This window comes from Achromobacter sp. K91, from assembly GCF_003576205.1.
Taxonomy (GTDB): Bacteria; Pseudomonadota; Gammaproteobacteria; order Burkholderiales; family Burkholderiaceae_B; genus Achromobacter; species Achromobacter aegrifaciens.
In genome coordinates, this window is record NZ_QWFB01000032.1 from 168,148 (window position 1) to 215,445 (window position 47,298).

The 47,298-nt window shown below is 66.8% G+C and carries 41 protein-coding genes (1 of these 41 only partly in view); 12 read left to right on the forward strand and 29 right to left on the reverse strand.

Features of this window, described 5'->3' with window-relative positions:
• The 7 genes from rpsF to DXK93_RS15895 form a co-directional block, all read right to left on the reverse strand.
• A protein-coding gene (gene rpsF / locus DXK93_RS15865; RefSeq protein ID WP_013392507.1) for a 30S ribosomal protein S6 crosses the window boundary here: on the reverse strand, positions 1-246 show its 5' portion. It extends 132 nt beyond the left edge of the window; the window shows 246 of its 378 coding nt (coding positions 1-246); it begins with the start codon at positions 244-246; its stop codon lies beyond the left edge, outside the window.
• Between the two features lie 192 nt (positions 247-438).
• Entirely contained in the window at positions 439-1,362 is a 924-nt protein-coding gene (locus DXK93_RS15870) for a DUF817 domain-containing protein (RefSeq protein ID WP_119450556.1), read from the reverse strand.
• 7 nt (positions 1,363-1,369) lie between these two features.
• A complete protein-coding gene (gene folE2 / locus DXK93_RS15875; protein WP_054451025.1) occupies positions 1,370-2,167 on the reverse strand; it encodes a GTP cyclohydrolase FolE2 in 798 nt (265 codons plus the stop codon).
• A 193-nt stretch (positions 2,168-2,360) separates the two neighbouring features.
• On the reverse strand, positions 2,361-4,223 hold the full coding sequence (gene dxs, locus DXK93_RS15880) for a 1-deoxy-D-xylulose-5-phosphate synthase (protein WP_119450557.1): 1,863 nt from the start codon (positions 4,221-4,223) through the stop codon (positions 2,361-2,363).
• Between the two features lie 53 nt (positions 4,224-4,276).
• Positions 4,277-5,188: a polyprenyl synthetase family protein gene (locus tag DXK93_RS15885; RefSeq protein ID WP_054451023.1), complete on the reverse strand. Its 912-nt coding sequence runs from the start codon at positions 5,186-5,188 to the stop codon at positions 4,277-4,279.
• 7 nt (positions 5,189-5,195) lie between these two features.
• Positions 5,196-5,462, reverse strand: coding sequence for an exodeoxyribonuclease VII small subunit (locus tag DXK93_RS15890; protein ID WP_054451022.1), 267 nt, complete (start codon positions 5,460-5,462; stop codon positions 5,196-5,198).
• 92 nt (positions 5,463-5,554) lie between these two features.
• Complete coding sequence (locus DXK93_RS15895) at positions 5,555-6,409, reverse strand: IclR family transcriptional regulator (protein ID WP_119450558.1); 855 nt, start codon at positions 6,407-6,409, stop codon at positions 5,555-5,557.
• Between the two features lie 154 nt (positions 6,410-6,563).
• Here DXK93_RS15895 and DXK93_RS15900 point away from each other — a divergent pair, with 154 nt between their 5' ends.
• The 3 genes from DXK93_RS15900 (at position 6,564) to DXK93_RS15910 (ending at position 10,138) form a co-directional block, all read left to right on the forward strand.
• On the forward strand, positions 6,564-7,532 hold the full coding sequence (locus DXK93_RS15900) for a tripartite tricarboxylate transporter substrate binding protein (protein WP_119450559.1): 969 nt from the start codon (positions 6,564-6,566) through the stop codon (positions 7,530-7,532).
• 203 nt (positions 7,533-7,735) lie between these two features.
• The gene (locus DXK93_RS15905) at positions 7,736-8,746 is read left to right on the forward strand and encodes an acyltransferase (protein ID WP_054451019.1); all 1,011 of its coding nucleotides are present in this window, start codon (positions 7,736-7,738) and stop codon (positions 8,744-8,746) included.
• A gap of 243 nt (positions 8,747-8,989) precedes the next feature.
• Complete coding sequence (locus DXK93_RS15910) at positions 8,990-10,138, forward strand: aromatic ring-hydroxylating dioxygenase subunit alpha (RefSeq protein ID WP_054451018.1); 1,149 nt, start codon at positions 8,990-8,992, stop codon at positions 10,136-10,138.
• A 75-nt stretch (positions 10,139-10,213) separates the two neighbouring features.
• On the opposite strand, the gene DXK93_RS15915 is transcribed toward DXK93_RS15910, so the two are convergent.
• The 5 genes from DXK93_RS15915 to DXK93_RS15935 form a co-directional block, all read right to left on the reverse strand.
• Complete coding sequence (locus DXK93_RS15915) at positions 10,214-11,344, reverse strand: TIGR03364 family FAD-dependent oxidoreductase (protein WP_119450560.1); 1,131 nt, start codon at positions 11,342-11,344, stop codon at positions 10,214-10,216.
• 95 nt (positions 11,345-11,439) lie between these two features.
• A complete protein-coding gene (locus DXK93_RS15920; RefSeq protein ID WP_119450561.1) occupies positions 11,440-12,462 on the reverse strand; it encodes a putative 2-aminoethylphosphonate ABC transporter substrate-binding protein in 1,023 nt (340 codons plus the stop codon).
• Positions 12,463-12,555: 93 nt separating this feature from the next.
• Positions 12,556-13,377, reverse strand: coding sequence for a phosphonoacetaldehyde hydrolase (gene phnX / locus DXK93_RS15925; RefSeq protein WP_054451015.1), 822 nt, complete (start codon positions 13,375-13,377; stop codon positions 12,556-12,558).
• Positions 13,378-13,400: 23 nt separating this feature from the next.
• Positions 13,401-15,167 carry a putative 2-aminoethylphosphonate ABC transporter permease subunit gene (locus DXK93_RS15930; RefSeq protein WP_233564555.1) on the reverse strand — a complete coding sequence of 589 codons (1,767 nt, stop codon included), beginning with the start codon at positions 15,165-15,167 and terminating at the stop codon, positions 13,401-13,403.
• A gap of 7 nt (positions 15,168-15,174) precedes the next feature.
• The gene (locus DXK93_RS15935; protein ID WP_054451013.1) at positions 15,175-16,248 is read right to left on the reverse strand and encodes a putative 2-aminoethylphosphonate ABC transporter ATP-binding protein; all 1,074 of its coding nucleotides are present in this window, start codon (positions 16,246-16,248) and stop codon (positions 15,175-15,177) included.
• A 147-nt stretch (positions 16,249-16,395) separates the two neighbouring features.
• Between DXK93_RS15935 and DXK93_RS15940 the strand changes: the two genes are divergently transcribed.
• Together DXK93_RS15940 and DXK93_RS15945 are read left to right on the forward strand one after the other, a co-directional pair.
• The gene (locus DXK93_RS15940) at positions 16,396-17,259 is read left to right on the forward strand and encodes a LysR family transcriptional regulator (protein WP_054451329.1); all 864 of its coding nucleotides are present in this window, start codon (positions 16,396-16,398) and stop codon (positions 17,257-17,259) included.
• Positions 17,260-17,297: 38 nt separating this feature from the next.
• Positions 17,298-17,867, forward strand: coding sequence for a phosphonate degradation HD-domain oxygenase (locus tag DXK93_RS15945; RefSeq protein WP_054451012.1), 570 nt, complete (start codon positions 17,298-17,300; stop codon positions 17,865-17,867).
• On the opposite strand, the gene DXK93_RS15950 is transcribed toward DXK93_RS15945, so the two are convergent.
• Entirely contained in the window at positions 17,845-19,077 is a 1,233-nt protein-coding gene (locus tag DXK93_RS15950; RefSeq protein WP_370126874.1) for an MFS transporter, read from the reverse strand. The two genes, DXK93_RS15945 and DXK93_RS15950, sit on opposite strands and share 23 nt — an antisense overlap.
• 115 nt (positions 19,078-19,192) lie before the next feature.
• On the opposite strand from DXK93_RS15950, the gene DXK93_RS15955 reads away from it, so the two are divergent.
• Entirely contained in the window at positions 19,193-20,125 is a 933-nt protein-coding gene (locus tag DXK93_RS15955; RefSeq protein ID WP_054451011.1) for a LysR family transcriptional regulator, read from the forward strand.
• Here the strand turns inward: DXK93_RS15955 and DXK93_RS15960 are convergent.
• Positions 20,119-20,973, reverse strand: a complete 855-nt coding sequence (locus tag DXK93_RS15960; RefSeq protein WP_054451010.1) for a sulfurtransferase — start codon at positions 20,971-20,973, stop codon at positions 20,119-20,121. The two genes, DXK93_RS15955 and DXK93_RS15960, sit on opposite strands and share 7 nt — an antisense overlap.
• Positions 20,974-21,010: 37 nt before the next feature.
• The gene (locus tag DXK93_RS15965; protein ID WP_054451009.1) at positions 21,011-21,865 is read right to left on the reverse strand and encodes a DMT family transporter; all 855 of its coding nucleotides are present in this window, start codon (positions 21,863-21,865) and stop codon (positions 21,011-21,013) included.
• 151 nt (positions 21,866-22,016) lie between these two features.
• Here DXK93_RS15965 and htpX point away from each other — a divergent pair, with 151 nt between their 5' ends.
• Together htpX and DXK93_RS15975 are read left to right on the forward strand one after the other, a co-directional pair.
• Complete coding sequence (gene htpX, locus DXK93_RS15970; RefSeq protein ID WP_013392481.1) at positions 22,017-22,898, forward strand: protease HtpX; 882 nt, start codon at positions 22,017-22,019, stop codon at positions 22,896-22,898.
• Between the two features lie 226 nt (positions 22,899-23,124).
• Positions 23,125-24,252, forward strand: coding sequence for a lactonase family protein (locus DXK93_RS15975; RefSeq protein ID WP_119450564.1), 1,128 nt, complete (start codon positions 23,125-23,127; stop codon positions 24,250-24,252).
• 39 nt (positions 24,253-24,291) lie between these two features.
• Here the strand turns inward: DXK93_RS15975 and DXK93_RS15980 are convergent, their stop codons facing one another.
• Entirely contained in the window at positions 24,292-25,683 is a 1,392-nt protein-coding gene (locus DXK93_RS15980; RefSeq protein ID WP_119450578.1) for an L-serine ammonia-lyase, read from the reverse strand.
• Between the two features lie 192 nt (positions 25,684-25,875).
• Here DXK93_RS15980 and DXK93_RS15985 point away from each other — a divergent pair, with 192 nt between their 5' ends.
• Entirely contained in the window at positions 25,876-27,537 is a 1,662-nt protein-coding gene (locus DXK93_RS15985; protein ID WP_054451007.1) for a Na/Pi cotransporter family protein, read from the forward strand.
• Positions 27,538-27,612: 75 nt separating this feature from the next.
• Here DXK93_RS15985 and DXK93_RS15990 read toward each other — a convergent pair whose 3' ends face one another.
• From DXK93_RS15990 to polA, 3 genes are all read right to left on the reverse strand, one after another.
• A complete protein-coding gene (locus DXK93_RS15990) occupies positions 27,613-28,401 on the reverse strand; it encodes a dienelactone hydrolase family protein (protein ID WP_119450565.1) in 789 nt (262 codons plus the stop codon).
• 72 nt (positions 28,402-28,473) lie between these two features.
• Positions 28,474-29,313, reverse strand: a complete 840-nt coding sequence (locus DXK93_RS15995; protein WP_054451005.1) for a ZIP family metal transporter — start codon at positions 29,311-29,313, stop codon at positions 28,474-28,476.
• 117 nt (positions 29,314-29,430) lie between these two features.
• Complete coding sequence (gene polA / locus DXK93_RS16000) at positions 29,431-32,148, reverse strand: DNA polymerase I (RefSeq protein ID WP_119450566.1); 2,718 nt, start codon at positions 32,146-32,148, stop codon at positions 29,431-29,433.
• Positions 32,149-32,212: 64 nt separating this feature from the next.
• Between polA and DXK93_RS16005 the strand changes: the two genes are divergently transcribed.
• Positions 32,213-32,839 carry a TIGR00730 family Rossman fold protein gene (locus DXK93_RS16005; RefSeq protein ID WP_042792592.1) on the forward strand — a complete coding sequence of 209 codons (627 nt, stop codon included), beginning with the start codon at positions 32,213-32,215 and terminating at the stop codon, positions 32,837-32,839.
• A gap of 88 nt (positions 32,840-32,927) precedes the next feature.
• Here the strand turns inward: DXK93_RS16005 and DXK93_RS16010 are convergent, their stop codons facing one another.
• On the reverse strand, positions 32,928-34,352 hold the full coding sequence (locus DXK93_RS16010) for a M20 family metallopeptidase (protein ID WP_054451003.1): 1,425 nt from the start codon (positions 34,350-34,352) through the stop codon (positions 32,928-32,930).
• Positions 34,353-34,395: 43 nt separating this feature from the next.
• Positions 34,396-35,379, reverse strand: coding sequence for a tripartite tricarboxylate transporter substrate binding protein (locus DXK93_RS16015; RefSeq protein ID WP_119450567.1), 984 nt, complete (start codon positions 35,377-35,379; stop codon positions 34,396-34,398).
• A gap of 128 nt (positions 35,380-35,507) precedes the next feature.
• On the opposite strand from DXK93_RS16015, the gene DXK93_RS16020 reads away from it, so the two are divergent.
• The gene (locus DXK93_RS16020) at positions 35,508-36,446 is read left to right on the forward strand and encodes a LysR family transcriptional regulator (protein WP_119450568.1); all 939 of its coding nucleotides are present in this window, start codon (positions 35,508-35,510) and stop codon (positions 36,444-36,446) included.
• Between the two features lie 13 nt (positions 36,447-36,459).
• On the opposite strand, the gene DXK93_RS16025 is transcribed toward DXK93_RS16020, so the two are convergent.
• From DXK93_RS16025 to DXK93_RS16040, 4 genes are all read right to left on the reverse strand, one after another.
• Positions 36,460-37,248, reverse strand: a complete 789-nt coding sequence (locus DXK93_RS16025) for a 1,6-dihydroxycyclohexa-2,4-diene-1-carboxylate dehydrogenase (RefSeq protein ID WP_054451000.1) — start codon at positions 37,246-37,248, stop codon at positions 36,460-36,462.
• Positions 37,249-37,270: 22 nt separating this feature from the next.
• Positions 37,271-38,617, reverse strand: coding sequence for an MFS transporter (locus DXK93_RS16030; RefSeq protein ID WP_054450999.1), 1,347 nt, complete (start codon positions 38,615-38,617; stop codon positions 37,271-37,273).
• A gap of 110 nt (positions 38,618-38,727) precedes the next feature.
• Positions 38,728-39,642 (reverse strand): dioxygenase, encoded by a 915-nt coding sequence (locus DXK93_RS16035; RefSeq protein ID WP_054450998.1) that lies wholly within the window; start codon positions 39,640-39,642, stop codon positions 38,728-38,730.
• A gap of 42 nt (positions 39,643-39,684) precedes the next feature.
• Positions 39,685-40,911, reverse strand: a complete 1,227-nt coding sequence (locus tag DXK93_RS16040) for a muconate cycloisomerase family protein (protein WP_054450997.1) — start codon at positions 40,909-40,911, stop codon at positions 39,685-39,687.
• A 153-nt stretch (positions 40,912-41,064) separates the two neighbouring features.
• Here DXK93_RS16040 and cynR point away from each other — a divergent pair, with 153 nt between their 5' ends.
• Positions 41,065-41,976, forward strand: coding sequence for a transcriptional regulator CynR (gene cynR / locus DXK93_RS16045; protein WP_119450569.1), 912 nt, complete (start codon positions 41,065-41,067; stop codon positions 41,974-41,976).
• A 78-nt stretch (positions 41,977-42,054) separates the two neighbouring features.
• Here the strand turns inward: cynR and typA are convergent, their stop codons facing one another.
• The 4 genes from typA to infB all read right to left on the reverse strand — a co-directional run.
• Complete coding sequence (gene typA, locus DXK93_RS16050; protein WP_054450995.1) at positions 42,055-43,878, reverse strand: translational GTPase TypA; 1,824 nt, start codon at positions 43,876-43,878, stop codon at positions 42,055-42,057.
• Positions 43,875-44,627, reverse strand: a complete 753-nt coding sequence (gene truB, locus DXK93_RS16055) for a tRNA pseudouridine(55) synthase TruB (RefSeq protein ID WP_054450994.1) — start codon at positions 44,625-44,627, stop codon at positions 43,875-43,877. Before truB ends, typA begins: the two co-directional genes overlap by 4 nt.
• A gap of 37 nt (positions 44,628-44,664) precedes the next feature.
• Positions 44,665-45,066 carry a 30S ribosome-binding factor RbfA gene (gene rbfA, locus DXK93_RS16060; RefSeq protein WP_006388333.1) on the reverse strand — a complete coding sequence of 134 codons (402 nt, stop codon included), beginning with the start codon at positions 45,064-45,066 and terminating at the stop codon, positions 44,665-44,667.
• Between the two features lie 24 nt (positions 45,067-45,090).
• Positions 45,091-47,298, reverse strand: a 2,208-nt coding sequence (gene infB, locus DXK93_RS16065) for a translation initiation factor IF-2 (protein ID WP_119450570.1), incomplete at its 5' end; no start/stop codon positions are given.

A 47,298-nucleotide genomic window follows, 5' to 3' on the forward strand; every position in this document is an offset into this window, starting at 1 on the left:
GTCGTTGTAGCGGAACGAGTGTTCCAGCTCATCCAGCGTGGCTTGGCCGCACTCGATGTTCAGGCAGACGTAGTGAGCCTTGACGAGCTTCTGGATCGGGTAGGCCAGTTGACGGCGACCCCAGTCTTCCAGGCGGTGAACCGAGCCGCCTTGGCCCGTGACCAGCGCTTGGTAACGCTCGACCATGGCGGGCACTTGCTCGCTTTGGTCGGGGTGAACGATAAACACCACTTCGTAGTGACGCATGAGTAAAACTCCTTGAGGATGTCTCGCTGGCCGACCGTCCTGCGCCCCCGCTTTCCATCAGGGGCGGATCGCAATATGCATCTTGAACAGTGGCCCGCAAGGGGCAGCCCGCTACCCAAAAACCATGGGCGGTCGAGCAAGAAAGCTCTCGATTATCACCGATTGAGCGGTCAGACGCAAGCCAGAGGCAGGTCAGGAAATAAGGGACGGACTATTTCCATCGCCCTGCCCCGCCTGCCGAGGCAAATCGGCAACATCGATTTCCTGGGGACGGTTGACCACGCCGACCATCACGTAGCTGATGATCATCAGCAGGAACCATGAGCCCAGCTTGGCGATGGACACGAGTTGCCAGCCCTGCGACTGGTTTGGATAGCGCCAGGCGTTGGCGAAGGTGCCGATGTTCTCGGCGAACCAGATGAACAGGGCCACCAGCACGAAACCCAGCAGCAGCGGCATGCGGCGGTAGACCCGCCAAATGCGGAAATACACCCAGGTGCGGGCGAACAGGATGGCGGTCAGCGCGAACAGCGCCCACCGGATATCCATGATGTAGTGGTGCGCGAAGAAGTTCAGGTAGATCAGCACCGACAGCGCCACGCAGGCCGCCAGCGGCGGATGCGCGCGGAAGCGGAAGTCGAACAGGCGCCAGACGCGGGCGAGATAGCTGCCCACCGCCGCGTACATGAAGCCCGTGAACAGCGGCACGCCGCCGATGCGCAGCACGCTGGCCTCGGGATAGATCCACGAACCCGCGGCGGTCTTGAACACTTCCATGCCCGTGCCCACCACATGGAACAGCAGGATCACGCGGGCTTCGCTCCAGGTTTCCATGCGCAGCGCCAGCAGCAGCGCCTGGATGCCCAGCGCGGCCAGGGTCAGGAAGTCGTAGCGGGCCAGCGCGGCGTCTTTCGGATACCACCAGTGCGTGCCCAGCAGCAGCGCGCACATCAGGCCGCCGAAAAGGCAGGCCCAGGCCTGCTTCACGCCAAAGCGGAAGAACTCGTAAAGGGCCACGCCAAAACGGCCGCGGCCGGCCAGATTGCTGGCCAGCCGCGATTCCCACTCCTGCAGCCCCGCGATGAGCGGCCAGTCATTGGCCGCCGGATGGCTCACGGAAAGCTCAGCCTTCCACGACGGCGTAGGCCGAGTGGTTGTGGATGGATTCGAAGTTCTCGGCTTCCACGCGGTAGCGGGCGATGCCGGGATGCGCGTTCAGGCGGGCAGCCACGTCGCGCACCAGGTCCTCGACGAACTTGGGATTGTCGTAGGCGCGCTCGGTGACGTACTTCTCGTCCGGGCGCTTGAGCAGGCCCCACAGTTCGCACGAGCCTTCTTCTTCGATCAGGCGGATGACGCCGTCCATGCCGATGTCGGCATTCAGGATGGCCGACACCGTGACGTGCGAGCGCTGGTTGTGCGCGCCGTATTCGGAGATGGCCTTGGAGCAGGGACAGAGGCTGGTGACGGGCACCTGCACGATCAACTCGAACTCGACCTCGTCGCCCTGGGCGCGGGCGATCCATTGCACTTCGTAGTCCAACAGGCTTTGCACGCCGGAAATCGGGGCGGACTTGTTGATGAAGTACGGGAAGGCGGCGGTGATGTCGCCGCGCTCGGCATGCAGCAGCGGCAGCATGTCGGCAGCCATGGCGCGGAACAGGGTCGGCGTCATGGGGATGCTGCGGTACTTTTCCAGCAGGGCCACGAAGCGGGACATGTGCGTCCCTTTTTCTTCGGGCGGCAGCGCCACCGTGAGCGTCCAGTTGGCCACGGTGCCCTGGGGCGAGCCGTCGCCGCTTTCAATCAACATGGGGTGGCGCACGCCACGGATGCCCACGCGCTGAATCGGGATGTGCCGGGTGTCCGCCGAACTCTGGACGTCGGGCATCACGATGGCGGGGTCGATCGGAGAATTCATTTCGGCTTACCTGTCTAGGCAATCAGTCGTGAAAACGCACGGGCCTAGGAATCTTTGAGAAGGGGGCCATTATCGCCCATAGTCCGCGGATCGCCAGGGAAAACCCTTTTATCCGTAGGTTGGCGGGGCCGGAACAGTGTGTTTCATTGCCGCGGACAGTGGCCTGGCCCCTGCCCGCGGAATCGGGCCGGATTCAGCCCAGCAGATTGGCGTAACGGGCGCGGATCGCGCTTTCGATGCCCGCCGCGTCCAGGCCGATGCCGGCCCACAGCGCCGACTGCTCGCCGTGGTCGATGAACTCGTCGGGCAGGCCCAGTTGCAGGACCGGGATCGCAACCCCCGCCGCGCTCAGCGTTTCCAGCACCGCGCTGCCGGCGCCGCCCATGATGGAAGCGTCTTCCAGCGTAACCAGGGCGTCATGGCGGCTGGCCAGCTCGAGGATCAGTTCGCGGTCGATGGGCTTGACGAAGCGCATGTCGGCCACGGTGGCATCCAGCTTTTCAGCCGCGCCCAACGCGGCCTGAAGCAGCATGCCGAAACCCAGGATGGCGATCTTGCGGCCCTCGCGGCGCACCACGCCGCGGCCGAGCTCGACCGTGTCCAGGCCGGGCGCTTCAGCCGCGCCGCAGCCCGCGCCGCGCGGATAGCGCACCGACGCCGGGCCGGGATACTGATAACAGGTCGACAGCAGCAGCCGCGTTTCGTTTTCGTCCGAGGGCGTGGCCACGACCATGTTGGGCACGCAGCGCAGGAAGGCGATGTCGTAATTGCCCGCATGCGTGGCGCCGTCCGCGCCCACCAGGCCGGCGCGGTCCAGCGCGAAGGTCACGTCCAGGTTCTGCAGGGCCACGTCGTGGATGAACTGGTCGTAGCCGCGCTGCATGAAGGTGGAGTAGATCGCGACCACGGGCTTCTGGCCTTCGCAGGCGATGCCCGCGGCGAACGTCACGGCGTGCTGCTCGGCGATGCCCACGTCGAAGTAGCGCTGCGGAAAGCGCTTTTCGAATTCCACCAGCCCGCTGCCCTCGCGCATGGCGGGCGTGATGGCGACCAGGCGCGAATCCTGTTCGGCCATGTCGCACAGCCACTGGCCGAACACCTGAGTGAAGCTGCGCTTGCCCGGCGCCTTCGATTGCTGGATGCCGACGGCCGGATCGAACTTGCCCGGACCGTGGTACAGCACCGGGTCGGCCTCGGCCAGCTTGTAGCCCTGGCCCTTCTTGGTGACCACGTGCAGGAACTGCAGGCCTTCCAGGGCCTTGAGGTTCTGCAGCGTGGGCACCAGCGCGTCCAGGTCGTGCCCGTCGATCGGGCCGACGTAGTTGAAGCCGAATTCCTCGAACAGCGTGGCCGGCGTGACCATGCCCTTGGCATGCTCTTCGAAGCGGCGCGCCAGTTCCAGCACCGGCGGCACGTGTTGCAACACCGCGCGGCCGACGTTCTTGGCGGCCGCATAGAAGCGGCCCGACATCAGGCGCGCCAGGTAGCGGTTCAGCGCCCCCACTGGCGGCGAGATCGACATGTCGTTGTCGTTCAGGATCACCAGCAGGTTGATGTTGGGCGTGACGCCGGCATTGTTCATGGCTTCGAAGGCCATGCCGGCGGACATCGCGCCGTCGCCGATGATGGCGATGTGCTGGCGCTGCACGCCGGCGTTGCGCGAGGCCACCGCCATGCCCAGCGCCGCCGAGATGGAAGTGGACGAATGCGCGGTGCCGAAGGCGTCGTACTCGGATTCACTGCGCTTGGGGAAACCCGAAATCCCGCCCTGCTGGCGCAGCTTGGCCATGCCGGCGCGGCGGCCAGTCAGGATCTTGTGCGGGTAGGACTGGTGGCCTACGTCCCAGACGATGCGGTCATGCGGCGTGTCGAACACCTGATGCAGGGCCAGGGTGAGCTCGACCGTGCCCAGGTTGGACGACAGGTGCCCGCCCGTTTTGGACACCGATTCCAGCACGAAGCCGCGCAGCTCGTCGGCCAGCTTCTTCAGCTCGCGGCGATCCAGGCGCTTGAGGTCAGCCGGGGATTGAATGCGGTCCAGTAAATCTGTCGTCATGCTTTTATGTGGTTCGTTGGCCCGGCCTGCCTCCAGCCCGGGCTGGTCCCGGTTCAGCGGTCTCGTAGGACGATGAAGTCGGCCAGTTCAGCCAGGCGCGATCCGGCCTCGCCCAGCGGAGCCAGGGCGGCCAGCGCGTCCTCACGCAGTTCCTGGGCGAACGCGCGCGCGCCGTCCAGGCCCAGAAGCGATACATAGGTGGGCTTGTTCTCGGCGGCGTCCTTGCCCGGCGTCTTGCCCAGGCTGGCGCTGTCGGCGGTCACGTCCAGGATGTCGTCGACCACCTGGAAGGCCAGGCCCACCGCCTGCGCGTAGGCGTCCAGCGCCTGGCGCGAGGCCGAACTGGCGCCCGCCACGATGCCGCCCAGGGCCACGCTGCAAGCCAGCATGGCGCCCGTCTTCATGCTGTGCATGGTTTGCAGCTCGTCGCGCGACAGCGCGCGGCCGACGCTGAACAGGTCAATGGCCTGGCCGCCGGCCATGCCCTGGCTGCCGGCGGCGCGCGCCAGCGACTGAGTGGCCTGCACGATCAGCGCGGGCGCGATCGGCATGGAAGCCAGCAGATCGAAGGCCAGCGGTTGCAGCGCATCGCCCGCCAGCATGGCGGTGGCTTCGTCGAACTTCACGTGGGTGGTGGGACGGCCGCGGCGCAGCGTGTCGTCGTCCATGCAGGGCAGATCGTCATGCACCAGCGAATAGGCGTGGATCAGTTCCACCGCCGCGGCGGCGCGGTCCAGCGAGGCCTGCACGGCCAGCACGCTGCCGCTGACGGGGCAGGCCTGCCCCGCCGCGTAGACCAGCGCGGCGCGCACCCGCTTGCCGCCGCCAAGCACGGCGTAGCGCATGGCTTCATGCAGCCGCGCGGGCAACGCGTCCGCCGGGGGGAGCAGATCGTCCAGGACGTCTTCGACGTGCTGGACACGGCCTTGCAACCATTCCGGGAAGGCGAGTTGAATTTGCTTCATCGGGTTCTTATTCGTCATCCAGCGCCGCCGGGTCCAGCGGACGCAGCAAGTCGCCCTCCAGGACCTTGACCTGCTGTTCGGCCTGCGCCAAGCGTTCCTGGCAGACCCGCGTGAGCGCCACGCCGCGCCGGTAGGCGGCCAGCGACTGCTCCAGCGGCAACGAGCCGTCTTCCATGGCCGCTACCAGCGATTCGAGTTCGGCCAGCGCCGTTTCGAAATCCTGGGGCAAGGGACGGTCATCGATCTGCGGATCGGCTTGTGAAGATTTGGCCAAACGGGTCTCCGAGGGCGCTAGGGGTGGATCAATCCGTGAATTGTACGAGATACCCGCAAGGCCGTCGGGCTTGCCGCCGCGCGCGGCGCGTCTCAGGCCGCAGCGCCTGCCAGCCCCGCAATGGCGCCCTGCAGCAGCGGCGCCACGCGCGTACGCAGGTCCGCCTCGGGCAAGAGGCTGGCGGGCCCGCCGCAGCTCATGACGAAGACGCCCTCGCCCGTAATGGAGGCAAACGGCACGGCGACCGCATTGATCCCCGACTGCCATTCGCCGATGGCGTAGCAGCAGCCCGTGTCGCGCAGTTCGGCGCGGGCGCGCTCCATGGCGGCCGCGTCCGGCGCGGTCTCGCCCAGCCGGGCCAACGCGTCGGCGCAGGCCTGGGGCGGCAGGCTGGCCAGGTAGGCCCGGCCCATGGCGCTGTCCAGGCTGGCGCGATAGCCGACGGGCAGGCGCAGGTAGAGCGCCGAAGACCCATGGATGGCCTCGACGTAGGTCATGGCATCGCCATCGAAGGCGCCCAGGGCCACCGCGCCGCCGGTGGCGCGCGCCAGCTCGGTCATCGAGGCCTTGGCCAGTTCGCGCACCTCCAGCCCGGCCAGCAGGCCGAAGCCCAGCGCCAGCACGCCATAGCCAGGCGAATATTTGCCGGTGTCCGGGTGATAGCACAGATAACCCAATTCAGTAAGGGTGTAGGTGATGCGGCTGATGGTGGGCTTGGGCAAACCGGTCAGGCGCGCCAGGTCCAGATTGCCCAAGGCCGTCACGCCATGGCGAAAACAGCGCAGTACATCCAGCCCGCGCGCCAGTGCGGTAATGAAATCAGGCGAGTTGGCGCCCCCGCCCGCGCCGGCGGCGCGCTTGCGGCGCGCGGGCAGGCTGAGTTCGACCTTGCCGTCCGGTTTGGCGGCGGGATGGGCGATGCGCTTGGCGTCAGAAAAAGATTGCATTTCTATTCGCTTCGTTTTTATAGTTTATTTCGAATAACAAAATTAAATTCCATTTTACGGAATTTAATGCACCCAAGGAGACTTGGCAAGCGCTACCCGCAGCGCCAAGCCAGGCCCGACCATCCACTCATGCACGCGATTTCAAGGGGAAAACATGATTCGCACTAGCTTCAAACTGCTGGCCAGCCTGCTGCTCAGCGCCGCCGCACTGGGCGCCCAGGCCGAAACCTATCCGGCCCGGCCGATCAAGGTGGTCTCGCCCTTCCCCGCCGGCGGCGCCACCGACGTGCTGACCCGCATCCTGGCCGAGCGCATGGCCAAGACGCTGGGCCAGCCCATGATCGTCGAGAACAAGGCAGGCGCCGGCACCTCGATCGGGGCGGCCTTTGTTTCGCGCGAAGCGCCGGACGGCTACACCATCCTGATGGCGACCAACTCCACGCTGGTCACCAACCGCTATCTATACAAGGAACTGCCCTACGATCCCGATGGCTTCGCCCGCATCGGCATGGTCGGCGTCGGGCCGCTGGTCCTGCTGTCCAGCCCCAAGCGGCCGTTCAACAGCACCCAGGACGTGGTGGCCTACGCCAAGCAGAATCCAGGCAAGCTGACCTTCGCCACCTTCGGCCCGGGCACGTCCTCGCACCTGGCGGGCGAACTCTTCAAGGAACGCGCGGGCATCGACATCCTGCACGTGCCCTTCAAGGGCGCGACCCAGGCCCTGCCCGCCCTGGTCAGCGGCGACGTGGACCTGTTCTTCGACATGGTGGCCACCGGCATGCCGCAGGCCGATGCCGGCAAGGTCAAGGTCTTCGCCATCACCAGCCCGGGCCGCCTGGCGACGCAGCCCAAGCTGGCGACGCTGGCCGAACAAGGCTATCCCGCGTTCGACATGACCGCCTGGTTCAGCTTCGTGGCGCCCAAGGGCACCCCCGCCCCCGTGATGGAAAAGCTGCAGCAGGCCCTGGCCGAGACCCTGCAGGACGAGACCATCAAGAAGCGCATGCTGGACATGGGCATCGACCCGCGCTCGGGCACGGCTGCCGAACTGGACAAGCAGATCAAGACCGAACAGCCGATCGTGGCGCAACTGATCAAGCAGGCCAATATCGTCCTGCAATGATGGCGCGGCTGGTTTCGTGACAAAACGTAGGCGGGCCCGCGCCCGCCCGTGAATGCGCCGCGCCGCGCGGCGTCCGCCGGCAGAGGGCTCCAGCGCCCCTGCCGGTTTTTCATGCGCGTCGATATGCCCTCTAACTCCTGGATACAGAACCAGGACGCTGCCCGCTGCTATGGTGAAAAAGTAGACACCGCCATGGGAGCCCGATGCCGTACGCCGAAGAGAAATATGCGCGCCTGGATGCCGCCCGCTGGTTGGCGGCGGTAGCCGTCGTGCTGCTGCACAGCGCCGCCATGGTGGTAAGCAACCCCGCGGTGTACGGCGGGGGAGCGTGGCTGGCGGCCAATCTGTACGACTCGGCGGCGCGCTGGTGCGTGCCCGTGTTCGTCATGGTCAGCGGCGCCCTGCTGCTGGATCCCGACAAGCCGCAGGACGCGCGCCAGTTCTACAGCCGGCGCATGGCGCGGATCTGCGCGCCGCTCTTGTTCTGGACGTTTTTCTATCTGGCCTGGCGCACGGCGCTGGATTGGTGGGACGACGGCCGCATCGATTTTTCGTTCTGGCCGCGCAAGCTGGTGCAGGGCGAGCCGTACTACCACCTGTGGTACCTGTACATGATCGTGGGCCTGTATCTGTTCGCGCCGCTGGTGCGCGTCCTGTATGCGCGCAGCACGCCGCGCGCCCGCGCCTTGTGGGTGGTCGGCATCCTGGGCGTGGCGATCCTGGACGCGCTGTACCGCCGCGCGCTGGGCGCGCCCGCGGGCTTCTTCCTGACCTGGTTCCTGCCCTATCTGGGCTACTTCGTGGCGGGCCGCCTGATCTTCGACGGCCAGATGCGCATCCCGCGTCCCGGCCTGATGCTGGCGGCCAGCGTCGCCGCGACCGCGCTGGGCGTGTACACGATGTCGAGCAACCGCGCGCTGGATACCTACTTCTACGATTACTTCAGTCTCACGGTGCCGTTCATGTCGCTGGCCGCGTTCCAGTGGATCGTTGGGTCGCCGCGCCTGCCGCGGCTGGCCTCTCTGGCGCCTTTGACCTTCGGTGTCTACCTGATCCATCCGCTGTTCCTGGACGTGGCGCATCGCGCCGGCGCCTTGACGGGCGCGCGCAACGAGGCCTGGACGCTGCCCATGCTGGCGGTGGCCGTGTTCATGTTGTCGGCGGCCAGCAGCTGGCTGATGAGACGCCATCCGGCCACCCGGCGCTTCGTCTGAAAGGCCTACATCTTCAAGGGGTTATGCCTCGCGCAGCGCGTGCACGACGGCTACGGCATAACTTCACGAAGCTTCGCAGATCTTCACGGGCGCGGGGTAAGGGCTTGGGGTACAATTCACGGCTTATTTGATCGGCCAGACACCGATTTTTCTTCGCGCCAGCACGGAACGCATCCTGCGGATTTCAAAGCCGCCAGGCAAAAGCCCCTCCGTCCTGGCTTTTTTATCCGAGCGGGGGGAATCATGACCGACATCGGTCGGATGGCACATGTAGTGCCAGCTCGCACCCAGCTACCCGTCAGCGCGTATTTTGACGAAGCCCTCTTTGCCCGCGAGCAAGAACTCATTTTCAAGCAATCCTCACAATACGTCGGCCACCAGAAAGTGGTGCCCGAAATCGGGGATTGGCGTACGTTGGTCCAGGAAGACGGAGGACGCGTGCTGGTTCGCAACCAGCAAGGCGTCGAACTCATCTCAAATGTCTGCCGCCACCGCCAGGCGCTGATGCTTGGCGGCGAAACCGGCAATGTGGCCGGCAACTGCAATACGCATGGCAATCTGAAGGCAACCGGCGGCAATATCGTCTGCCCCTTGCATCGTTGGACGTACAACAACCAGGGCGAGTTGTTGGGCGCGCCCCAGTTCGCCACCACGCCCTGCATGAACCTGCAGAAGTTCCGCCTGCGCGACTGCCATGGCCTGCTGTTCGAAGGCCCGCGTGATCCGGCCGCCGACATGGCGCCGCTGTTCTCGCGCCCGGAATTCGACTTCGGCGACTACGTGCTGGACCACGTCGAAGTGCACCAGTGCAACTACAACTGGAAGACCTTCATCGAGGTCTATCTCGAGGACTACCACGTCGGTCCGTTCCATCCGGGCCTGGGCCGCTTCGTCACCTGCGACGACCTGAGCTGGGAGTTCAACGACTGGTACAGCCTGCAGAAGGTCGGCGTGCACAACGCCCTGGCGCAGCCGGGGTCCGACGTGTACAAGCAATGGCACGACCGCCTGCTGGCGTTCCGCGAAGGCGATGCGCCTGATTTCGGCGCGGTCTGGGTCACGTACTTCCCGACCCACATGATCGAGCTGTATCCGCATGTGCTGGTGCTCTCCACGCTGTACCCGAAGGGCCCGCAGGAAACTGTGAACGTGGTCGAGTTCTACTACCCCGAGGAAATCGCCGCCTTCGAACGCGAGTTCGTCGAGGCGCAGCGCGCCGCCTACATGGAAACGGCGATCGAGGACGACGAGATCGCCGAGCGCATGGACGCGGGCCGCAAGGCGCTGATGCTGCGCGGCGTGAACGAAACCGGTCCCTACCAGTCGCCCATGGAAGACGGCATGCAGCACTTCCATGAATGGTATCGCCGCATCATGCAGGAGCGGGTCTGAAGCCTGGCTCCGGCGCCTGTCCCATGCAAAAAGGCCTCGCACATGCGAGGCCTTTCTTCTTTCCGGCTGCCGCGATCAGCGGCCCAGCACACCCGCCACCGTACGCTCGCCGATGGCCAGTCCCACCGTCATGCCCACGCCCGAGTGCATCACCGCAACCGTCGTGGCCGGATCCACCGGCATGACCGAGAACGGAGCGGGGCCATGCGCGCCATAGACGCCCTGCCAGCGCTCCAGCACGCGCAGGCGCGCGCCCAGCGCCTGGGTCGCCAGGTCCAGCATGGCATTGTCGACCGCCTCGTCGTTGAACGGCGGCGCGTCCTGGCCGTAGCGGTGCGAATCGCCGATGATCAGTTCGCCATAAGGCGTGGGGCTGATCAGCAGGTGGATGCCGTTCTCCAGCAGCATGGGCGTGCGCGCCTGGATCACGTCGCGCAACGCCAGCGCCGACGGCAGGTCCGAGAATGCGCCGTAATGCACGCAGGACAGGCCGGTCAGCAAGGGGCGGTCCAGCGCGATGGGATGAGTCTCGAACGCGGCGCGCAACATCTGCAGGCGCGTGACCTCCAGGTTCATCGGCGCAAAGCGCTCGGGCAGCAGGGTCAGGTAGTCATGCCCGGGGCAGACGAACACGTGTCCGCCCTTGAATTCGCCAGCCGAGGTACACACCAGCCCGCCCTCGACCGCGCGCGCCAGCGTGCCGGTGATGAACTGCACACCCAGCGATTCCGCGAGGTAGCGCGTGATGGCCGGCAGCGCCTCGCGCGAATAGATCTGCAGATCGTCATGACCTTGCAAACCCGCGCAGTGGTGCGCCAGCTGGCCGCCGTACAACCGGGCCACCTCGCGGGCCGACAGCAGGTCGGCCCGATAGCCTTCCTGGCGCATGCGCGTGTCGGCGAATTCCTGCAGCACGTCCGCCTCTTCGGCATTGCGCGCCAGCACCAGGGCGCCGTTGGCGCGCACATGGAAACCCGCTCGGTCCGCCAGTTCCAGCCACAGTTCGCGCGCCTGCTGGGCGTGCGACAGCATCATGCCGGGGGCCTGGCCCGTCACGATGACCTGGCCGAAATTGCGGATGGTGGCGCCATGCGCCTGGCGGCTGCGCTCGATCACGGCCACCGACAGGCCGCGCTTGGCGGCGGCCCAGGCGTGGGCGATGCCCAGCATGCCGGCGCCCACCACGACTACGTCGAAATTTTTCATCTGTGGAACATTGCAAAGGGAAATGCGGCGGGAGCCGCCCTGGCGGGCGCCCCCCGGGGCGCGGCGGCGTCCGGCGCCGCCGCGGTCAAACGGACTTACTTCTTCTTCGGCTCGGACTTGCCGTCGTAGCGCTTGGTCCACTCGGCGATGATGCGGTCGCGGTTGGTGGCGGCCCAGGTGAAGTCGTTCTTGATCATGCGTTGCATCAGGTCGGCCGGCAGGTTCGGATTGGACGTGGCGATCGACGGGATGGCCAGCACGGCGAAGTTGGCCTTGTACAGTTCGTTGGCTTCGCGGCTGGCGGAGAAGTCGGCCAGCTTGCGGGCGGCTTCCAGGTTCTTAGTGCCCTTCACGATGGCGGTGGCTTCCACTTCCCAGCCCAGGCCTTCCGAGGGGAACACGGCTTCGACGGGCGCGCCGTCGGCCTTCAGCTTGGCGGCGCGGTAGTCGAACGACACGCCGATCGGGAATTCGCCGGCGGCAGCCATGTTGCAGGGCTTGGAGCCCGAGTGCGTGTACGAACCGATGTTCTTGTGCAGGGCGTCCATGTAGGCCCAGCCCTTCTCTTCACCGAAGATCTGCAGCCAGGCGCTGACGTCCAGGAAGCCGGTGCCCGACGAAGCCGGGTTCGGCATCACGATCTTGCCGGCGTACACCGGCTTGGTCAGGTCCTGCCACGAAGTGGGCTTGGGCAGCTTCTGCTTTTCGGCTTCGATGGTGTTGAAGCAGATGGCGGCGGCGAAGCCGTCCATGCCGACCCAGCTGGGCTCGGCCTTGGCGTCGCGCATGTTGGCGGCGATCTGGTCCAGGCCCTTGGGGGCGTAGGGCTGCAGCATGCCTTCCTTGTCCATCAGGCCCAGCGAGGTGCCGGCCAGGCCCCAGATGGCGTCGGCCTTGGGGTTGTTCTTTTCGGCCAGCAGCTTGGCGGTGATGATGCCGGTGGAGTCGCGCACCCACTGGATCTTGATGTCGGGATTGGCCTTCTCGAACGCGGCCTGGTAGGCCTTGATCTGGTCGGCTTCGAGCGCGGTGTAGACCGTCAGCGTGGTCTCGGCGGAGGCGGCGCCCGTCACGCCCGTCAGGGCGGCGGCCAGTGCAAGCAGCTTGTAGCGATTCATGAAGTACTCCGTGGGTAGGCGGAAAAAGGCTGAGGGAGGCCCCCGGGGCTGGCGCGAACCGGCCCCGGCAAGCGGTGCAGACAGGTGAGAGGGTTAGGGGCGCTGGCCTGCGGACAAGCGGGCTTCGATATCGGAGATCACGCCAGGCAGGTCGGCGACGGTATCGATCAGGTAGTGCGGCGCGGCGGGCGACAGCTCCAGGCTGGCGGCGGTGCGCGCTTTCTGGCGGCCTGCGTCGTCCAGGCTCAGGTATTCCTCCAGCGTCAGGCCGGCGGCGTTGCCCGACAGCAGCAGGCCCACGGTCCACATGCCGGCGCGGCGTCCTTCTTCGATGCCGGGCGCGGTGTCGTCGACCTTGACGCAGGCGGCCACGTCGGACAGGCCGAGTTCGACCACATTCTTCAGCGCCATCGCGGGCGCCGGGCGCGCGCGCGGCACGTCGTCGCTGGCGACGATGCAATCGGGCTCCAGGCCTTCGGTGGCGGCGCGCTCGACCACGCGGCGCATGACGCTGGCGGGGTAGCCCGAGCACGAGCCGATCTTCAGGCCGTGCTGGCGCAGAGCGCGCAGCAGTTCTGCCGCGCCGGGGATCGCCGCCGAATACTGGGCAACCTTGTCCAGCTGCATCGGCAGGAAGCGCTCGTAGATGGCGGTCACGTCGTCATCGGTGGGCAGGCGGCCGAACTGGGCCTGGTACTGGCTGGCGATGACCGGCTCATTGCAGAGCGTGCGGATGTGGTCCCACTTGCCCATGCCCATCGGGCCGCGGGCCTGCGCCAGCGACATTTCCACGCCGAACTGCGAGAACGCGTCCACGAACACCTTGGTGGGCGCGAAGGAACCGAAGTCGACCAGCGTGCCGGCCCAGTCGAAGATCACCGCCTCCAGGCGGACGGGCAAAGGCGAAACAGTCATGAGGGTCATCCTTGAAAAATCGTTCAATGGGCCGCGGGGCGGCGCCAGGCCTGGCTGCGCGCCACCAGCGCGCGGCTGGCCAGGTGCAGGACCAGGGCAGCGACGGCCGAACTGGCCATGATCACGGTGCACATGGCGGCAGCGGGACCGATGAAGCCGGCGTCGTCCATATTCAGCACCGCGACCGCGGCCAGCACCGTCGACGGGCTGTACAGAAACACGACCGCGGACACCGTGGTCATGGCGGAGACAAACAGATAGCGGGCCACGTCCAGCGCGGCCGGCAGGCACATCGGCAGCGTCACGCGCAGGAAGGTCGTCAGGCGCGGCACCTTGAGCGACGCGGAGGCCGCTTCGAATTCGGGGTCCAGCGCATTGAGCGCGGTGGCAGCCGTGAGGTGCGCGCTGGTGTAGAAGTGGACGATGGTGCACAGGACCAGCAGCGGCATGGTGCCGTACAGCACGTTCAGCGGGTTCGACAGGCTGTTGAAGAAGAAGATGTAGCCCAGGCCCAGCACCAGGCCCGGCACCGCCATGGGCATCAGCGCCAGCATGCCGACCATGCCGCGCAGGCCGCGCGCAAGCTGGCCGCGGGCGGGCACCTTCTCCATCATCCATGCGCCGGTGAAGACCACGGCCGTGCCGGCCAGGGCGGTGCAGAACGCCAGCTGCAGGCTGTTGCGCCAGGCGAGCCAGCCGCCGCCGTCCATATTGTCGAAGTCGTACGAACGCAGCGACATCGACAGGTTGTAGGGCCACATCTTCACGAAGGACGCCCACACCGCCACGCCGATGATCAGCAGCAGGAACGCCGCCAGCACGCCGGCCAGCGCCAGGAACGCGGCATCGCGGCGGCGGTTGGCGCCTGCGGCATAGGGCTGGGCCCGGCCGCTCAGCTGAGCGCCTTGTCGGGCGCGCAGCCGCCGGTCCAGGGCGAAGGTCAGGATCGCGGGAAGCAGCAGCAGGATGCCGATGGCCGCGCCCTTGGGAAAGTTCTGCTGGCCGACCACGGCCTTGTAGGCTTCCATCGCCAGCACGTTGTAATCGCCGCCCACGACCTTGGGCACGCCGAAGTCGGTCACCGTCAGCGTGAACACCACGCAGCAGGCCGAAAACACGGCGTAGCGGGTGCCCGGCAGGGTCACGGTCAGGAAGGTGCGCCAGGGGCCGGCGCCCATGGCGCGCGCGGCGTCATAAAGACGGCCGTCGGCCAGGGCCAGGCCGGTCAGCAGAATCATCAGCGCGTGCGGGAAGGTATAGAAAGCCTCGCCCACGACGATGCCCCAGAAACCGTAGATGGTCGCGCCGCCCGTCAGGCTCTTGAGCAGCCCCTGGTTGCCTAGCAGGTACACCAGCGCGATCCCCGGCAGCAGCGACGGCGCCAGCAGCGGCAGCAAGGCGACGGTGCGCAGCAGGCCCTTGCCCGGCAGGCGCGTGCGGGTCAGGCCATAGGCGAATCCATAGGCGCAGGGCACGACCAGCAGGGTCGTCACCACGCCCACCGCGAGGCTGCGCGCGACCATGGCCATGAAGCCGTCGCCGCCGATGATGTCCGCAAGCACCGATAACCCGGCCCAGGCGCCATCGCTGTCGGTCACCGACTTGAGCAGGATGGCGGCCAGCGGCAGCGCCAGGAACAGCAACAGGCCCAGCGCCAGGGCGCCCTGCCCGGTGGCCAGGCCGAAGGCGCCAACCCAGGCCGGCAGCGGGCGGCGGCCCAGCGCCGGGGCCGGCATGGGCGCTGCGATATTTCCAGCAGCCGGCGCGGCGGCGTTGGAGGAACGGTTCATGGCCGGATCAAGCGTAGGCGCGAATCGCATGGCGCGGCAGCTCCACCCAGCAGCGGCTGGCGGCGTGAGGGCCCAGCAGGGCGTCTCCGATTTCGGGGGACACGATGGAATGCACCGTGCTGCCGGGCACGCCCTCAAGGCGCAAGGCCAGGCGATAGCCGCGGCCAAGGAACACGCCGTCCAGCACATCGGCCAACATGGCGTTGGGCTGATCCGGGCGCGCGGTGCTGACGCGCACCGCTTCCGGGCGCACGAACAGCTTGCCGCTGGCGGCGTCCAGCGCCTCGTCCACGGCCAGCTCCTGGCGTCCGACGCGGGCGCGGTGCGCGTCCACGCGTTCGAACGGCAGCCAGTTCGCCTCGCCCACGAAATCGGCGATGAAGGCCGAGCCGGGCTGGCGGTAGAGTTCCCGCGGCGTGCCGTACTGCTCGATGATGCCGCCATTCATTACGGCGATGCGGTCGGCCATCACCATGGCCTCTTCCTGGTCGTGCGTGACCATCAGCGTAGTGATGGACAGGCGCTTCTGCAGGGCCCGCAGCTCGATGCGCAGATGCTCGCGCACGCGGGCGTCCAGCGCCGACATGGGCTCGTCCAGCAGCAGCAGGGACGGCGATGGCGCCAGCGCGCGCGCCAGGGCCACGCGCTGCTGCTGTCCGCCGGAAATCTGTCCCGGATATTTATCCGCCGCGCCCGCCAGGCCGACCAGCGTCAGCATTTCCTCGACGCGGTTGGCGACGTGGTTGCGGTGGGCGCGCTTGCCGCTCAGGCCGTAGGCCACGTTCTGGGCCACCGTCAGGTTGGGAAACAGCGCGTACGACTGGAACAGGATGCCGTAGTCGCGCGCCTGCGGTTCGGCGTGCGAGATGTCGCGCCCGGACAGCACGATGGTGCCGCTGTCCTGGCGCTCGAGGCCGGCGATGGCGCGCAGCAAGGTGGTCTTGCCGCAGCCCGAGGGGCCCAGCAGGCACACCAACTCCCCGGCGCGGATGTCGAGCGAGACGTCCGACAGCGCGGTGTGGCTGCCAAAGCGCTTCACCAGATGCCTGACAGAGAGAAATGCGGTATCGCGTTCGGCCATGGGGCCTCCGGTTTGGGAACGAAGGCAGTATGGAAGACGCGTATTGAGTGTTTATGACACTTCGCGCAAATGCAGTAATAAAAACATCAAATTATTTTGGTGTACTGGCGGTCTTGCGCATTGCGCCCCTATTCCGCCCCCTGCACCGTGCTTGTCGCCGAACTCAAATCCTTCTACGCCGTGGCCCGCTGCGGCACCGTCACCAAGGCCGCCGCCCAGTTGGGCGTCAGCCAGCCCACGGTGACGGGGCAATTGCGCCAGCTGGAGTCGCGTTACGGCGTCGAACTGTTCCACCGCCAGGGGCGCGGCATGCGCCTGTCGGACGCCGGCCACAGCCTGATGCCCATGGTGGAAAAGCTGGTCCAGCAGGAAACCGAGATCGACTTCCGGCTGCGCGACGCCAGCGACCTGCGCGAAGGCAATCTGCGCATCGGCGCCACCGGCCCCTACTACATCATGGACACGGTGCGCGCCTATAACCAGCGTTATCCGGGCATAGACCTGACGCTGGCTATCGGCAATTCGCAAAGCATGCTGCAGGCGCTGCATGACTATCGCATCGAGATTGCCACGTCGTCGTTTCTGATGGATGACAAGCACCTGTACCGCCGCATGATCGCGGCCGACCCCATCCGGGTGGTGGCGCATCGCGACCATCCCTTGGCGCGCCACGGCCACGTCCGCCTGGCCGACCTGGCCGAACACGCGCTGCTGCTGCGCGAACCCGGCTCCATGACGCGGCAGCTGACGGAGGACGCCTTGCAGGCGGCCGGCGTCACGGTAAGCCGCACGCTGGAAATCGGCAGCCGCGAGTCCATCCGCCAGGCCATCCTGTGCGGCCTGGGGATCAGCCTGATCCCCTCGCGCGAAATCCCGTCCCATCCCGATCTGGCTGCCCTGGACATCGAGGGCGCCGACATCGTGATGCACGAATACCTGTACTGCCTGCGCGAGCGCCAACCGGTGCAGCTGATCGCGCGCTTTCTGGAGATGGCGCCAGCCGCCGGCTGAGCGCCGCCCTCCCCTATGCGGCCACCCAGGAGACAACCATGGCCTTGACCTTGCAAGATATCGAGCAGATTTTCCTGGAGCGCGGGCACCGCTCCTATGACGGCGAATCCGTCAGCCACCTGCGGCATGCGCTGCAGACCGCGGCGCTGGCCGAGCGCAACGGCGCCGGCGCCCACCTGATCACCGCCAGCCTGCTGCACGACCTGGGCCATCTCATCGCCGACCGGCCTGGCACGCCGACGCTGCGCGGCATCGACGACAAGCACCAGTACTTCGTCCTGCCCTTCCTGCGCGGCCTGTTCAGCTCGGCGGTGCTGGACCCGATCCGGCTGCACGTGGAAGCCAAGCGCTACCTCTGCTATGTGGAACCGCAATATGAAGCGTCGCTCTCGGAGGATTCGAAACGCAGCCTGGCGCTGCAGGGGGGCAGTTTCGATGCGAGCCAGGCGGTGGAATTCGCGAGCATGCCGGGCGCGCCGGATGCGATCCGCCTGAGGCGCTGGGACGACATGGCCAAGGTTCCGGGGCTGGCAACGCCGCCCCTGGACCACTTCCTGGAAATCGCCGAGAGCATCTCGGGTCGGGTCAAGCTGGCTGCCATCTGGTAGGGCTGGCCGGAAAGCCGTGCGTCCTGGCGGCCCAGACCACCGCCAGCGTCGCCGCCAACAGCGCCAGCAGCACCGGTACGAACGCGGCCACGCCCAGGCGTTCGAGCAACGCGCCGCCTACGATCCCGCCTGCGGCAATCGCCGTGTTCCACGCGGTCACCAGCATGGACTGCGCCACGTCCGCGGCATCGCCCGACGTCTTGGCCAGCGCGGTCTGGAACAGCGTCGGCGAGCCGCCGAACGCCACGCCCCAAGCCCCCACCGACAGATAAAGCATGGCCGGCATGCCGCCCGCGATACCCAGCGCCAGCGCGGCCAGGCCGAACAGGGCGATGCAGGCCAAAGTCAGCGCCCGCAGATGACGGTCGATCAACGTCCCGATCAGCCAGATGCCGGCCAGGGAGCTGAGTCCGAACACCAGCAGCACCAGCTCGGTGTTTGCAGCCATGCCCAGCGATGCCAGGAACGGCGCGATATAGATGTAGAGAATGTTGTGCGCCAGGACGAACGCCAGCACCGCGAACAGCACCGGGCGCACGCCGGGCAGCAGGAATACGCGCCGCAGCGGCAGTTGCCGGCCTCGGGCCTGTCCCGCAAAGTCCGGCACCCGCAAACGCACCCAGATCATCAGGACCAAGGCCAGCCCGCTCATGATGCCAAAGCCTGCGCGCCAGCCCCACAGCGCGCCCAGGAACGTGCCGGCCGGAACGCCCAGCGACAGCGCCAGCGGCGCACCCAGCATCGCCACCGCGATCGCGCGCCCTTGCTGATGTGCGGGCACCATGCGCGCGGCGTAACCTGCCAGCAGCGCCCACAACAGTCCCGCCGACACGCCGGCCAGGAAGCGCGCGGCCAGGGTCAGCACATAGCCGGATGACAGCGCGGTCACCGTGTTGGCCAGCACGAACCCGGCGATCGCCGCCAGCAGCAGCGGACGCCGCCGCACGCCCTGGGTCGCGGCGACCAGCGGGATCGCCGCCACCAACGACCCGATCGCGTAGATGGTGACGGTCTGGCCGATGCTGGCCTGGGACACGGCCAGGCCCTGCGCCATCTGCGGCAGCAGCCCGGCCGGCAGCGCCTCGGTCAGGATGGTGATGAAGCCGGCCATCGCCAGCGCCAGCAAGGCGCCCAGCGGCAGGCGGTCGCGACCGGCGGGGGGATGCGTGGGCGCAGTACGCGGACGCGGGGAATTCGTGGCTTTTTTCATCTCAGGCACCTTGGTTGAAGCTTGGTGCCGAGACGATAGAGCCCCCCGGATTAAAGAAAAAGTAGGCTACATTTCCTTCTTATGCGGAACTATATGTCCGCAATCGAGGAAACAGATGGATAGCCTCAATGGCTTTGTCGTGTTCGTGCAGGTCGCCGAAACGCGCAGCTTCGTCGCCGCCGGCCGGCTGCTGGGCGTGTCGGCATCCGCCATCGGCAAAAGCGTGGCGCGGCTGGAAGAAAAACTGGGCGTGCGCCTGTTCCACCGCAGCACGCGCAGCGTCACCTTGACGGCCGAGGGGGCGCTGTTCCTGGAACGCAGCCGCCGCATCCTGGCCGAGATCGAAGCGGCCGAACTGGAGCTGTCGCAGGCCGCCGCCGCGCCGCGCGGACGCCTGCGCGTCAGTCTGCCGCTGGTCAGCGGGCTGGTGCTGCCGGTGCTGGGCGAGTTCATGCGCGAGTATCCCGAGATCGAACTCGACCTGGATTTCACCGACCGGATGGTGGACGTGATCGAAGAAGGCTTCGATGCCGTGGTGCGCACGGGCGAGCCGGCCGACTCACGCCTGTCGGCGCGCCGCCTGGGCGCCTTCCAGATCCTGCTGGTCGCCTCCCCCGCCTACCTGGCCAGCCGCGGCACGCCCAAAACGCCGGCCGACCTGCTGCGCCACAGCTGCCTGCACTACCGCTTTCCCAGCAGCGGCAAGCTGGAGACCTGGGCCCTGCGGCAAGCCGACGACGAGCCTGAACTGCAGTTGCCCGTCTCGATGATCTGCAACAACATCGAGACGCGCGCCTGCTTCGCGCTGCAAGGATTGGGGATTGCCTACCTGCCGGACTTCGCCATCCGCGAACCCCTGGCGGACGGCCGCCTGGTGCAGGTCCTGAAAGGAAAATCGGAGCGGACCAACGTCTTCCACATCCTGTGGCCCGCCAGCAAGCACCCGTCGCCGAAGGTCCGGGCGCTAGTGGACTTTCTGGGTTCCCGGGTCTTTGCCGACGCCCGGGCGTCCAGGCCCGGGCGTCAGGCCCAGGCCTCGGGTCACTGAGCGCCCGTAGCCACCGGGCGGGACGGATCGCTGCACCACTCGCTCCAGGAGCCCGGGTACAGGCGCGAACCGGACAGGCCCGCGATCTCCATGGACAGCAGGTTGTGGCAAGCCGTGATGCCCGAGCCGCACTGGTGCACGATGGCAGCCGGATCGCGGCCGTCCAGCAGCGTGGCGAATTCCTCGCGCAACTGCGCGGCCGGCTTGAAACGGCCGTCGGCCTGGAGGTTCTCGCCGTTGGGGCGGTTCAGCGCGCCCGGAATGTGGCCGGCGACCGGGTCCATGGGCTCGACCTCGCCGCGGTAGCGGTTGGCCGCGCGCGCGTCGATCACGGTGAAGGCCTGGCGGGGAATGTTGTCCAGCACCGCCTGCGCATCCACCGAACCCGCCAGCGAGGCGCCCGGCTCGACGGGCTGGCCCGCGCGCACGGCGGCGCCCGCCTCGGTCGTGGTCGGCAAACCGGCCGCCGTCCAGGCCTGCCAGCCGCCGTCCAGCACTGCCACCTGGTCATGCCCCAGCCAGCGCAGCATCCACCACAGGTGCGCAGCGTACATGCCGCCGCTGGCGTCATAGGCCACCACCAGGGTCTTGGGCGTCACGCCGTGGGCGGCCATGAGCGCGCCGAACGCGGCGCGCGACGGCAGCGGATGACGGCCGTTCTTGCCGGTGCGGGCCGCGGCCAGTTCGGTTTCGTGGTCCAGGTAGCGCGCGCCGGGGATGTGGCCCGCGTCATAGGCCTGACGGCCCGCCGCATGGTTGGTCAGGTCGTGGCGCACGTCGAACACGCGCACGTCCGGCGCATCCAGGCGCGCGGCCAGGTCGGCGGCGGAAATCAGGGTCATCGTCATTCGGTGTGCTCCTGTAAGGGTGTTGGGCGACCGCGGCTCAGGCCGGCTTGGGATCGCGCATGGTGCGCCAGATCGACAACAGGCCCGCGAAAATGATCAAGCCCATGCCGGCCCAGGCCAGGGCGTCCAGCTGTTCGCCCCAGAAACCCATGCCCAGCAGGGCCGCGAAGATGATGGTGCTGTACTGCAGCGCCGCCGTCAGCAGCGCCGACCCCAGGCCGAAGGCGCGGGTCATGGCCAACTGGCCGAACAGGCCCGTCACGCCCACGCCCAGCAGCGACAGGTAGCCGGTCCAGTCGGCGTGGCCCCAGCCCTCGAACAACAGTCCGGCCAGGCTGGACACGCAAACGGCCACGGAGAAGAACAGCACCGTGCGCCATTCGGGTTCGCCGACCCGGCCCAACTGGCGGATCTGCATCATGGCGATGGCCGACATGGCGCCGGCGGTCATCCCCAGCAGGGCAGCCAGCCACTGGTCCTCGTTGATGCTGGGCCGCAGCACCGCGATCACGCCCAGGAACCCCAGCGCCACCGCCACGATGCGCACGGGGTCGCGCTGCGCGCCGCCCCAGCCCAGCATCCAGCAGGCGATGAACAGCGGCGCGGTGTAGTTCAGGCTGGTGGCGGTGGCCAGGGGCAGATGGGCGATGGCGAAAAAGCCCAGCCACATCGAGGTGACGCCGGACAGGTTGCGCCACAGGTGGAGTTTCCAGCTGACGGGGATGATGGACTGGCGGCCGGCGCGGGCCCAGATCAGCAGCAGGATGACCGACGGCAATCCGCGAAATAGAACGACTTGCGGCAGCGAGGCGCCGTGTTCGGTGCCGAGCTTCACGAACGAACCCATGATGGCGAACATGGCGGACGCCAGCAACATCCAGAGTGCCTGCATGGGGGTCTACGCTAAGGGAAAAGTGAGGAGGAATAAGGGAAAGCGATACTATACTCTCCGTCACCGGAAGCGGCGCCGCGAGTCGGGGAACTGGCGGCCCGCAGCAGTGTCGAATCCCGGCATATCCTGCTCGCAGAGGAACACAAAAAACATGAAACGCATTGTCCTGTTCGTCCTGACCAACCTGGCTGTCATGCTGGTGCTGTCGGCCACGCTGCGCATCCTGGGCGTGGACCGCTACATCACCGCCAACGGCCTGAACCTGAACGCCCTGCTGATTTTCTCGGTGGTGGTCGGTTTCACCGGCGCGATCATCTCGCTCCTGATCAGCAAGCCCATGGCCAAGTGGAGCACCGGCGCCCAGGTGCTCGACCCGAATTCGCCCCGCAACCAGCGCGAAGCCTGGCTGGTCGACACCGTGCACCAGCTGGCCGACCGCGCCGGCATCGGCCGCCCGGAAGTCGCCATCTATGAAGGTGCCCCCAACGCCTTCGCCACCGGCGCCTTCAAGAACGACTCGCTGGTCGCGGTGTCCACCGGTCTCCTGGAAAGCATGAGCGAGGAAGAAGTCGCCGCCGTGCTGGCGCACGAAGTCGCGCACATCGCCAACGGCGACATGGTCACGCTGACGCTGATCCAGGGCGTGGTGAACACCTTCGTCGTGTTCCTGGCCCGCGTGGTCGGCTACTTCATCGACCGCGTGGTGTTCAAGAACGAACGCGGCATCGGCCCGGGCTACTACATCACCGTGCTGGTCTGTGAAATCATCTTCGGCGTGCTGGCCTCGATCATCGTGGCCTGGTTCTCGCGCCAGCGCGAGTACCGCGCCGACGCCGGCTCGGCCCACCTGATGGGCGCCCGCGAACCCATGATCCGCGCCCTGGCCCGCCTGGGCGGCCTGGAACCGGGCGAGCTGCCCAAGTCCTTCGAGGCCTCGGGCATCACCGGCAAGGGCGGCCTGGCCGCGATGTTCGCCTCGCACCCGCCGATTCCGGCCCGCATCGCCGCGCTGCAGAATGCGCGCGTGATCTAAGCCTTTCGCTCAGACGGGCCTCGCGCCCTGCAGCCCTGACTCGATGGCCCGCTTGCGCGGGCCATCGTCTTTTCCGGCTCCGGCCAAAAAAGGTCCCCAGGATGCGAGGCAGACCCCGAAGACGACCAACGATCAGACATTCCTGCTTCAATGGGGTGGGCGCATAATTTCAGGGGCCTGGCGCCGGTCCTGGCCGTATGGATAGACGTGATGTCGAGGGCAGACCGTGGCTGAATCGAGTACGCACTCCCCGGCCCGCGGAACGGGCAGCTGGCTGGTTGCCGTGGGCACGTATACGCGGCCGATGCCGCATGTGCACGGCATAGGGCGCGGCATCCACTTGCTGAGGTTCGACGCCGCGACGGCCACGCTGCGTGAATTGCAGGTGGACAGCCATGGCGTCAATCCCTCTTACCTGTGCCATTCCGCGTCCCTCGGCCTGCTGTACGGCGTGAGCGAGCAGGAGGTAGGCGCCAGCATCGACGTCTACGCGGTCGACGACGCGGCCACGCTGCGGCATTTGCTCAATGTGCCTACGCCTGGCGCCAGCCCTTGCCACATCAGCCTGACGCCTGCGGCGGACCGCCTCTTCGTATCCAACTATGGCAGCGGCGAACTCCTGAGCTACCGGCTCGACCGGCAGGGGTTGCCCAGCGCCCCGCCCGACATCATCGTGCGCCATGGCAGCGGTCCGCGCAGCGACCGCCAGGCGAGCCCCCATGTGCATTGCGCCCAGCCGACCCCGTCCGGCGATGCGGTCTACCTGTGTGACTTGGGTACCGACAGCGTCGCCCGCCATGCCTTGCGGGACGCCGCGCTGGATCTGCTCCCGGACCTGCAGGTGCAGATAGGACCAGGTTCCGGGCCGCGCCACCTGCGGCTGAATCCGGCCGGTACCCGCGCCTTCGTGCTCAACGAACTGTCCAATAGCGTGAGCGTCGTTCAACTGCCCACGGCACGCGATCCCCATGCACACGCGCTCGCCCGGATCGGCACGCTGCCGGCAGATTGGCAAAACGCCAACTCCGCGTCCGCGCTTTGCCTGCATCCGAGCGGACGCTGGCTCTACGCGACCAACCGCGGCCACGACAGCATCGCAGGATTTCGGCTATTGGAATCCGCCCCTTGGCTTGAGCCGATAGGCTTGTGGCCCGCCGGCGGGCGCACCCCGCGGGACGCCGCCATCACCCCGGACGGCGGCTTCCTGCTGGTCGCCAGCCAGGACGAGCACCGCATTTCCTGCATGCGCATCGACCTGGACAGCGGCCAGCTGCAGCCTGCAGGCGTGCCGTTTGCCATTTCCTCCCCGGCCTGCGTTCTTCCCTTGCTTCGGAAAGAAACCCCGAGGCCATGACAGCCGCTCGCCCTCCCGCATCGTCGTCACCCCGTGCCCTCAGCACTCGACGATGTTCACCGCCAGCCCGCCGCGCGCGGTTTCCTTGTACTTGGTCTTCATGTCGGCGCCGGTCTCGCGCATGGTCTTGATGACGGAGTCCAGCGACACGTAGTGCTGGCCGTCGCCGCGCAGCGCCATGCGGGCAGCGTTCACGGCCTTGATGGAGGCCATGGCGTTGCGCTCGATACAGGGGATCTGCACCAGGCCGCCCACGGGGTCGCAGGTCAGGCCCAGGTTGTGCTCCATGCCGATCTCGGCCGCGTTCTCGACCTGTTCGACCGTGCCGCCCAGGGCCGCGGCCAGGCCGCCCGCCGCCATCGAGCAGGCCACGCCGACCTCGCCCTGGCAGCCGACTTCGGCGCCCGACAGCGAGGCGTTGTACTTGTACAGCAGGCCCACGGCCGCCGCGGTCAGCAGGAAGTCGCGCACGCCCTCGCGGTTGGAACCAGGCACGAAGCGGTCGTAGTAATGCAGCACTGCCGGGATGATGCCGGCCGCGCCATTGGTCGGCGCCGTCACGACGCGCCCGCCCGCGGCGTTCTCTTCGTTGACCGCCATGGCGTACAGATTGACCCAGTCCATCACGGACAGGGGATCGGACAGGGTGCGCTCGGCGCGCTGGGTCAGGTTGCGGTAAAGCTCGGGCGCGCGGCGGCGCACGCGCAGGGGACCGGGCAGTTCACCGTCCGCTTCCGGATAGTTGATGCCGCAGCCGCGCGACACGCAGTCCTGCATGACCTGCCAGATGCGGTCCAGCCCGGCGTGCACCTCGGCCTCGTCGCGCCAGGTCAACTCGTTCTTCATCATCAGCTGCGCCACCGACAGGCCGCTCTCGCTGCACATGCCCATCAGTTCGCGACCCATGCGGAACGGGTACGGCAACTGGTCGTGCGCGGCGATGACCTGGCTGTTGGACGCGCCGGCCGTCACCACGAAACCGCCCCCCACCGACAGGTAGCGGGCCTCGCGCAGGGATTCGCCATTGGCGTCAAAGGCGTGAAACTTCATGCCGTTAGGATGTTCCGCCATGGCTTCGCGGCGGTAGAACATCATGTGTTCCTTTTCGACGAAAGGAACCGGATAGCGTCCCAGCAGCGGCAATTGGCGGCTGGCCCGCACCGACGCGATCATGCCGGCGATGGCGGCGGGGTCGACGGTGTCGGGGGCTTCGCCCATCAGGCCCAGCAGCACGCCCTTGTCGGTGCCGTGGCCCTTGCCCGTGGCGCCCAGCGAGCCGTAAAGCTCGGCGCGCACCGTGGCCACATTGGGCATCAGGCCGTCGCGCTCCAGGCCTTGCGCGAACAACAGGGCGGCCCGCATGGGGCCCACCGTATGGGAGCTAGACGGGCCTATGCCTATCTTGAACAGGTCGAATACGGAAACAGCCACGCAAAACTCCATTGCATCTGCGATTGATGAGGCAATGATACGCGTAGGCCAGCCCACGCGCAGCTAGCGTCCTGCCCCGCAGATGCGCCCGCAGGCGTATGCTGTATTGCGGGGACAGGTTCCCCCGGCAGCGCCGCGCATGCGATCATTACAGAATTATTACTTGTCATAAAAGAATGGAAATACGCCAGGATGTCCGGACTCATTACCCTGCTTGACTTCGCCGGCTACGTCGCCCTGCTCCTCTGGGGCGTGCATATGGTCCAAACAGGCGTGCAGCGCGCCTTCGGGGCCGCCCTGGGCGCGGCGTTGGGCAAGGCCTTGGGAACCCGGCTGCGGGCATTCGCCGCCGGACTGGGCATTACCGCCGCGTTGCAGAGCAGCACCGCCACGGGCCTGATGATCACCGGCTTCGCGGCCGGCGGCGTCGTCGGCCTGGCGCCGGCCCTGGCCGCCATGCTGGGCGCCAACGTCGGCACCACGCTCATCGTCCAGCTGCTGTCCTTCGACCTGACCTCGCTCGCCCCCATCCTGATCCTCGCGGGCGTATGGATGTTCCGCCGCTACCCGCCGGGCCGCACGCGCGACCTGGGACGCGTCTTCATCGGCCTGGGCCTGCTGTTGCTGTCGCTGCACCAACTGGTCGAACTGTTCCAGCCCTTCCAGACCGCGCCCATGCTGGGCATGATCCTGGACGCGCTGGCGACCCAGCCCGTGGCCACGGTACTGCTGGCGGCCGCCTTCACCTGGGCGGCGCATTCCAGCGTGGCCGTGGTGGTGCTGGTCATGTCGCTGGCCAGCCACCACATGGTGGCCCCGCACGTAGCCTTCGCGCTGGTGCTGGGCGCCAACCTGGGCACTGCCATCAACCCCATGATCGAAGGCGTGACCGGAGACGACCCCGCCGCGCGCCGCCTGCCCCTGGGCAACCTGCTGACCCGGGTGCTGGGCGTGCTGATCGGGCTGATACTGCTGCCCTACCTGCAGCCGATGATGAGCGATCTGGCCTCCGACCCAGCCCGCGCCGTGGCCAACTTCCACACCCTGTTCAACGCCGTCATCGCCCTGGTGTTCCTGCCGCTGTTGACGCCCTACGCCGCTCTGCTGACGCGCTGGCTGCCCAAGCGCGCGGATCCGAACGACCCGTCGCGCCCGCAGTACCTGGATGAATGGGCTCATGACGTGCCCGCCGTAGCCTTGGGCAACGCCGCGCGCGAGGCCCTGCGCATGGCCGACATGCTGCAGACGCTGCTGCTCTACGCCCGCGCCGGCTTCAAGCGCGACAACCGCCACCGCATGGTGCAGGCGCGCCAGCTGGACGCCGCGCTGGACAAGCTGGAAAACGCCATCACCACCTACCTGGCCACCCTGGACCAGGAGAACATGACGCGCGAGGACATCCAGCGCCTGGACGACATCCTGGCCTTCACCAGCAATATCGGCCATGCCGGCGACATCGCCCACCACGGCCTGCTCAGCCACGTCGCCAAGCTGCGCAAGCAGGGCTGGATCTTTTCGCCCGAACAGCGCGCCAGCCTGGACGACACGCTGGGCCAGCTCATCGCCAACCAGCGCACCGCCGCCGCCCTGTTCGTCAACGACGACCTGCGCCAGGCCCGTGCGCTGGCGGGTGAAAAGGCGCGCTTCCGCTCGATCGAAACCCATGCCGCGGACACGCACCTGCAGAAAATCAAGGGCGGCGAGGTCGACGCCGCCGAGGTGGGCGCGCTCTACCTGGACATCCTGCGCGACATGAAGGGCATCAATTCCCATCTGGTCGGCGCGGCGGCCTATCCGCTGCTGGCGCGGCACGGCGAACTGCTGCCCAGCCGCTTGCGCGAGGCTGGGAACTGAGCAGAACGAAAAAGCCGACCTTATGTGGTCGGCTTTTTTCACCGCGCTCTTGGGCAGCTTTCGCTGCCCCGCATTTTACAAATAGCGGTTGAACCACTCCAGCATGCGCTTCCAGCCATCCTGCGCGGCCTCGGCCTTGTAGCTGGCGCGGTAGTCCGCCAGGAAGGCGTGGTCGGCCTCGGGATACACCACGAATTCCGAGCGCCGGGCGTTGTCGTTGCCGGCGGCCAGCTTGGATTTCATGGTTTCGACGTCGGCCAGCGGAATGCTGGCGTCCTTGCCGCCATACAGGCCCAGCACCGGGGCATGCAGTTCGTTGACCACGTCGAAGGCAACGCGCTTGATCAGCGGGCCATGGCCCACGCTGAGCTTGCCGTACCAGGCCACGCCCGCCTTCACGTCGGGATTGTGCGCGGCGTACATCCAGGTCAGGCGACCGCCCCAGCAAAAGCCCGTCACCGCCACGCGCTTGGGATCGCCGCCGTGCGCGGCCGCCCAGGCCACGCTGGCGTCCAGGTCGGCGAACACCTGTTCGTCCGGCACCTTGCTGACCAGCTCGGCAATGAGTTTCGGGATGTCGGTGTAGACCGAGGCATCGCCCTGGCGTTCGTACAGATTGGCAGCGACGGCAAGGTAGCCGGCCTTGGCGACCCGGCGGCACAGGTCCTTGATGTGCTCGTGCACGCCGAAGATCTCCTGCACAACCAGCACGATGGGCAGGTCGCGCTTGCCTTCGGGCGCGGCGTAATAGGCGGCGATCGTGTCGTCGGCCACGGGCAGTTTGAAATCCCCGTGGACCAGGCCCTGGGTGTCCGTGTGGATCACGGTGGGCGCGACGTTGCCGGCTGCGGCGGAAAAACTCATGAAGAACTCCTGTGTAGGGATGATCAACCAAGCCGGATATCCCGTCAGCGCCTGCACGGCCCCGCGCCTGTCCTAGTGCCGGTGGCCATGCTCCACTTGCGGCGCGGCCTGGCCGGCTTCGGCCTCGTGGTCGTGCCCATGGTGCATCACCGTGGTGACGCTGTAGATCAGCACCACACCCACGCCGACCAGCAGCAATTGCGGGACGGCATCGGCCAGGGATACCCGTTCGTGCATCTGCGGCATCAGGTCGGCCACCGAAATGTAGAGGAAGCTGCTGGCTGCAACCACCAGGACATACGGCACCCATTGCTGCGCCTGCTGCAGCACGAAGTACCCTATTATGCCGCCCACGGCTGAACACAAGCTGGTGAACAGGATCAGGGAGAACGCGCGGCGGCGCGCCAGGCCCGCGTTGAGCAACACCACGAAGTCACCCAGCTTGTGCGGCACCTCATGGATGATGATGGACGCCGCGGTCAGCACGCCCAGCAGCGGATCGGTCAGGAAAGCCGCCGCCACCAGCACCCCGTCGCACAGGTTGTGCAGCGAGCTGCCGATCAGGATCAGCACGCCGCCGCGGCCCGCCTCGTGGCGGTCATGCCCCTTGTGGTGGTGATGGCCGTCGCCCTCGTGGTGATGGCTGTGGCGCAGCAGCGCAATCTTCTCCAGCACGAAAAAGCCGATCAGCGACGCCAGCATCAGGCCGAACAGCACGTGGGCATCGCCCACCCCGGTCTCGAAGGCCTCGGGCAGCAGGTGCAGCAGCGCCACCGACAGCAGCACCCCCACCGACAGGCTGACCATGTGGTGCAGGTATTGCGCGAAAACCTTGTAGGCCAGCCAGCTGGCGACAAGGACGGCGATAAGCCCGCCGGTGACGGTGGCGAGCAAAATCCAGAGCAGCAACATTTTTGGGGGGACGCTTTAAGGCGGAGGGAAGCGAAACATTATATTGTTTCAATACCAAAAACGGAAATGGGCCGCCCGCAGGCGGCCCATGTGTCCTGGAACCGGCTGCTTCCGGCCCTAGTGGGCCTGCTCCCAGTTCTTGCCCATGCCGACTTCCGCCACCAGCGGCACGCGCAGTTCCGCCACGTTGCACATGAGGCGCGGCAGCGCTTCCTTGACCAGTTCCAGCTCGGCGTCGGGCGCTTCCAGCACCAGTTCGTCGTGCACCTGCATGATCATGCGCGTCTGCAGCTTTTCGGCTTCCAGCCAGTCCTGCACCGCCACCATGGCCATCTTGATCAGGTCGGCCGCCGTGCCCTGCATGGGCGCGTTGATGGCCGCGCGTTCGGCCGCCTGGCGGCGCGGACCCGAGGCGCCGCGGATTTCCGGCAACTGCAGGCGGCGTCCGAAGACGGTTTCCACGTAGCCCTGCTCGCGCGCGCGGCGGCGGGTGTCGTCCATGTACATGGCCACGCCGGGATAGCGGGCGAAATAGCGGTCGATGTAGGCCTGCGCGGCATCGCGCGTGATACCCAGGTTGGACGCCAGGCCGAACACCCCCATGCCGTAGATCAGGCCGAAGTTGATGGCCTTGGCGGCGCGGCGCTGGTCGGTGGAGACGTCGGCCAGCGACACGCCGAACACTTCCGAAGCGGTGGCGCGGTGGATGTCCTCGCCCGCTGCGAAGGCGCGCTGCAGGTTGGCGTCGTCCGACACGTGCGCCATGATGCGCAGCTCGATCTGGGAATAGTCCGCCGACAGCAGCATGCCCTGCTCGGCGATGAACGCCTCGCGTACGCGCCGGCCGGCCTCGGTGCGCACGGGGATGTTCTGCAGATTGGGATCGGACGAAGCCAGGCGGCCGGTAATCACCGCGGCCTGCGAATAATGCGTGTGCACCCGCCCGGTATCCGGGTTGATCATGCGCGGCAGCTTGTCCGTATAGGTGGACTTCAGCTTGGACAGGCCGCGGTACTCCAGCAGCACCTGCGGCAGCGGATAGTCCTGGGCCAGCTTGCTCAGCACCTCTTCGTCGGTGGACGGCGCGCCGCTGGCGGTCTTGCGCACCACCGGCAGCTGCATGCGGCCGAACAGGATCTCGCCCAGCTGCTTGGGGGAATTCAGGTTGAAGGGCTGGCCGGCCAGTTCATAGGCCTTCTGTTCCAGCTGCAGCATCTCCTGGCCCAGCTTGTGGCTCTGGCGGCCAAGCTCCGCGGCGTCTACCTTGACGCCGTTGCGCTCGACCGTGGTCAGCACCGAGGACACCTGCATTTCCAGCAGGTAGATACGGTTCAGTCCCGCATCGGCCGCCACCATGGGGCGCAGCACCTGGTGCAGCTGCAAGGTGAAGTCCGAGTCTTCGGCCGCGTAATGGCCGGCCTTGTCCACCGCCACTTCGTCAAAGCCGATCTGCTTGGCGCCCTTGCCGCAGAGGTCCTCGTAGGACACGCCGCTGCGGCCCAGATAGCGCTGGGCCAGGTCGTTCAGGCCCACGCCGCGGTGCGATTCCAGCACATAGGCCTGCAGCATCGTGTCTTCGGCGATGCCGGCCAGCTTGATGCCTTCGTTGGCGAACACGTGCGCGTCGTACTTGGCGTGGTGCAGCAGCTTGGCGCGGGACGCGTCTTCCAGCCAGGGCTTCAGGCGCGCCAGCACCTCGGCCTTGGGCAGCTGCGGCGCATTGTCCGGACCGCGATGCGCGACCGGGATGTAGCACGCCACGCCCGGCGCCACCGCCAGCGACATGCCCACCATCCTGGCCTGCATTTCGTCCAGCGAGGTGGTCTCGGTGTCCACCGCGACCAGGGGCGCGTCCTTCAGCTTTTCCATCCAGGCGTCGAACGCGGCCCAATCGGAAATGATCTGATAATCCAGCTCCACGGGCGCAGCGGGCGCCTCGTGCGCAACGCGGGCGTCGCCCGTGGGCACGCGTTCGGCGTCGCCGGTCAGGTCGCGCAGCCAGGTGCGGAAACCGTAGCGTTCATAGAGTTCGGTCAGCGTCGCATCGTCGCGCGGACGCGGCGTCAGGTCATCCACGTTGTCCACGTGGCCGGCCAGGTCGCAGTCGTACTTCACGGTGAGCAATTGGCGCGTCAGCGGGAAGTTGGGAATGGCCTCGCGCAGGTTGCTGCCCGCCACGCCCTTGACGCCTTCCGCGCCTTCAATCAGCTTGTCTATCGAGCCGAATTCCGTAAGCCATTTGACCGCCGTCTTCGGGCCCACCTTGGTGACGCCGGGGACGTTGTCCACGGCGTCACCCACCAGCATCAGGTAATCCACGATGCGGTCGGGCGGCACGCCGAACTTGTTGACCACGCCGGCCTCGTCCAGCACTTCGCCCGTCATGGTGTTGACCAGGGTGACGTGGCTGTTGACCAACTGCGCCAGATCCTTGTCGCCGGTGGACACGATGGTGTGCACGTCATGCTCGGCGGCGCGCTTGGCCAGGGTGCCGATCACATCGTCGGCCTCGACGCCCTCGATGGCCAGCACCGGCCAGCCCAGCGCGCGCACGGCGCGGTGGATGGGCTCGATCTGCGCGGCCAGGTCTTCCGGCATGGGCGGGCGATGCGACTTGTATTCCGGATAGATATCGTCACGGAAGGTCTTGCCGCGGGCATCGAAAATACATGCGGCATACTCTGCCTTATGATCAGAGACAAGTTTGCGCAGCATATTCACCACGCCGTAGAGCGCCCCCGTGGGTTCGCCTTGCGCGTTGCGCAAATCAGGCATAGCGTGGAAAGCGCGGTACAAGTAACTTGAACCGTCGACCAGTAATAAGGTTTTTTTCATGGTTACAAAGGCAGATATGGCAATAGCTGCGGAAACACCCGCCAACAAACAAATTCCGCTGATTATGTCAGAGATACGGACGGCGGCAGACAAGCTCGCGAACATCGGGCCTGCTGTCAGCGTCTTCGGCAGTGCGCGAGTCAGCCGTAATTCCCCCCACTATGAAACCACCGTCGCAATTTCCGCCGCCCTGGCGGATGCGGGTTTCGCGGTGATCGCCGGCGGCGGTCCCGGCATCATGGAGGCAGCCAACAAGGGCGCGTTCGAAGCAGGCGGCACCAGCATCGGTCTGAACATCAGCCTGCCCCACGAAGCGCACAACAATGAATACCAAACCATCAGCCTGTCATTCGAGTATTTTTTCTCGCGCAAGGCAACCTTCTTCATGCACAGCTTCGCCTATGTGGCGATGCCTGGCGGTTTCGGCACCCTGGATGAACTCTTCGAAGCGCTGACGCTCATCCAGACGGGCAAGGTCCCGCCCGCTCCCATCGTGCTGGTGGGCAGCGAGTACTGGTCCGGACTGGTCGAATGGCTGGGCGGCCAGGTGCTGGCCAACGGCATGATAGGCGCGCATGACCTGGATCTCTTCATCATCGAAGACGATCCCGTCAAGGTGGTGCGCAAGGTGGTGGAATTCCACGCCAAGGTCAATTCGGACGCGCAATACGCGCCGTCCCTGCCGGCCTGAAATCGCATGTAACTCGAGGCCCGCTTGCCGCCCCCTCGGAGGGGCAGCAAGCGCGCGAAGCGTGCGCAGCGTGGGGGCCCTTTCCCTGTTATTTGCGCATGAACGAGGGCAGCACGTCCGGCGGAATCGGGCAGACGTAAGGTTGCCCGCGGCGCGTCTCCATCAGTTCCTCCTTGGCGCGCGCCAGCGCCTCGGGCTGCGTGTACAGATCGGCGGCGGTCGCCGCGATGATCTTGGCCGCGTGCACCATGCCCTTGTGCGCCATGGACATCTTGCCCTGCGCCACCATCTGCCAGGAATGGAACGGCGTGCCGTAGGCGTAGCAAGCGCCCCAGCATTGCGCAGTGGGCGCGACCCAGCTCACGTCGCCCACGTCGGTGGAACCGTAGGTGATCTCAGCCTTGCCGGGCTCGTAGGGCGCCACGCCGGCAAACAGCGGCGTGGGATTGCGCAGCACCGCGCCCAGGTTCTTGCCGGCGTTGTCGATGTCGTCCGTAGAGATCGCATCCCACATGCGGCGAGCGGCCTGCTGCTCGCCCGCGGTGTAATCGGGCCCCTGCAAGGCCAGCATGTTGGCGTACATGATCTGGTTCAACACGCCGTTGGGAATGTAGTTCGAGCAGGCTTTGTCGAACACGATTTCCAGTTCGCAACCCGTCATCAGCGCCGCGCCACGCGCCACGTTCTGCACGCGCTCGTACAGCTCAGACGCCTGCGAATTGATGGGTGCGCGCACCAGGTACAACACTTCGGCGCGGGCCTGCACCACGTTCGGTGAAATGCCGCCGCTGTTGGTCACGGCGTAATGCACGCGCGCATCCGGCACCATGTGCTCGCGCAGGTAGTTCACGCCCACGTTCATCAGCTCGACCGCGTCCAGCGCGCTGCGGCCCAGGTGCGGCGAATTGGCCGCGTGCGCGGCAACGCCGCGAAAACGGAAATAGGCCTGGATGTTGGCAAGCGAGGACTGGTGGAAGATCCCGGTGTGCGATGCGGGATGCCAGGTCAGCGCCGCATCCACGTCGTCGAACAGGCCCGCGCGCGCCATGAAGGTCTTGCCCGAACCGCCCTCTTCGGCCGGACAGCCGTAGAAGCGGATGGTGCCGGGCAGGCCGTTGGCCTCCAGGAATTCCTTCACCGCCACCGCCGCAAAATGCGCGGCCGTGCCCAGCAGATGATGGCCGCAGCCGTGGCCGTTGCCGTTCGGCGTTTCCGGCGAAGGCTGGCAGGCGTAGGCGCCGCTCTCCTGGCTCAGGCCCGACAGCGCGTCGTACTCGCCCAGGATGCCGATCACCGGGCCGCCGTTGCCGGCCTCGGCCACGAAGGCGGTGGGAATGCCGGCGGCGTCGCGCGTGACGCGGAAACCCGCTACTTCCAGCATCGCGATGTGCAGCTCGGCGGACTTGTGTTCGTCGTAGCGCAGTTCGGCCAGGCTCCAGATGCGGTCGCTCAGTTCCGCGTAGCGCTCGCTGCGCGCGTCGATGAACGGCGCAAGTTTATCGATGGCACCCATTGTTTCTCCTGTGGCTGTAATGGCGGGGAAAAAACCGGTCAGGTCACTCGTCGAGCTTGATGCCGGCAGTTTCAATGATTTTGCGGTTGGCGGCCAGCGTCTGCGCGATGCGCTCTGCAAAGGCCTGCGGCGTGCCGGCGTCGGGCTGCGCGCCCATGCCCGCCAGGCGCTGCACCAGCCCAGGCTCGGCCAGCGCACGCACCGCGGCCTGATTCAGGCGCTGCACCACGGCATCGGGCGTACCGGCGGGCACGACCAGGCCGAACCAGGTCTGGCCCAGCGCGTTCAGCTGCGGATAACCCAGTTCCGTCATGGTCGGCAGGTCCGGCATGTCAGGCATCCGCGCGGGCGCCGACACGGCGATGGCGCGCAGCTTGCCAGCCTTGACCAGCGATTGCGCGGACGCGTACTGGTCCTGCTGCACCTGCACCTCGCCGCCCACCGCGGCGGTCAGCGCCGGCCCCATGCCGCGGTACGGCACGTGCAGCACATCGACCTTCAGATCGGCATTCATCGCCGCCAGATTCAGGTGGCCAAGCGAACCGACGCCGGGCGAACCATAGGAATACTTGCCCGGATGGGCCCGCAGCTCAGCCAGGAACTGCGCAAAATCCTGCGCCGGAAACGCCGGATTCACCATCCACACGACCGGCACCGTCGCCACCGAGGCCACTGGTTTGAGCTGCGTTTCGGGGTTGACCCGCTTGGTGCCGTACAGCAGCGGATTGACGGCCATGGTGCTGACCGTGGCCATGCCCAGCGTGTAGCCGTCGGGTTCGGCCCGGGCCATCGCCTCGGTGCCGAGCAGGCCGCCCGCGCCGGCGCGGTTCTCCACCACCACGCTCTGGCCCAGTTCCTTGCGCAGGCCCTCGGCCACCGCGCGGGCCAGCGCGTCCGTGGACCCGCCGGGCGCGAACGGCACGATCAGCCGCAAGGGCTGGGAGGGATAGGCATCCTGGGCGGCGGCCAGGGACGAAACACTGAAAGTTACGGCGCAAACCAGCGCGTGCAGCAGACGGGACTTCATGGACCAGCCACTCCTGGGGAACGGAAGCGATGTAAGGGATCGCTGCATTGTGTCCAGGGCATATCCTTATTTCAAATACATTAATGCGTGGATATATTCGTATTTTGAATAGCTTCCCTCCCCGAGCCATGGACGTCGCTCCCGCCACCCTGCTGTCCCGCCTGCTCGCCAAAGGCCGCCTGCGCCACCTGCAATTGCTGGCCAGCATCGCCGACCTCGGCAGCATTCAGCAGGCGGCCAGCCATATCGGCCTGAGCCAACCCGCGGCCACCCATGCGCTGGCCGACATCGAAGATCTGCTGGGCGTGCAACTGTTCGAGCGCCATGCCCGCGGCATGCGCACCACGCGCAGCGGCCAGCTCATGGCGGAGTGCGCCCGCAGCATGCTGACGACGCTGCGCGCTTCCACTGATTCGGTGGCGGCCCTGCGCCAGGGCGCCACGGGCAATCTGCGCCTGGGCGCCATCCCGGCAGCCACGGGCGGCCTGCTGGCCGAGCGCCTGCCCGCCTACATGAACGCGCGGCCCGGACTGCAAGTAGAGGTGGTGGAAGGCAGCCGCGAGCAACTACTGCCGCAAGCCGCCAGCGGCAGCCTGGACATGTTGCTGTGCCGGCGTCCGGAAGCCGTGCCCACCGGCCTGGAATTCGTGCCGCTGCAGGAAGACGCGGCGGTGATCGTGGCTGCTGCCGGCCACCCGCTGCTGGATCCGGACGACGCCCCCACGCTGGCGCAGGTGGCATCCCAGCTATGGATAGAACCTCGCCCGGAATTGGCCATCCATGCGGTCTTCAAGGCCTTCTTCGAACGCGCCGGCGTGGTGCCGCGGCTGTGCCGGCTGAGCAGCGCCGCCCCGCCCATGCCGCTGCTCATCGCCGTCATGCAGGCGCAGAAGGCCTTGGCCATGGTGCCGCAGACCCTGGGCAACTGGTACATGCAGCACGGACATTTCCAGCGCGTGCGCATCGAATCGCCCGGTTCATTCCAGCCCATCGGCGCGATCGTGCGCGACCAGGGACCGGGCCGCGACTTCCTGGACTGGCTGGCGGCCGGGCGCAAGGCCAGCTGAGCCAGCCCGGTCTTCAGCCTATGTCGCCGCCCGCCACATACATGATCTGCCCGGTGATGTAGGACGCCTCGGGCGCCGCCATGAAGCAGATCGCCGCGGCGACTTCCTCGGCCTGGCCCAGGCGGTCCTGCGGCGTGTCGCGCAGGCAGGAGGCATACATCTCGCTGACCCAGGCGGCTTCCTGCGCGGATGGCGTCTCGTGATTGCGCGGAATCGCGCGCACGCCGTTGTCCAGCGCGCCCGGCGACACGCAATTGACACGCACGCCCGACTTCGCCAGCTCCAGCGCCATGCAGACGGTGGCGGCGTGCACGCCGCCCTTGGAGGCCGAATACGGCACCCGGTAGATGCCGCGCGTGGCGTTGGAACCCACGTTGACGATGGCGCCCGCGCCCTGCGCCCGCATCACCGGTATGACTTCACGGCAGGACCACAGCGTGGGCCACAACGAACGGTTGACCTCGCGCTGCATCTGCTCCGGCGTGTATTCCCAGAACGGCCGGGTCCAGATCGTGCCGCCCACGTTGTGCACCGACACGTCGATGCGGCCGTTGATCTCCAACGCGGCGCGCACCATGGACTGCGCGCCCTCATGGGTTTCCAGATCGGCCTGTGCGAAGCTCGCACGTCCGCCCGCGGCGCGGATCTCCTCGGCCACGGCGGCGCCCTGCTCCTCCGCCCGGTCCACCACGACCACGTGCGCGCCTTCAGCCGCCAGGCGCCGGGCCGTTGCCCGGCCCACGCCCTGGGCGGCGCCGGTGACCAGGGCCACCAGGCCCTCGAAGCGTAGATGTGTGCTCATGCTTGTATCGTCCTTTGCTATATCAATGGGCCGCCGAAAGCGCGCCGTCCGGCCGCGCGTGCTTGAGCTTGAGGCTCAGCACCGCCAGGGCCGCGACCGCCAGGGGTATCGCCAACGCGATGAAGAATCCCGACGGTCCGCCCCAGGCCAGGAAGCTGCCGCCGATGGCCGAACCCGCGATCGCGCCCGCGCGGCCCATGCCGATAGCCCAGCCGGTGGCGGTGGCGCGCAAGGCGGTGGGGTAAGCGCCCACGACCAGGTAGTTCAGTGCAATCTGCTGACCACCGATGCCGAAGCCGGCCGCGCCGACCAGGATGAAGACCAGCGTCCAGTTGTCACCAGCCTGGCTCAGGCCTACGGCCACCACGATGCCCAGCGCGAACATGCCGCCAAGCAGCCTCCTCGTGTTGACGCGCGGCAGCACGAAGGACAGCGGAATCGCGCAGATGATGAAGACGGCGTTGACGATGACCGTGCCCATGGGCGCCTGCTCGGCGGGCAGGCCCGCGGCCTTCAGCACCGTGGGCAGCCACGACAGCAGCATGAACCACGCCACCCAGTTCAGCAGGTACACCGCCCAGATCGCCACGGTCTTGGCGCCGTGGCCATCCGAGAACAAGGCGCCGACGCCGGCGCGCGCGACGGATTCCTCCGGCACGGTGAACTGCGTGTCGGCGTCCAGCTTGCGGCGCGAGATGGCCGACAAGACGCGCGCGATGTAGCGCTGGCTTTCCGGATCGCGGCGCGTGGCCTTGAAGTACAGCGACTCGGGCAGCATCAGAAAGGCGACGGCAAGCAGGACCAGCGGCGCCAGGCCGCCCACGATGAAGATGCCTTCCCAGCCGATGACGGGCAGCATGCGGGCGGCCAACAGGCCGCCCAGCATGGCGCCGGCCGGCAGGCCCAGCAGCACGCCGGTCATGATGGCGCCGCGCAAACGGGCCGGACCGTACTCGGCGGCCAGCGCCAGCAGCACCGGCGTGCAGCCACCCATGCCCAGGCCGGCGATGAAGCGCAGCACCAGGATATGCGTGGTGTCGGTGGCCCAGGCCGTCGCGAGCGTGGACAGGCCGAACAGGGCCAGCCCCAGCATGATGGCCGGACGGCGGCCGATGCGGTCGCCGATCAGGCCCAGGGTCATGGCGCCCACCGTCATGCCGACGATGCCAGCGGTCAGGATGGGCGCCAGCGCGCCCGCCTTCAGATCGAAGGCGGCCAGGATCGCCGGCCCGGTGAAGGCGATCGCCTGTGTGTCGAAGCCGTCGAACAGCGCGATCAGAAAGCACAGGATCAACACGCGCCATTGAAAGGCGCCCAGTCGTTCCTGGTCGATCAGCGTCGGAATCGACCAGCTGGAAGTCGCGGTCATGATGGTTGTCTCCATGGCGCGGCCGAACCCGGCCTCGCGCCTGCGGGTTGTTCTAGGTGATTTGGGGGAAAAAATGGCGGCGCCGCTTGCGGGCGCCGCCCGGGCATCGGTCAGGCGGTGGCGCGGTCCATGCGGGCTTGCGGACGGGCCTCGTCGGCGTCCAGCGCCGGCTGCAGCACAAAGTCGAAACAGACGCGCGTGAACGGCGCGTTCACGCCCAGGCTCTCATAGCCGGCGGCCGGCGTATTGGGCTGCAGTTCGACCACCAGGCCGTCGCGCGTGGCAAAGGCGAAGTCATCGTCCAGGAAGGTGTCGCCCGGGATGTTGACCTGCGTGGTCAAGGTGCGCTGCCCGTCGGCCGCCACCAGGAAGTGGATGTGGGCCGGCCGGTTGCCATGGCGGCCCAGCGCCCCGAACAGTTCGGACGTGGGGCTGTTCGGCGGAATCGCGTAGCCCGGCGGGATGAAGCTGCGAAAGCGGTAGCGGCCTTGCGCGTCGGTCTTGATCTTGCGGCGCAGGTGGTAGTCCGCCTGGTCGGGATCGAAGTGCGAATAACGCCCCAGCTCGTTGGCGTGCCACACGTCCACCAGCGCGCCAGCGACGGGATTGCCGGCCACGTCACGCACCTGCCCTTCCATCACCAGCACCGTGCCGGCTGCGGGATCTTCGTCCAGGCGGGCTTCGCCGTCGGACAAAGGCGCGCCCGCGATGTAGAGCGGTCCCTCGATCGCGCGCGGCGTGCCGGCGGCGCGGCCGGCGGCCTCGTCGGCCTCTTCCTCGCGGATGTCGATCAGGCGGTCAAAGCCCAGGCCTGCCGTGATCAACCCCAGTTGGCCGCTGCCGCCCAGGCGCGCAAGCCAGTCCACGCCCGCCCAGAATTCATCGGGCTTGATGTCGAGATCGTCGATCGCGCGGAACAGGTCCGACACGATGCGCTGCGTGATCTGCCGCACGCGGTCGTTGCCCGGATTGACCTGGGAGCTGTTGACCAGGTCCAGTAGTTGTTGCTGGGTATATTCAGCCATGATGCGTCTCCTGCTTTTTGGAATGATCGGGAAAGTGATGGGTCAGGTCGCAGCGGCCTCGCCGCGGCGGCCGAAGTCGACCGTGGCGGGCGTCAGGCCCGCCCTTGCGCGGTCAAAACGTTCCAGCCGTTTTTCGTCGACGACGACGCCAAAGCCGGGGCCGTCGGGAAGGTGGAGTTCGAAGTCGCGCACGGTCATGGGCTGCTCGACGATGTCGTCGACCAGCAATTGCGGGCCGAACAGTTCGCAACCGTGGTGCTGGTCGGACAGCGTGGCGAACACGTGCGCCGACGCCGCGCTTCCCAGCGAGGTTTCCAGCATGGTGCCGCCGTACCAGCCGATGCCGGCCGCTTGCGCCACGGCCGCGACCTCGCGCGTGCGCAGCAACCCGCCGTGCTTGGCAACCTTCAGGGAAAACACATGGCAGGCGCGCTGCGCGGCCAGCATGTAGGCGTCCTGCGCGGAGCACACGGTTTCATCCGCCATGATCAGCGCGGCCGAACCCAGCGACTGCGTCGCTTCGCGCAGCGCCTGCACGTCCCACTTCGCCACGGGCTGTTCGATCAGGGTCACGCCGGCCTCCACCAGTTGCGGCAGATAGCGGCGGGCGGTGTTGCCGTCCCAGGCCTGGTTGACATCCACCGTCATGTCGGCGCGGCCGTCCAGGCCGCGCGCAATGCGCGTCACGTGTGCCACATCGTCCGCCGGACTGCGCGCGCCGATCTTGAGCTTGAAGAGGCGATGGCGGCGCGCCTGCATCATCTGCTCGGCCTCCTCCAGATCGCGTTGCGAATCGCCGCTGGCCAGCGTCCAGGCCAGCGGCAGGCGTTCGATGCGCTTGCCGCCCAGCAATTGCCAGGCCGGCACGCCCAGGCTGCGCGCCACGGCGTCCAGCAGCGCCATCTCGACCGCGCTCTTGGCGAAGGTATTGCCCTTGCAGACCGCATCGAAGCGGTTGAGGTGCTCAGCGAATCTGCGCGCATCCGCGCCGGCCACGGCGGGAGCCAGGTAGTTCTGGATCGCATGCAGGATGGTTTCCGGCGATTCCTCGTTCCACGACGGGCCGCCTATCGTGGCCGCTTCGCCAAAACCGCAGGCGCCGTTGGCTAGCCAGAGCTGCACGATCACCGGGCTTTGCCGGTTGATGGCGCCGAACGAAAACTTGTGCGGCCGGATCGTCGGGATGTCGACGATTCTTGCGTGGATGCGCTCGATGCGCCAGGTGGCATCGTCTGCCGTGATCGGAGCCGGGGTCGAAACGGATGTCATAAAGCCTGAAGCCCTGCGTGAGTGATGCGGCAAGGTTAGGGCTCGGCCGGTTTTGCATCCAATGATTTATATTGCATTTATTATTCGATATGGTCGAACGATACACTTACAATCATCGACTGCCCAGACCGGCATAGCGCCAGGAGCCCCTCGATGGAATTGCGCCAGCTGCGCTACTTTCTCAGCGTCGCCGACACCGAGCACCTGACCCGCTCGGCCGACGCCCTGCACGTCACCCAATCCACCCTGTCGCATGGCCTGCGCCAGCTGGAAGAAGAGCTGGGCATGCCCTTGTTCGACCGCATCGGCCGGGGGCTGCGCCTGTCGCAGGCGGGCCGGGTGCTGCGCGACCACGCCAGCCGGGCGCTACAGGAAATCGAAGCCGGCAAGATGGCCCTGGCGGATCTGGCCGGCCTGCAGGCGGGGTCCCTGACCATAGGCGTCATCCCCACCTTCCTGACCCATTTCGTGCCGGACGCGGTGGCCAGGTTCAGCCTGGCCTTTCCCAAGGTCCAGATCCAGGTGCGCGATCTGCGGGCTGGCCCCATTGAAGACCTGCTGGTCAGCGGCCAGCTGGACCTGGGCATTTCATTCCATCCGGCGCTGCGGGAAGAAATCGAGGCGCAACCCCTGTTCGACGAACGCCTGCAGGTCGTGGTTGGCAAAAACCACCCGCTGGCCTCGCGGCGCAGCCTGCGCATGCGCGATCTCGCGGGTGTGCCGCTGGCGCTGCTGCCGCGCAGTTTCGCCACGCGCCGCATGATAGACGCGGCCTGCGCCCAGGCAGGGCTGACGCCCGACGTGCGGGTCGAAATGGAGTCGGTGGACGCCTTGATCCACCTGTGCCGGCAGGGCGAACTGGCGACCATCGCCGCCGAGCATGCGGCGGGCGCGGCCGGATCGGGGTTGAAGAGCATCGCGCTGACCGACCCCACCACCATCCGCCGCGCGGCCATCCTGTGGCGCAAGGAAGCCTCGCGCAGCCGCGCCGCCCAGGAGTTCGCCGCCCGGCTGCTGGACGCGGTGCAGCGCCTGCCTGGCGCGGCAAGCGCGAATCGCCCCTGACACTGCGGCCCCCAAAAAAAACGCAGCCCGAAGGCTGCGTTTCTTTGTAGCAGCGCAGCCAAGCTGCGCGCCGTGTCATCAGACGGCGGATTCGCGCGCGGCGCGCTTGCGCTCGTTTTCCAGCAGGAAGCGCTTGCGCAGACGGATCGACTTGGGCGTGATTTCCACGAGTTCGTCGTCGTCGATGAATTCCACGGCGTATTCCAGCGACATCTGGATGGGCGGAACCAGGCGCACGGCTTCGTCGGTGCCCGAGGCGCGCACGTTGGTCAGCTGCTTGCCCTTGATGGGGTTCACGACCAGGTCGTTGTCGCGGCTGTGGATGCCGATGATCATGCCTTCGTACAGCGCATCGCCCGGGCTCACGAACATGCGGCCGCGATCCTGCAGCTTCCACAGGGCGTAGGCCACGGCGTCGCCGTGATCCTGGCTGATCAGCACGCCATTGCGGCGCTCGCCGATCGAGCCTTCCTTGATGGGCGCGTATTCGTGGAAGATGTGGCTCATCAGGCCGGTGCCGCGCGTCAGCGTCAGGAACTCGTTCTGGAAACCGATCAGGCCGCGAGCCGGGATCAGGTATTCCAGGCGGGTACGGCCGCGGCCGTCCGGCTGCATGTCCTGCAGGTCGCCCTTGCGGCGGCCCAGCTCTTCCATCACGCCGCCCTGGTGGGCGTCTTCGACGTCGACGGTCAGCGATTCGAACGGCTCGCACTTCACACCGTCGATATCCTTGAACACCACGCGCGGACGCGACACGGCCAGCTCGTAGCCTTCGCGGCGCATCGTTTCCAGCAGAATGGTCAGGTGCAGTTCACCGCGGCCCGACACCTCGAACACCGTGTCGTCGCCCGTGTCGCGCACGCGCAGCGCCACGTTCGACTTCAGTTCGCGGTCCAGGCGGTCGCGCAGCTGGCGGCTGGTCACGAACTTGCCTTCGCGGCCGGCCAAGGGCGAGGTGTTCACCATGAAGTTCATGGTCAGGGTGGGCTCGTCGATGCGCAGCATCGGGAACACGTCCTGATTGGCGGTGTCGGTCACCGTGCAGCCGATGCCCAGCTCTTCGATGCCGTTGATCAGCACGATGTCGCCGGCTTCGGCTTCGTCCACGACGATGCGCTCCAGGCCGTGGAACTTCAGCACCTGGTTGATGCGGCCGCGGCCGCCCTGGCCTTCAGGACCGAACTTGTAAGCCACTTCCATGCCGGGACGCATGCGGCCGCGGTTGATGCGGCCCACGCCGATCTTGCCGACGTAGCTGTTGTAGTCCAGCGAGATGATCTGCATCTGCAGCGGACCATTGGGATCGTCGTCGCGCTGCGGCACGTGTTCGAGGATGGCTTCGAACAGCGGGCGCATGTTGCCTTCGCGCACTTCAGGATTCAGGCCGGCGTAGCCCGACAGGCCCGAGGCGTAGATCACCGGGAAGTCCAGCTGCTCGTCGGTGGCGCCCAGCTTGTCGAACAGGTCGAAGGTGGCGTTGATGACGAAATCGGTGCGGGCGCCCGGACGGTCGACCTTGTTGACCACGACGATGGGCTTCAGGCCCAGGGCCAGCGCCTTGCGGGTCACGAAGATGGTCTGGGGCATGGGGCCTTCAACCGCATCCACCAGCAGCAGCACGCCGTCGACCATGGACAGCACGCGCTCGACTTCGCCGCCGAAGTCCGCGTGTCCCGGGGTGTCGATGATGTTGATGTGCGTGCCTTCGTATTCGACGGCACAGTTCTTGGCCAGAATCGTAATGCCGCGTTCTTTTTCCAGGTCGTTCGAGTCCATGACCCGTTCGGTCAGCGCCTGGTTTTCGCGGAAGGTGCCGGATTGGCGCAGCAGCTGGTCGACCAGGGTGGTTTTACCGTGGTCCACGTGGGCGATGATGGCGACGTTGCGCAAGGCGCGAGTCATAGCGAGTCCTTTAAGGTCAGGGTGGAGGGCAGCAAGCCCTCCGGCAATTCGTTCAATGCAAGCAATGCCTGCTTGGGGTCTGGCATGGCCTGCAAGGCATCCAGCGCAACGGCGCGTTCCAGGGAAAACGGCCCGACGTGCGTGCGCCGCAGCGCCGTCAGGTGGGCGTAACAGCCCAGCACGCGCCCGATGTCCTGGGCCAGCGTCCGGATGTATGTGCCTTTACTGCATGCCACATCGATCTCCGCCTCGGTTCCGTTCAGGGACAGCAGTTCGATGCGGTAAATCGTGATCTGGCGCGGCGGCCGTTCCAGCTCGATGCCGGCGCGCGCGTACTCGTACAAGGGCTTGCCGTCGCGCTTGAGCGCCGAATACATGGGCGGAATCTGCTCGATCGTGCCCGAGAAACGTGACAGCGCGTCGCGCAGCGCCTGCTCATCAACGGTAAAGCCCGGCTCGGCGGTGGACACGACATTACCGGTCAGGTCGCCGGAGTCGGTTTCGGAGCCAAATTGCAGCGTAGCGCGATATGCCTTGTCGGCGTTGAGCATCGCGCCGGAAATCTTGGTTGCGCGTCCCATGCAGCACACCAGCAGACCGGTGGCGAAGGGATCCAGCGTGCCAGTGTGGCCGGCTTTTGCCGCGTCCATGGCGCGTTTGGCGCGTTGCAGGGCGTGGTTGCTCGACAAACCCACGGGTTTGTCGAGCAACAGCACACCGTCGAGCGTAAGCCCGCGTCGTTTAGCCATCGTCGGAATCCGGTTTAAAGCAGTGACGACAGCCCGATCAGGACTGGTCTTCAGGTTCGTCGGGCACGCCCGAATGCGGGCCGGGCCGGTTTGCGCGGTCGATGAGGATCGACATTTCGATGCCACGGGCGATCTGCTCGTCGTGGAAGAAGCGCAAAGTGGGGACAGTATGTATGTGCAGCAGCTTGTACAGCTGGGAATGCAGCCAACCGGCTTTCTCGTTCAGCAAGGCGGTCGCGGCTTCGGGCTCGGCGCCCAGAACCGTGAAATACACCTTGGCATGCGCGTAGTCGGTCGACAATTCCACACCAGAGAGCGTGATCAGTCCAGCGCGGGTCGTGTCGATCTCGCGCTGGATGATCCCGGCCAGATCCTTCTGGATCTGGTCGGCCAGCCGCAGATTGCGGCCGGGGATGGCTTTGGACTTGTGACGGCTCATTAGAAAAAATGCCTCGCGGTCGCCTTACAGCGTACGCGCGATTTCCTTGATTTCAAAGACTTCCAGCTGGTCGCCCACCAGGATGTCGTTGTTGCCGCGCAGCGTAAGGCCGCAGTCGAAGCCCGACTTGACTTCCTTGACGTCGTCCTTGAAGCGGCGCAGCGAATCGAGCTGGCCGGTCCACTGGACCACGTTGTTGCGCAGCAGGCGGACTTGCGAATCGCGACGCACCAGGCCGTCCAGCACCATACAACCGGCGATGTTGCCGATGCGGGAAATGCTGTAAACCTCGCGGATCTCGACCAAGCCGATGACTTCTTCCTTTTTCTCGGGCGCCAACATGCCCGACATGGCTGCCTTCACTTCATCCACGGCGTCGTAGATGATGTTGTAGTAGCGCACGTCGATGCCGTTGTTCTCGGCCAGCTTCTTGGCGCTGGCTTCGGCGCGGACGTTGAAGCCGATGACGACGGCGTTCGAGGCGATGGCCAGGTTGATGTCGCTTTCCGAGATGCCGCCCACGGCGGCGTGCACGACCTGCACGCGCACTTCGTCGGTCGATAGCTTGACCAGGGACTGCACCAGCGCTTCCTGCGAACCCTGGACGTCGGTCTTCACGATCAGGGCCAGGGTCTGCGTGCCCTCGCCCAGGTTGTCGAACATGGACTCGAGCTTGGCGGCCTGTTGGCGGGCCAGCTTGACGTCGCGGAACTTGCCCTGGCGGAACAGCGCGATTTCGCGCGCCTTGCGCTCGTCGGACAGCACCATCAGCTCGTCGCCAGCGGCCGGCACTTCGGTCAGGCCCTGGATTTCCACGGGGATCGACGGACCGGCTTCCTGGATAGGCTTGCCGTTTTCGTCCAGCATGGCGCGCACGCGGCCAAAGCTTGCGCCGGCCAGCACCACGTCGCCACGGTGCAGGGTGCCGCTTTGCACCAAGATGGTCGCGACCGGGCCGCGGCCCTTGTCGAGACGAGCTTCGATCACCAGGCCCTTGGCGGGCGCGTCGACGGGAGCCTTCAGTTCCAGCACTTCGGCCTGCAGCAGCAAGTTTTCCAGCAGATCGTCGATGCCTTCGCCGGTCTTGGCCGACACGGACACGAACGGCACGTCGCCGCCGTATTCTTCCGGCACCACTTCCTCGGCAACCAGTTCCTGCTTGACGCGGTCGGGGTTGGCGGAGGGCTTGTCGATCTTGGTCATGGCCACGACCATCGGAACGCCTGCGGCCTTCGCGTGGTGGATGGCTTCGCGGGTCTGCGGCATCACGCCGTCGTCGGCCGCGCAGACCAGGATGACGATGTCGGTCGCCTTGGCGCCGCGGGCACGCATGGCGGTAAACGCCTCGTGGCCCGGGGTGTCAAGGAAGGTCACCATGCCGCGTTCGGTCTGAACGTGGTAGGCGCCGATGTGCTGAGTAATGCCGCCGGCTTCGCCCGCGGCAACCTTGGCGCGGCGGATGTAGTCCAGCAGCGAGGTCTTGCCGTGGTCGACGTGGCCCATGACGGTGACAACCGGCGCGCGCGGCAGCTGTTCGGCTTCCGACACGCTCGCGGTTTCGTCCAGGAAGGCTTCCGGGTCGTCCAGCTTGGCGGCGATTGCCACGTGGCCCAGTTCCTCGACCACGATCATGGCGGTTTCCTGGTCCAGCACCTGGTTGATGGTGACCATCTGGCCCAGCTTCATCAATTGCTTGATGACTTCTGCGGCCTTGACGGACATCTTGTGGGCCAGGTCGGCCACGCTGATGGTTTCCGGCACGTGAACTTCACGCGCGATGAATTCCTGCGGCGCCGGCTCATTGCGGCGATCGTTCTGCTGGTTGCGGCCGCCTCGGCCGCCCTTGCCGCCGCCCTTGCCGCCAGCACGCCAGCCGTCGCGGCTGGCCGGGGCTGCCGGCTTGTCCGCGGGCTTCTTGCGCGAAGCGTCATCGGACCAGGTCGAAGCGACTTCGGCGGTCTTGATGGTCTTCTTCGCGCCGGGAGCGGCGGGCTTGGCGTCCTTCTTGGCGCCGGGAGCGGCGCCCGGCTTGCCAGCCGGCTTGTGCAGCGTGCCGGAGATCGGCGCGGCAGCGGCGGGCGCTTCCGGTTCGGGAGCGCGCAGCACCTTGCGCGGACGGTTCAGCATCTCGCGCAGAGCGGCGGCTTCAGCCTCGGCCTTGCGGCGGGCCTCGTCGCGGGCCGCCGGCGCGGCGGAAGCCGCGAGAGGCGGGCCGGCGCGGCGGTTGTCCGC

Excerpts from the sequence above, each read along its gene's own strand:
- DXK93_RS15990 (WP_119450565.1), bottom strand. The coding sequence starts at position 28,401 with ATGAGTTTTTCCGCCGCAGCCGGCAACGTCGCGCCCACCGTGATCCAC.
- DXK93_RS15885 (WP_054451023.1), bottom strand. The coding sequence starts at position 5,188 with ATGAAGCAAATTCAACTCGCCTTCCCGGAATGGTTGCAAGGCCGTGTC.
- DXK93_RS16020 (WP_119450568.1), top strand. The coding sequence starts at position 35,508 with ATGGACGTCGCTCCCGCCACCCTGCTGTCCCGCCTGCTCGCCAAAGGC.
- DXK93_RS16005 (WP_042792592.1), top strand. The coding sequence starts at position 32,213 with ATGTCAGAGATACGGACGGCGGCAGACAAGCTCGCGAACATCGGGCCT.
- DXK93_RS15915 (WP_119450560.1), bottom strand. The coding sequence starts at position 11,344 with ATGAAAAATTTCGACGTAGTCGTGGTGGGCGCCGGCATGCTGGGCATC.
- DXK93_RS15965 (WP_054451009.1), bottom strand. The coding sequence starts at position 21,865 with ATGCAGGCACTCTGGATGTTGCTGGCGTCCGCCATGTTCGCCATCATG.
- DXK93_RS15905 (WP_054451019.1), top strand. The coding sequence starts at position 7,736 with ATGCCGTACGCCGAAGAGAAATATGCGCGCCTGGATGCCGCCCGCTGG.
- DXK93_RS15930 (WP_233564555.1), bottom strand. The coding sequence starts at position 15,167 with ATGAACCGTTCCTCCAACGCCGCCGCGCCGGCTGCTGGAAATATCGCA.
- DXK93_RS15920 (WP_119450561.1), bottom strand. The coding sequence starts at position 12,462 with ATGAATCGCTACAAGCTGCTTGCACTGGCCGCCGCCCTGACGGGCGTG.
- DXK93_RS15900 (WP_119450559.1), top strand. The coding sequence starts at position 6,564 with ATGATTCGCACTAGCTTCAAACTGCTGGCCAGCCTGCTGCTCAGCGCC.
- htpX (WP_013392481.1), top strand. The coding sequence starts at position 22,017 with ATGAAACGCATTGTCCTGTTCGTCCTGACCAACCTGGCTGTCATGCTG.
- typA (WP_054450995.1), bottom strand. The coding sequence starts at position 43,878 with ATGACTCGCGCCTTGCGCAACGTCGCCATCATCGCCCACGTGGACCAC.
- DXK93_RS16025 (WP_054451000.1), bottom strand. The coding sequence starts at position 37,248 with ATGAGCACACATCTACGCTTCGAGGGCCTGGTGGCCCTGGTCACCGGC.
- DXK93_RS15935 (WP_054451013.1), bottom strand. The coding sequence starts at position 16,248 with ATGGCCGAACGCGATACCGCATTTCTCTCTGTCAGGCATCTGGTGAAG.
- folE2 (WP_054451025.1), bottom strand. The coding sequence starts at position 2,167 with ATGAATTCTCCGATCGACCCCGCCATCGTGATGCCCGACGTCCAGAGT.
- truB (WP_054450994.1), bottom strand. The coding sequence starts at position 44,627 with ATGGCTAAACGACGCGGGCTTACGCTCGACGGTGTGCTGTTGCTCGAC.
- cynR (WP_119450569.1), top strand. The coding sequence starts at position 41,065 with ATGGAATTGCGCCAGCTGCGCTACTTTCTCAGCGTCGCCGACACCGAG.
- DXK93_RS15950 (WP_370126874.1), bottom strand. The coding sequence starts at position 19,077 with ATGAAAAAAGCCACGAATTCCCCGCGTCCGCGTACTGCGCCCACGCAT.
- DXK93_RS15910 (WP_054451018.1), top strand. The coding sequence starts at position 8,990 with ATGACCGACATCGGTCGGATGGCACATGTAGTGCCAGCTCGCACCCAG.
- DXK93_RS16010 (WP_054451003.1), bottom strand. The coding sequence starts at position 34,352 with ATGGGTGCCATCGATAAACTTGCGCCGTTCATCGACGCGCGCAGCGAG.
- DXK93_RS15995 (WP_054451005.1), bottom strand. The coding sequence starts at position 29,313 with ATGTTGCTGCTCTGGATTTTGCTCGCCACCGTCACCGGCGGGCTTATC.
- phnX (WP_054451015.1), bottom strand. The coding sequence starts at position 13,377 with ATGACTGTTTCGCCTTTGCCCGTCCGCCTGGAGGCGGTGATCTTCGAC.
- dxs (WP_119450557.1), bottom strand. The coding sequence starts at position 4,223 with ATGACGACAGATTTACTGGACCGCATTCAATCCCCGGCTGACCTCAAG.
- rbfA (WP_006388333.1), bottom strand. The coding sequence starts at position 45,066 with ATGAGCCGTCACAAGTCCAAAGCCATCCCCGGCCGCAATCTGCGGCTG.
- polA (WP_119450566.1), bottom strand. The coding sequence starts at position 32,148 with ATGAAAAAAACCTTATTACTGGTCGACGGTTCAAGTTACTTGTACCGC.
- DXK93_RS15945 (WP_054451012.1), top strand. The coding sequence starts at position 17,298 with ATGGCCTTGACCTTGCAAGATATCGAGCAGATTTTCCTGGAGCGCGGG.
- DXK93_RS16035 (WP_054450998.1), bottom strand. The coding sequence starts at position 39,642 with ATGGCTGAATATACCCAGCAACAACTACTGGACCTGGTCAACAGCTCC.
- DXK93_RS15985 (WP_054451007.1), top strand. The coding sequence starts at position 25,876 with ATGTCCGGACTCATTACCCTGCTTGACTTCGCCGGCTACGTCGCCCTG.
- DXK93_RS15960 (WP_054451010.1), bottom strand. The coding sequence starts at position 20,973 with ATGACGATGACCCTGATTTCCGCCGCCGACCTGGCCGCGCGCCTGGAT.
- DXK93_RS15895 (WP_119450558.1), bottom strand. The coding sequence starts at position 6,409 with ATGCAATCTTTTTCTGACGCCAAGCGCATCGCCCATCCCGCCGCCAAA.
- DXK93_RS16030 (WP_054450999.1), bottom strand. The coding sequence starts at position 38,617 with ATGACCGCGACTTCCAGCTGGTCGATTCCGACGCTGATCGACCAGGAA.
- DXK93_RS16040 (WP_054450997.1), bottom strand. The coding sequence starts at position 40,911 with ATGACATCCGTTTCGACCCCGGCTCCGATCACGGCAGACGATGCCACC.
- DXK93_RS16015 (WP_119450567.1), bottom strand. The coding sequence starts at position 35,379 with ATGAAGTCCCGTCTGCTGCACGCGCTGGTTTGCGCCGTAACTTTCAGT.
- DXK93_RS15955 (WP_054451011.1), top strand. The coding sequence starts at position 19,193 with ATGGATAGCCTCAATGGCTTTGTCGTGTTCGTGCAGGTCGCCGAAACG.